Source organism: Rubrivirga sp. S365 (genome assembly GCF_032248475.1).
GTDB lineage: Bacteria > Bacteroidota > Rhodothermia > Rhodothermales > Rubricoccaceae > Rubrivirga > Rubrivirga litoralis.
This window is the reverse complement of the sequence record NZ_JAVTTN010000001.1, coordinates 1592794-1649347: the sequence shown is the minus strand read 5'-3', so window position 1 is coordinate 1649347 and position 56554 is coordinate 1592794. Positions and strand designations below refer to the sequence as shown.

The following is a 56554-nucleotide window of genomic DNA, read 5'->3' as shown; positions in this document are numbered from 1 at the left end:
CCACGTCCGAGGGCCTGTTCGTCTTTACCGGCGACGCCTCGGTGCCGGTCCCCGACGTCTCGGCCGGCGACGTGGTCCGCGTGACGGGCACGGCCGGCGAGTTTTTCGAGCTCACCCAGGTCGGGTCCGTGACCGAGGTCGCCGTCGTCGGGACGGCGGCCCAGCCGACGCCGGCGGCCGTTACGCTCCCGCTCGCGGGCGGGGCGGCGCTCGAACGGTTCGAGGGGATGGGCGCGGTGCTCCCGCAGGAGCTCGCCATCTCGGACTACTTCAACTTCGACCGCTTTGGCGAGGTTGTGCTCGCGCTGCCGCGCGACGGCCGCGACCGGCTCTTCCAGCCGACGGCCTTCCTCGACCCCGGTCCCGAGGCCGCCGAGGTCGACGCCGAGAACGCGCTCCGCGTGATCACGCTCGACGACGGCCGTGCGATCCAGAACGCCGATGTGCCGCGCCACCCCAACGGGCAGCCGTTCACGCTTACGAACCGCTTCCGCGGTGGCGACATCGTCCAGGACGCGGCCGGCGTGATCGACTTCCGGTTCGGGCTCTACCGCCTCCAGCCGACGGCGCCGGCCGGGTTCACGGTGACGAACCCGCGCCCGGAGCAGCCCGAGAGCGTGGGCGGGGCGGTCCGCGTGGCCTCGTTCAACGTGCTCAACTACTTCAACGGCGACGGCCAGGGCGGCGGCTTCCCCACGTCGCGCGGGGCCGACAACCCCGAAGAGCTCGCGCGCCAGACGGCCAAGATCGTGGCCGCCATCCGCGGGCTCGACGCCGCCGTCGTGGGCGTCATCGAGGTCGAGAACGACGAGGCCGGCGAGCTCTCGGCGCTCGACGACCTCGTCGACGCGCTCAACGCCGCCGAGGGCGGGGAGGCCTACGCCTACGTCGAGACGGGCGTAACGGGGACCGACTTTATCCGGTCGGGCATCGTCTACCGCCCCGCCCGCGTGACGCCCATCGGCGACGTGGCCGTCCTCGACGACCCGGCGTTCACCAAGCCGCCGGGCGGGTCGGAGAACCAGAAGAACCGGCCGGTCGTGGCCCAGACGTTCACCGACGCGGACGGCGTGTTCACGGTCGCCGTGGTCCACCTCCGCTCGAAGGGCGGCTCGTGCGGGGCCGGCAACGACGACCCGCTCCAGGGCGCCTGCAACGGGACGCGGACGGTCGCGGCCCGCGAGCTCGCCCGGTGGCTGGCCGGCGACCCGACGGGCTCCGGCGACGCCGACGTCCTCATCGTGGGCGACTTCAACGCCTACGACGAGGAGGACCCGATCGACGCCCTCCGCGCCGGCGCCGACGGCGAGCTCGGGACGGCCGACGACTACGTCGACCTCGTCGAGCGCGCCCAGGGCGAGTTCGCCTACTCGTACCTGTTCGGGGCCGAGTTCGGGACCCTCGACTACGCCTTCGCCTCGCTCCCGCTCGCGGAGCAGGTGACGGGCGCGACGGTCTGGCACATCAACGCCGACGAGCCCGACCTCCTCGACTACGACACGGACTTCAACGACCCGCGCTTTTACGAGCCGACCCCGTTCCGGGCGTCGGACCACGACCCGGTGCTCGTCGGCCTCGCGCTCGGCGGCGGCGCCCAGGCCGCGGCCTGCTCGGCCTCCTCCCCGCTCGGGTTCGGCGACTTCGACGCCGACGGGACGGACCCGGCGTTCGGCGAGTTCGCCGAGCTCCTGAGCGGGGCGGACGGGCCGGTCGACCTCTCGACGTGCTCGTTCGTGACGTTCGACCCGTTCACCGAGACCGTGACGTACTCGGCGAGCCCGGACGCTGTGATCGGCGACCGGCTGGTCTACGCGACCCAGAACGGCGACGTCGGCCTCCCGGCGGGCGTGATTCCGGACGGTCCGGGCGCGATCGCGCTCGTCGAGGGCGCGGCCCCAGTCGGCACGCCGGTCGCGGGCGTCCTGGGCCGCGTGGTCTCGGCCGTCGTCTACGTCAGCGAGGACCAGGTCTTTGGGCGCACGGGCTACAGCTCGAACGCTCGCACGGCCGGGGGCGACCTCGCCGCGCTCCTCGCCGCCGTCCGTGCCGACCTCCCGGCGGAGGTCGAGCTGACGCTCGCCGGGGCCAACCCGGTCGGAACGGGCGGGGCGGTGGCCTTCGCGCTCCCCGAGGGCGGGGCGGTCACGGTGTCCGTGTTCGACCTGCTCGGCCGCGAGGTCTCGCGGCTCGTCGACGCGACGCTCGCGCCGGGCCGCCACCGGGCGGCGCTCGACGCGGGCGCGCTCCCGAGCGGCGTCTACGTCGTCCGCCTCGTGGCGGGCGGGGAGGTCCGCACGCAGCGCGTGACGGTGGCGCGGTAGCGGGCGCCACCCCGCCCCCCGACGGACCGGCGGAGCCGGCGGCCCCCGCAGTCGCCGGCTCCGCTGCGTTGGGGCGCGGGCGGGGCGGCCGACGCCCCCGCCCCGCTCAGCGCGGCACGCCCCACACCATGAGCCCGCCGAGGTGCGCCGTGTACGCCACGAGCGCCGCCGCGACGACGGCGGGCAGGGCGCCCAGCACGCGCCCCCACAGCGGCTCGCGCCGCGGACGACGAGCCTGCCGGTCGCCGCCCCGCTCCGGCCACCACCGGCGGCGGGGCGGGGCGGCCTCGTCGTCGGGCGGGGCGGGCGCCCGGCGCAGGACGGCGGCGACCGAGAGCGCGGCGAACACGGCCGCCGCGAGCGCCGACGTCCACACGGTCCACGCGGCCGCGCTCTGGTGGTGGCCGACGATGGCCTCGACGACGGGGTCGCCCTCGACGGCGTCGTAGAGCGCGTGCCCCGTTTCGGCGGCGGCCCACGCCGAGCTGGCGCCGAGCACGAAGAGCGCGAGCGCCGCGCGGCGCCACACGCCGCGCCCGAGGAGCAGGTACAGCCCGGCCGCCGCCCCGCCCAGGAGCACGAGGACGAGCGGGAAGTGCACGAGGAGCGGGTGCAGGAACGGGATCTCGTAGTCGGCGACGGGCACGGGGAACGGGGAGAGAGGGACGGGCAGACGCCGCCCCGCCCGTCGTGCGCGGCCGTCGGGCGGGGTGGCGCGAGACGGGCGGGGCGGCCCGCAGGTTGCGCATGCCGGGGCGGGGCGGTCCGCAGGTCGCGCGGGGCGGCGCCAGGGGGGGGTGGCGCCGGCTGGAAAACGGAGCGGCTGACTCCGCCTCCCGCCCCCAACGATCACCCCGCCCGCCGCGGGCGAGGGCGGGGCGGCGCACCCCCTTGCCCCTTCCCCGGGCCGCTACGCCCCCTCCCCCACCAGCGACGTCCCCGTCATCGCCGGCGGCGCCTCGACGCCCATGAGGTCGAGGATCGTCGGGGCCACGTCGCCCAGCTTGCCGGGGCGGATCGGGCCGTCGAAGCCGGGGCGCAGGATGAGGTGCGGGACGAGCGCCGTCGTGTGCGCCGTGTTGGGCGAGCCGTCCGCGTTGCGCATCTTGTCCGCGTTGCCGTGGTCGGCGATGACCTCGACCGTGTAGCCGCGCTCGGCGGCCGCCTCGACGACCACGCGCGCCGCCGCGTCGGCGGCCTCGACGGCGGCGACGGCGGCCTCGAACACGCCCGTGTGGCCGACCATGTCGGGGTTGGCGAAGTTGAGGACCACGAGGTCCGGCGCGTCGTCGTGGATCGCGGCGGCCACGCGCTCGGACAGCTCGGGCGCGCTCATCTCGGGCTGGAGGTCGTACGTCGCCACCTTCGGGCTGGGGACCAGGATCCGGCTCTCGCCGTCGTACTGGACCTCGCGGCCGCCGTTGAAGAAGAACGTGACGTGCGGGTACTTCTCGGTCTCGGCCGCGCGGAGCTGCGTGAGGCCGGCGCGCGAGACGACCTCGCCCAACGTGTCCGCGAGGTTCGCCTTCTCGAAGGCGACCGGCACGCCGAAGTCGGCGCTGTACGCCGTCATCGTAGCGACGTGGAGGTCGAGGCGGGGGCCGCGGTCGAACCCGTCGAAGTCGGGGTCGGTGAGCGCCTGCGTGAGTTGGCGCCCGCGGTCGGACCGGAAGTTGAAGTAGACGACGGCGTCGCCGCTCTCGATGCGCGTGCCCGCCCCGGCGGTTTGCGCCCCGCCCCGCCCGTCGGGACCCGCGAGCGCGCCCGGCTCGACGAACTCGTCCGTGACGCCGTCGGCGTAGCTCCGCTCGAGGTACGCCACGGGGTCGGCGTAGGCCGCGCCCGCGCCCTCGGTCAGCAGGCGGTACGCCTTCTCGGTCCGCTCCCAGCGTTTGTCGCGGTCCATCGCCCAGTACCGACCCACGACCGACCCGACGACGCCGACGCCGGCCGACGCGATGCCATCCTGGATCTGGCGGACGTACCCCGCCCCGCCCTCGGGGTCCGTGTCGCGCCCGTCCGTGAACGCGTGGACGACGACGCACTCCGGCTTCAGCCCCTCCTTCGCCGCCAGGTTGAGGAGCGCGAGCAGGTGCGCGAGGTGCGAGTGGACCCCGCCCGTCGAGGCGAGCCCCATCAGGTGGAGCTTGGTCCCGTTCGCGAGGGCGCGCTGGACAGCCGCGCGGAGCACGGCGTTCTCGGCCAGCGACCCGTCCTCGACGGCCTTGTCGATCCGCGTGATGTCCTGGTCCACGACGCGCCCGGCCCCCAGGTTCATGTGGCCGACCTCGGAGTTCCCCATCTGCCCTGGCGGCAGCCCGACGGCCCGTCCCGACGCTTCGAGCGTCGAGTGCGGCGCGCGCGCAAAGAGGCCGTCGAGGAACGGCGTCTCGGCGGCGTCGACGGCGGAGACGGACGAGTCCTCGGCGATGCCGTAGCCGTCGAGGATGAGGAGCAGGTGTTTGTTCGGCACGGGCGGTACGGGGTACGGGGTACGGGGTACGGGGTACGGGGTACGGGGTACGGGCGAAGATGACGGCGGGCGGGGCGGGGAGCCACGGGGCGGGGCGGAAAACGGCCGGAACTTTTGCCCGGCCCACCATCCCTCATCCCTCATCCCTCATCCCTCATCCCTCATCCCTCATCCCTCATCCCTCATCACGCCGCCCCGCCCGCGCCGGCGGGGAGGACGGCGGCGTCGGGCGTCAGCGGGCCGCCGTCCGTGCCCAGGAACGACGTGCAGTTGGGGCACCGGCTGGCCTGGTACGGCACGTTCTCGCGGCAGTACGCGCACTTCTTGGTGTCCGGCGTGTCGGGCGTGTCGGGCTCGCCGAACTCGTCCTCGACCGCGTCGCCGGCCCGCTTCACGAGGCGGACGAGCACGAACACGGCGACGGCCACGACGAGGAACGTGAGCAGGCTCGTCAGGAACGCGCCGTAGTTGAACGTGACCGCGCCGGCGGCCTGGGCCGCCTCCAGCGTCTCGTACGGGGGCGGGGCGGCGTCGCCGGCGCGGAGCAGGAGGTAGTAGTCCGAAAAGTCGGTGTTGCCCAGGATCAGGCCCAGCGGCGGCATGATGAGGTCGTCGACCAGCGACTCGGCGACGGTCGTGAACGCGGCGCCGACCGTGAACCCGATGGCGAGGTCGACGAGGTTGCCGCGGAGCGCGAACGCCTTGAAGTCGGAGAGCAGGGACACGGCGGAAGGCGGAAGGCGGAAGGCGGAAGGCGGAAGGCGGAAGATGCCCACCCCGCCCGTCCAGAAGCGGCGAGCGGCGAGCGGCGAGCGGCGAGCGGCGAGCGGCGAGCGGCGAGCGGCGAGCGGCGAGCGGCGAGCGGCAAGATCCGACCGCCCCGCCCCGGTAGCGCCGTTGCATGCAACGGGGTGGCCTGACGCCGAGCGGGGCGGTGGTTCGACCCGTCTCGCCACCCACGACCACCCCGCCCGCCGTCGGGCGGGGCGGCGGCGGGCGGGGCGGCGCTGTTCAGGACTGCCCAGCTCGCGTCATCCACCACCCCTAGCCCCTCTTGGCTGCGCCGACGCTGCGCGGTGTCCAGGAGGGGGACTGCCGCCGCTTCCAGTCGACGGCGGCCTTGCTCTTACCGCCCCGCCCACGTCTGAAAGGGGCGGGGCGGAACAAATCTGGCGCACCCAGTCCGCACCACTCTTCACTCTCTCAAACCCGGTAGTCCTTGACGCGCTTCGTCGTCCGGCCCGTCTTCGTGTCGAACACGCTCATCGAGCCCGTCCACGGGTCAGCGATTTGTTCGACGCCGGCGCGGTCGGTTTTTGTGGCCGGCTCGTCGAAGTAGCGGCGGGCCGTCTTCGAGTAGTAGCGGCCGCGCGTCGGGTCGAGGCCGTCGAGCGGGGCGGGGAGGCGCTCCAGCGCGGCGTAGTAGTCGCAGAGGTCAGGGCCGTCGGGCTGGCCGACGAGCGGGCAGCGGCCGCACTTGGGCGCGCGCGCCTCGCAGGTGTAGCGGCCGTGCAGGATGAGGAGGTGGTGGGCCTCGCCCCACGCGTCGCGCGGGATCACGCGGCGGAGCCCCTTCTCGACAGCCAGCGGCGTCGGCCGGTCCTTGACGAGCCCGATCCGGTTCGAGACGCGGAACACGTGCGTATCGACGGCGATCGCCGGTTCGTCGAAGGCGACGGCCACAACCACGTTCGCCGTCTTCCGCCCGACGCCGGCCAGCTTGACCAGCTCGGCGTGCTCGCGCGGGACCTCGCCGCCGTAGTCGTCGCGGAGCATCCGGGCCGTCTTGGCGAGCGCCTTCGCCTTGTTGTTCGGGTACGACACCGACCGGATGTAGGGGAAGATCTCGTCGGCCTCGGCCTCGGCCATCGCCGCGGCGTCGGGGTAGGCCTCGAACAGGGCCGGCGTGACGAGGTTGACGCGTTTGTCCGTGCACTGCGCGGAGAGGATCACGGCGACCAGGAGCTCGAACTCGGTCCGGTACCGGAGCTCCGTCTCGGGCGCCGGGATGTCGGCGCGGAGGCGGTCGAGGACGGCGGCGGCTTTCTCGCGGCGGGTCATGGGCGGGGTGGGGAGCGGCGGCAAGCTACCGGGCGGGCGGCCCGGCCACCCCGCCCGCCGGGTCCGCCCCGCGCGGTGGGCGGGCGGAGGCTCAGGAATCTCCTGTCGTCGTCCTCTTCCTGCGGCGGATCGGGTACGAGACGGAACCAATAGGCACTAGGTCTCTAAGGAGATGGGAACGTTCTCCATACGTTCATGCTAGACTCCCTCGCCACCTGGGCCGACGCCCACCGCGGCCGCGCCCTCGACGTCGTCCGCGTGTACCTCGGCGCCGGCCTCTTCGTCCGCGGCGTCGTGTTCCTCGCGGACCCGAGCGCGTACCTCAGCCTCGTGCCCGGGCCGAGCCAGGAGACGCTGGGGTCGCTCGTGGTCCTCAACTACGTCGGCCTCGCCCACGTCTGCGGCGGCCTCCTGCTGGCGGCCGGCTTGCTGACGCGGCTCGCCGCGCTCGTCCAGATCCCGGTCCTCGCCGGCGCCGCGCTCCTCCACCTCCCGTCGGGCGTGGCGGACCAGTCGTTCGCGTTTGCGGCGCTCGTGCTGGCGCTCCTCGCCGTGTTCGCCGTGTGGGGCGGCGGGCCGTGGTCGCTCGACCAGGCCGTGGCCGTGTGGACCGCGCGCGACGACGAGGCCGAGGGGCGGCAGGCGGCCGAGGCGCTCCGCCGGCTCCGGGTCCGCGAGCGCGAGCGGGCGCCGGCCCCACCCCGCCCCGCCCTCGCGGCGGGCGGGATCGCGTGCGGGTGCGGCCACGACCGTGAGCACCCGCGCGTCGAGGCCGAGCGGCTCTACGGGGCGCTCGGCGCCATGCGCTTTGCGACGGGAACGCACCCGCGGCCCTCAGCCGTCGTCTTCCGCTGCCGCGACTGCGACGGGGCGGTCGAGACGGTCGACGCGCCGGAGGACCTGGAGGCCTTCCGCTACGAGCGGTCGACGCGGGGCGCCCGCACCGCACGGCCGGGCGCCTGAGGGCGGGGCGGCGGCGAGGCGCGCGGTAGCTTGGCGCCATGCGTCCCCCCGCCCGTCTCGCCGGCCTCGTGGCCCTCGTGCTCGTGCTCGCCGCCCCGCTCGGCGCGCAGCCCGCCGCCCCGCCCGCGGCCGTCTCGTACGGCGCGGCGCCGGCGCCGTCCGCGTTCGCGCCCGGGCTCTCGGACTCGGTCCAGGTCTCGATGCTGACCATGCTCCCCGGGCGCCAGGTCTACAGCCTGTTCGGGCACAGCGCGCTCCGCATCCGCGACGACGCGGCCGGCATCGACCAGACGTACAACTTTGGGACGTTCGACTTTGACCAGTCGTTTTTCGTCCTCCGCTTTCTCGGCGGCCGGCTCGACTACGTGCTCGACACGGCCCCGTTCTGGGCGGTGCTCCAGCAGTACCAGCTCGAAGAACGTCCGATCATCGAGCAGCGGCTGCGGCTTTCGCCCGAGGCCGCGCGTGCGCTCTACGCTCGCCTGGAAGAGAACGCGCTGCCCCAGAATCGGGCCTACCGCTACGACTTTTTCTGGGACAACTGCTCGACGCGGCTCCTCGACAACGTCGACTCCGCCCTCGTCGCCGCCGGGTCGCCCGGGCTCAGGCTGCCGCCGGCCGAGCGACCGCAGACGTTCCGCGCGCTCCTCCGCCCTTACTGGGCCGGCGCGCCCACGGTGGGGACCGGCGCGAACTTCGGCCTCGGGCTGCCGACCGACCAGGTCGCCTCGGCCCGCGAGGAGGCGTTCCTGCCCCTCGAACTGGCCGCGCAGCTCGACCGCGCGACGGTCGGAGGCCGCCCGCTCGTGGCCTCGCGCGACACGCTGTTCTGGGTCCCGGGCGCCGGCCTCCCCCGCCCCGCCCCGCCCGTGCCGACGTGGGCGGGGTGGGGCGTCCTCGCGCTCGGGCTGGGCGCGACGGCCGTCGGCGGGTGGCGCGCGCACGGCCGGGCGGGGCGGTGGGGCGACACGGTGCTGTTCGGGGCCGTCGGCTTCGCCGGCCTCGTGGGATTCCTCCTGTGGACCGCCACGGACCATCAGGTGACGGGGCCAAACCTCAACGTGCTCTGGGCGTGGCCGACGCACCTCCTGGCCGCCGTGACGCTCGCGGTGGGCGGGGCGGGGCGGGCGGCGTGGCGCGTCTACTTCGGCACCGCGGCGGTCGTGACGGTGCTCGCAGCCCTGGCGTGGACCGGGCTGCCGCAGACCCTCCCCGCCCCGTTCTTCCCCGTCGCCCTGCTCCTGGCCGTCCGAGCCGGCGTGCGGGCGGCCACTATGGCGACCTAGGCGACGGCCTGAGCGGGGGCAAGGGGGGACTCTCGGCGGGGGCGGCTCGTTAGACCCCCATGCACGCCCTCCTGTACCGCTCGCTCGAACGCCCCGGCCTCCTCGCCTCCGACCTCAACGACATCATCGAGGCCGCGCAGCGCCGGAACCGGCGGCTCGACGTGACGGGCCTCCTGCTGCGGGGACACATGGACGCCATCCCCGGCGTACCGGGCGAGTTCGTGCAGTGGCTGGAGGGGCCGGAGGAGGCGCTCGACACGCTGCTCCAGCTGATCGACGGCGACCCGCGTCACACCGAAGTCGAGGTCCTCGCACGCGGCCCCCTCGCCGACGTCGTCGGCGCCTCGCACGTCGAGGTGGGTCCGGGCCGCCTGTTCCCCTCGTGGTCGATGGGCCTCGTGCGCCTGGCCGAGCTGCCGGCGACGCTGGACGGGTTCCTCCGGTTCGCGGCCGACTGGAACGGCGAGGTGCACTCGCTCGCGGCCTGAGCCGCCCCGCCCCTCTGCCCCCGCCGGCGGCGCGGGGTACCGCGTACGGGATTTGAACCCGTGTGACCACCGTGAAAGGGTGGCATCCTAGACCCCTAGATGAACGCGGCGGGGTGCCCGCAGAGGGCAGCGGCACAGGCCGCGGGGCGACTAGTGGGAATTGAACCCACGACCTCCTGGACCACAACCAGGCGCTCTAACCAACTGAGCTATAGCCGCCGTGTCCGTGCAGGCACGGGGAGCCCAAACTACGCGCGCCGGAACGGGGCGCCAGACGCGGGCGGTTGAAAATGGTTGAAGGCCCGCCCCGCCCGGCTCCCCCACCCCGCCCGCAGAGCGGACCCAGCGGGCGGGGCGGCTACCGGATGACGGCCACCTTGCCGTAGACCGTCTCCCCGTCTTCGGCGGCCGCCGCCACGAGGTAGACGCCCGACGGGGCCGGCCGGCCCGTCCGCTGGTCGCGGCCGTCCCAGCGGAACGCCCCGCCCGAGACCTCGCCGGCCCACACCACGTCGCCGGCCACGGTCATCACGCGGACGTCCGACGTGGCGCCGGCCAAGCCCGTCACGAGGACGCCGTCGGCGGACTGGGCGGGGCGGAACGGGTTCGGCGAGGCGCGGAGGCCGTCCGAGTTGGGGACCGGGAGCGTCGCGTCGCCGGCGACGCTGAACAGGCCCTCGGCCGTGGTCATGAACACGCGGCCCGAGCGGGGGTCGACGGCGATGGCGAGGACGTCGTCGGAGGGGAGCGGGCTCGCGGCCGCCGTCACCTCGCGGGCCACGTCGTTGCCGGCCTCGTTGACCAGGAAGGCCCCGGACGTCGTCGCGATCCACACCCGGCCGGAGGGGTCGACTTCGAGGTCGTTGACGGCCACGTCGCGGAGGAAGAAGTCGGCGCCGTCGGCGATGACGAGCCGCGAGAGGCCGGGGTCGCCCCCGAAGGCGGCGTCGGGGAAGGCCACCGTCGCCACGCCGCGCTCGGTCCCGACCCAAACGCGGCCGCGGCCGTCGACGGCCACGTCGGTGACGGTCGGGGCGGGGAGGTCGCTGGTCGCCGGCGTGTAGCGCACGGCCCGGTCGTCGCGCGGGTCGGCCGGGTCGGCGCCCGTGTCCCAGACGGCGAGGCCGCTCCCGCCCAGGGCCAGCCACTTGTACCCGCTCTGGTCGACCGCGAGGCGGACCGGGAACGCCGACGACGGGATGCCGGCCGGGTACGGCAGCCCCGCCCACGCGCCGTCGGCGGCGAACAGGTGGAGTGGGCGGGGCGTGAACTGGTTGAGGACCCACCGGCGGTCGCCCTCGAACGCGACGTCGGGGACCACGAGGTAGCCCGGCGCCCCGGTCGCCGCCAGGAGCGACGAGTTGCCCTCGCGGTACGTCGTCGGCACGCCGTCCTCGGTGAACACGGTGAGGCCGTCGCCCTCGGCGCCGGCGTAGAACGCGCCGTCCGGCCCCACGGACGCAGCGCGGAAGTCGGTCCGGGCGATGTCGAGGGCGGGGTCGCGCGTGAGGTAATCCGTCCACACCCCGCCCTCCAGCCGGCTGACGGCCGCCGTGTTGGCCGCCGCGAGCCGCGCCGTCGACGCCCACAGCACGCCGCCCCGCCCCACGTCGATGCCCGTGATGTTGTTCGTGAACGGACCGGGCGGGAGCACGCGCTGGGGCTCGTAGGCCACGATCCCGTCGCCCTCGGCGAGCGGGACGCGGAACAGGCCGAGCGCGGCGTCGCCGGCCCACGCCCCGCCCTCGGGGCCGACCGCGACGGCGCGGAGCGCCGTCACCTCGGGGGCCGCGTAGCGGCGCGTCGGGAGCCCGGGCTGGACGACGTAGAGGAACGCCGGCGACACGGCGAGGAGGCGGCCGCCGTCGGCGGCCAGGTCGCCCACGGGGTTGTCCACGAACAGGAGCCGCTCCCACGGGCCGGACGCCGTCGCGCGGTACAGGTCGCGCGCGCCGGCCGGTCCGCCGCCGGCGTAGAGCGCGCCGTCGAGGAGCGCGAGCGAGAGCGCCTCGCCCTCGAACCCATCGGCCCGCGCCCACGCCCCCGGCGCCTGGAGGTTGGGGCCGGTCCGGTCGGCGTAGAACGCCCCGCCCTCGGCGGCCACCCACAGCCCCGGTCCGCCGTCCGGGCGGGGCGCCTCGACCACGTCGTTGACCGGCGTCCCCGCGCCGAGCGTCCCGATCCGGTCGTACGTGCTGAGGACGCGGCCGGCGGCGGCGTCGAACACGACGACGCCAAAGTCGGTGGCGAGGTAGAGCACGTCGCCGGCCACGCGGATCTGGCGGACGCCCCGCGCGGCGTACTGGTCGGCCCGCGTGAGGTCGAAAAACGAGGCAACGTCGCCGGTCTCGGCGTCCAGCCGTTCGAGGAGGCCGTCCTCGTAGCCCACCCACAGCGCGCCCCGCCCGGCGTCGTAGGCGAGAGCCCCGAGCGGGCCGCCGCGGAGCGCCCCAACCGGCGTGTACGTCGCGATCTCGCCGTCGGGGACGCCGTAGAAGAACACGCCGGCCGACGTCCCGGCCCACACGCCGTCGGGCGCCGAGGCCACGGCCGTCACCTCGTTGAAGGCGGGGTAGGCGCGCCAGCCGTCCTGGGCGGCGGCCGAGGACACGAGGGCGAGGACGGCGAGCGCGAACGCGAGCGGGAGCCGCATGGGCGGGGCGGGGCGGGGTCGCGTAGCGGTCGGCGGGCGCGGCGGGGGCTCAGGCGTCCGGGCCGGCGGCGATGCGCGACCGGAGCGAGACCATCTCGATGGCGGCGGCGGCGGCCTCGGCCCCCTTGTTGCCGGCCTTCGTGCCGGCCCGCTCCCACGCCTGCTCGATGGTGTCGACGGTAAGCACGCCGAACAGGACGGGTACGCCGGTGTCGAGCGCCACCTGCTGGCACCCGCTGGCCGCCCCGCCCGCGACAAAGTCGAAGTGGGCCGTAGCGCCGCGGATCACGGCGCCGAGGCACACGACGGCGTCGTACCGCTCGGTCTCGGCCAGCGCCTGGGCCACGAGCGGGATCTCGTAGGCGCCCGGGCACCACGCGACGTCGACGGCGTCGGGGTCGGCCCCGTGGCGGGCGAAGGCGTCGAGGGCGCCGTCGAGCAGGCGCCGCGTGATGGCGTCGTTGAACCGGCCGGCGGCGATCGCGTAGCGGGCGCCGGACGGCGAGACGAGGGAGCCTTCGTAAACGGCGGACATGGAGCGGGCGCGGGGGGCGAGCGTCCGGTCAAACTACGGGTGCCGGCGGCGGGCGCCGAGCCCCACGGGCGTGCCCTCCGAGGCCGCCGCGCTCTCCCCCTCCGTCACCCCGGCCGCGCAGCGGCGGCGAAGCCTGGGGCCTCAGCCGCGGTGGATCTTCCCGCTCTCTGGCCGGCCGCCCCGCCCGCGCTCCCGACGTTCAGAGCGGGGCGGGGCGGGGCATGGAGCGAAGAGGACGTGGAACGTTTCCCAGGACCGCCCCGCCCGCGCGATCCCTCATCCCTCATCCCTCATCCCTCACTCCTCGTCCGCCGGCAGGCGGCCGCCGGCGGCGATCGCGCGGACGATCCGGTCCTGGGCAGCCGCGATCTGGCCGCCCCGCGTCGTGTAGTTGTTCGCCATGAGGACGAACACGTAGGGCGTCCCGTCGGGGCCGTCGACGTAGCCGGCCAGGCAGCGGACGGCCTGGAGAGAGCCGGTCTTGGCGCGGACCCCCACCCCGCCCAGCCGGTTGCGGAGCGTCGAGCCCGACCCGCCGCCCTCGGGGAGCGAGCGGAGAAAGGCGCGCTGGGCGGGGTGGGAGCGCATGGCCCGGAGCACGGCGGCGAGCGCGTCCGGCGTCACGAGGTCCTTGCGCGAGAGGCCCGAGCCGTCGGCGATCGAGAGGGCGTCGCCGTCGGCCCCGGCCTCGGTCACGAACGCCTGCACGCGGTCCTCGGCGGCGCGGACGGTGCCGCCGCCGAGCGTGCGGAAGACTTGCTCGGCGTAGAGGTTGTCGCTCTCGCGGTTGATCTGCTCGACGATCTCGCGGAGCGGCGGCGAGACCGACACCCGGAGCGGCTCGGCGTCGCCGTAGTCGAGGCCGCCGTCGAGGTCGTCGACGTCGACGAGGTCGGCGGCGGAGACGTCGACGCCGGCCTCGCGGAGCCGGTCGGCGAGGCCGTAGACGGCGTAGAGCGTGGGGTTGGCGACGGGCACCTGGAGCGTGCCGCGGTACCCGGTCGGGACGACGCCGCGGAGCACGAACTCGTCGGTCCCCAGCGTCCGCTCGACGTCCATGCGGCCGCGGCCGCCCGTCCGCACGTCGCCGCGGAGCGTGACGAACCCGGGCGGGTCGGACTCGAACCGGACCGGCTGCCCGGCGGACGTCCCCGCGATCTGGATGCCGACGAGGTTGTCGTTCCACACGAGCCCGCCGGCCGCCGGGGCGTAGCTCTCGGTCGCGATGTGCGTGACGTCCCAACCCTCGCCGTAGCGGGCGTCCTCGAACGCGTCGTCGTCGCCGACGATGCGGCCGGTCACGCGCTTGACGCCGGCCTCGGCGAGCGCCTCGGCCCAGTCCTCGAGCGGGTCGCCGCGGCCGTCGCTCCCGAACGTGGGGTCGCCGGAGCCGCGGACGACGAGGTCGCCGGCCAGCGTGCCGTCCTCGGAGACCGTGCCCAGGTGGTAGAGCCGCGTCGTGTAGCGGTGGTCCGGCCCGAGCGCGTCGAGGGCCGTGGCCGTGGTCAGGATCTTGAGGTTGGAGGCCGGGAGGAACCGCTTCTCGGCGTTCCGGCTGAGGACGATGCGGCCCGTCCGCGCGTCGCGCACGACGACGCCCCAGAAGGCCGTCGGGAGGTCGGGGTCGGCGAGAACCTCGTCGATCGCGCTGCGGATCTGGGCCTCCTGGCCGTCGGCGTCGGCGAGGCTGGGGCGGGGCACGAGCCACACGCCGGCCACGGCGAGGACGAGCACGGCGAGCAGGCGGGCGGGGCGGAGGAGCGGCGTCGGCATGGGCGGTCTCGGGGGCGGACCCCGGGCGGGGAGCCCCGGGCGGGGCGGGGGGAGCGCGGGCGAAGCTAGACCGGCGGCGAGCGGGCGCGGGTCCTCCCCGCTCGGCGGAGCGGCAGAACGGGCCGCCCCGCTCGGGCCGTGCACCGGCGGGGCGGGTGCACGCCTTTTTGCGTCGTCGGTCAGGGCGCGGCCCGCGCGGCGGCCGGCCGCCCCGCCCTGGGCGGACGCGAGCGGGCGGGGCGGGCCGTTACCTTCGGGCTCCACCCCGCCCCACCCGCATGCCCCAGCGCCCCGCCCGCCGGTCCCCGCGCCGCTCCGCGCCCCGCGCCGAGCGCCCCACGCGCGGCGTGACGACGATGCCGTTCGACCGGGTGAACTACGTGCTGCTGCTGGGCGCGGTCGGGCTGATCCTGCTCGGCTACGTGCTCATGCTCGTCGACAACGCGACGAACCCCGACGCCGTCGACAGCACGCTCTCACTCGTCGTGGCCCCGCTCCTGCTCCTGGGCGGCTACCTCGGGGTCGCCGCGGCCGTGCTCTGGGGCGTGCCCCGCGACGCCGGCCCGGACGCGCCGCCGGCCGCCGCGCCCGAGAGCCAGCGGGCCGCCCCGATCCCCGACGCCTGAGGCCGTGCCGACGCGTCGGTTCCGCCCCGCCCTGCTCCTGGCGGCCCTCGTCGGGCTCGCCGCGTGCGGGTCGGACGCCGAGGGCGTCGCTGTGACTGAGGCCGAGCCCGGCGCGCTCCGCGCCCCGACGCCGAGCGCCCGGGTCGACACGCTCGGCCCAGACCGCCCCGCCCCGCTCGACACGGTCTCCGCCGACTCCGCGCTCGACGCCGGCCCGCTGCTGGACAGCCTCCGCGCCGCGCCCGACTCGGCGGACGCACCGGCCGCCCCGCCCGACTTCCGCGCGTTCTGGCCCCGGTTCCAGACGGCCGCTCGGGCGGGGCGGGGCGGGCTCGACGCGCTCGCCGGAGCGGGCGGGGCGGCGGCGCTCGACGCGCGCGGGGCCGTCGTCTTTGGCGAGCCGTTCCTGGGCCGCGTCCTCGCCCTCACAGCCCGCGACTTCCGCCGCGACGGCGTGGCCCGCGAGGCGACGGTGCGCGTGGGCTACGACCGAGCCGGCCGAGTCGTCCCCGAGGACGAGGCCGCGCGCGAGGCGACGGCGACGCTCCGCTTCGACGTGGTCGACGGGGCGTACCGGCTGGTCGGCCTGGACACGGCGGGCGTGTGAGTGCGCCGCCCCGCCCGTGGTGCGGGCGGGGCGGGCGCTACTCGTAGAGCCGGTACGGCTCGGCGCGGGCCTCGAAGGCCGACGCCTCGCCCGCCCACGACGCGGCGATCTGGGCCGGGTCGTCGCCGCGCACGAGCGCCGCGCGGAGCCGGTCGGTGCCGGCCAGCTTCGCCAGCCAGTCGGCCTTGAAAAACGAGCGGCGCGGGCGGGGCGGCGCCTGCCGGTACACGGCCTCGACGACGTGGACGCCCGCCGCCACGGGCCGGAACGCGGCCGGGTCGGTCACGACGAGGCGGACGCCGCCGACGCGCTCGCCCTCGTGCTTCGGGTCCGTCGCCTGGCCGGGGAGGTCGACGGGCGTGAACGCCGCGGGCTCAAACCGGACGCCCGCCAGCCCGCGCGCGTTGAGCGTCGCCGCGAGCGCGTCGGCGTCGACCCAGGGCGCCCCGACGTGCGTGAACGGGACGCGCGTGCCGCGGCCCTCGCTGGCGGTCGTGCCCTCGAAAAAGCCCGTGCCCGGGTAGACGCGGGCGGTCTCGACGTCGGGGACATTGGGCGAGGGCGGGGTCCACGCCAAGCCGGTCTGCTCCCACGGCATCCCGCGCCGGTAGCCGCCCATCTCGACCACGCGGAGGTCGAGGCCGTCGAGGCCGGGCAGCCAGCCCTCGCCGGCGACCATCCGCGCCAGCTCGCCGACCGTCAGCCCGTGCGTGACGGGGACCGGGTAGAGGCCGACGAACGACGTGTGGCGCGGCCCCATGACCCAGCCCTCAGCCCCGCCCCCGATCGGGTTAGGCCGGTCGAGGACGACGAACGGGACGCCGGCCTCGGCCGCCGCCTGCATGGCGTAGCCCATCGTCGAGATGTAGGTGTAGAACCGGGCGCCCACGTCCTGCATGTCGAACACGAGCGCGTCGAGGCCGCGGAGCTGGGCCTGCGTCGGCTTCCGCGACGCGCCGTAGAGGCTGTAGACCGGGGTGCCCGTCGCCCTGTCCGCCCCGCCCGAGACGCCGGCGCCGGCCTCGGCCGTCCCGCGGAGCCCGTGCTCGGGGCCGAAAAGGGCGGCGAGCGCGACGTCCGGGGCCGCCGCGAGCCGGTCGATGAGGTGGGCCGGTCCGCCGTCCGCCGTGTCCACGCGCGCCGTGTGGTTCGTGACGAGCCCGACGCGGACCACCCCGCCCCGCCCGAGCGCCGCGAGCGGGGCGAACCCTTCGTTCACGAGCCGCTGGGCGCCGGTCGTGACCGACGGCGGCGGGGCGGGCGGGGCGGCGGAGGTCGCCCCAGCGGCGTCTGCCTGGAAGCCCAGGAGCGTGAGCAGGACGAGCAGGGCGGACAGCGGCATCGGGCGGGGCGGGTGGAGTAGAGAGCGGATGCGAGGGCGAAACGAAAGATCCCGCCGTCCCGCGCCTCCCGCCCCCGTTTCTCCTCCGCCCCGCCCTTTGGGTCCGCCCACGCGCTGCCGGACCCAAAGGGCGGGGCGGGCACAAAAAACGCCGGCGCCCGGGAGAGCGCCGGCGGCCCAGCGGGCGGAGCCGAGGGGCGGACCCAAAGGGCGGGGCGGCCTAGGCGTCGATCACGGCGGCGCCGTTCTGCACGATCTCGCTCTCGGGGAAAAAGTAGCGGCCCTCCTTCACGCCGTTCTCGGCCGAGTCCGAGCCGTGGACGGCGTTCTCGCCCACCGACGTCGCGAACTGCTTGCGGATCGTGCCCTCGGCGGCGTCGGCCGGGTTCGTGGCGCCGATCACCTCGCGCCACGTCGAGACGGCGTCCTCGCGCTCGAGCACGAGCGGGACGCACGGGCCGGACGCCATGAACTCGGTGAGCTCGCCGAAGAACGGGCGCTCGGCGTGGACGGCGTAGAAGCCCTCGGCCTGGGCCTGCGTCAGCGTGACCAGCTTCATCGCGCGGACGGCGAAGCCTTCGGCGAGGATGCGGTCGAGGATCTTGCCGGCGTGCCCATTCTGGACGGCGTCGGGCTTGATGATGGCGAGCGTGCGCTCCATGTCGGTGGGGGCGGGGTGGTGAGTGCGTGCGGCCAATCAACCGCCCCGCCCCGCCCTGGACCGCGAAAGGAATGCGGAATGTGGAATGCGGGAACGACATCGGCCCGACCGCGAACGGCGCGGTGGGCCAGTGCCATCTTGTGCTTTCCACCTCGCCCCGCTCCTGCACGCGCGGGCGGGGTGGGCACCCCTTCAGCGTTCGTCGTTCACCGTTCATCGTTTCAACATGCGCCTCGCCCTCGTCCAGCAGCCCGCCACCGCCGACCTCGCGGCCAACCTCGCGCGCGGGCTCGACGCCTTCGACCGGGCCGCCGAGGCCGGCGCCGACCTCGTGGCCTACGCCGAGCTCGCGTTCCACCCGTTCTGGCCGCAGCGCCACGCCACGCCCGAGACGCTCGCGCACGCCGAGCCCGTGCCCGGCCCGACCGTCGAGGCGTTCCAGGAGCGGGCGGCCCGGCACGGCGTCGTCGCGGTCCTCAACGTGTTCGAGCGCGACGGCGACCGGACGTTCGACACGTCGCCGGTCATCGACGCCGACGGCACGCTGCTCGGGCGGACGCGGATGGTCCACATCACGGACTACGAGGGCTTCCACGAGCAGGGCTACTACGCGCCGGGCGACGCGGGCCTCCCGGTCTACGACACGGCCGCCGGCCGCGTGGGCGTCGCCATCTGCTACGACCGGCACTACCCCGAGGTCATGCGCGCGCTCGCCCTCGGCGGGCCGCAAACCGGCGGAGCGGACGTCGTCGTGGTGCCGCAGGCCGGCGCCGTGGGCGAGTGGCCGGCCGGGCTCTACGAGGCCGAGATGCAGGTGGCTGCCTTCCAGAACGGCTACTTCACGGCCCTCGCCAACCGCGTCGGCGCCGAGGACCGGCTGACGTTCGCCGGCGAGAGCTTCGTCTGCGCCCCCGACGGCCGCGTCGTGGCGCGCGCGGGCGGGGCGGCCGAGACGCTGATCTGCGACGTCGACCTGAGCGAGGTCGAGCGCTCGCACGCGCGACGCCTGTTCCTCCGCGACCGCCGCCCCGCCCTCTACGCCGACTGGCTGGGGGAGACCGCGGGGTGAGGAACGTGGAAGGGTGAACCGGGCGGGGCGCTCTGCCGCAAGCCCGTCCGCGGAGGCCACCCCGCCCCCAGGCAACTCCGGGCGGGGCGGGCGCCCGTGCGCGTTCGTCCTTCCACGTTCAACTCACCATCCCCACGAGCCCGCCCCGCCCTTGAACGGGCCGGCCACGCGCGGCGTGACCCAGCCGCCGTAGAACCCGCCCGGCTGCGACTCGACGCGGTCGTCGCCGATCCAGCAGGCGTCCATCGCCGCGGGGTAGAACGCGACGTGGTCTTTGAGCGCCGCGTAGGGCGCGAGCGGCTCGGGGTAGGCCCACGCTGCCTTCTCGGCGACCGCCCCGCCCGCCACGACATCGAAGTAGACAGCGAGCCCCTTCCACTCGCACCCCGACGTCTCGGGCCGCGCCCGGAGCACGCCGGCCGCCACGTCCTCGGGCGGCACGTAGACCGTCGGCGGGTGGCTCGTCTCCTTGACCTGGAGCGCCCGCGTGCTCCGCGCGATCTCGCGGCCGCCGAACTCGACGCGGACCGTCTCGCCGACGGGCTCCAGGAGCGGCGGGCGGGGGTAGTCCCAGACGGACTCCTGGCCGGGTCCGGGCGGCGTAGGGGCGGGGCGGGGCATGGCAGCGTGGGGAGCGGGACCGGAGAGACGCACCACCCCGCCCCGCGTTCACGCGCCGCCCAGGAGCTCGCGGATCGCGCGCTGACGGTACCCGAAGATCCGCGCGAGTTGGGCGCGGACGAGCGGGTAGGCCAGCTCGCCGGCGGGCGAGAGTGGGAGCTCCCACAGGACCTCGTCGTCCATCCGCGTGGCCGCCCCGCCCGGCCCTTCCACCTCCACGAACGAGTGCGTGTGGTGCCACCGCCGGTACGGCCCGCGGACCTGCTGGTCGACGAAGCGGTACGGCGGCTCCCAGCGGACGATCTCGGTCCGCCACCCGAACCGGACGCCGAACAGGCCGAGGCGGTAGTCGATGAGCGCGCCCTCGCCGATCTCGATGGGGCGCGGCGTCGTGATCTCGAAGTCGAGTTCGGGCGGGGTGATCCGCTCCAGGTTCTCGGCATCTGAGAAGAAATCAAAAACTTCCGAGCGCGGGAGCGCGAGCCGCGTCGTCGTGTGGAGGCGGTGCGTGAGGGCCACAGGCACGTGTAGGAGAGCGGAGACGGCCCCCTGACGTCTGGAGCAGGTCCCAGGTTCGGTTGCGGGACAGCCCGACGATCCCGAATTCCGCGGCGGCTTAGGGGAGAATATGATGAGGCCTGCGGGTTCGTGATGTAACCTGTTCGAGAACCGATGGGTCCCCCTGGGACCGTCGGGGACGTCCTCACTCTCTCCCGGCGTAACCGCCACTAGAACATGAAGCAGTACAACACCCCCGCCCTCGCCGATCTCGGCGACGTCCGCGCGATCACGGCCGCCGACCAGCGGACGACGCAGACGGACCAGATCTTCAACAACGGCGAGTCGATCGGCACGTCGACCGGCTCGCTCGACGCGTGCGTCTCGCCGGCTGACAACCCGCAGCCCGGTGACATGTGCACCTGAGTTGACGCGCCTTAAGGCGATTGGGGAGCCCCGTTCCTGGGGCTCCCCTTTTTTTGTGCTAGCGGGGTGGCCGCCCCAGATGCCGCGCCCGCGAACAGAGCCGCGGGCCGTTGCGGGAGGGAGCCCCGGCCCACCCCGCCCGCCGTTGACAACGTGCGGAGCGGCCGCCCCGCCCGGAGCCGTACGTTTCGTGCGCCTGCCCACCCCGCCCCCATGTTCGCTCCCACCACCTACGCCGCCCGCCGCGCCGCGCTCGCCGAAGCCGTCGGCACCGGCCTCATTGTCCTGCCCGGCAACGACGCGGCGCCGATGAACTACGCCGGCAACGTGTACGCCTTCCGCCAGGACGGCGCGTTCCGGTACTACGCCGGCCTCGACGCGCCGGGCCTCGCGCTCGCGCTCGACGCCGAGACCGGCGAGGCGAAGCTCTACGGCCACGACCCGACGCTCGACGACGTGGTGTGGGAGGGGCCGCTCGACTCGCTCGCTGACCGCGCGGCGTCGGTCGGCGTCGAGCGCACCGCCCCGCCCGACGCGCTTGCCGACGACGTCCGCGCGGCGCGGCGGGCGGGGCGGACCGTCCACACGCTGCCGCCGTACCGCGGGGCGGGGCGGCTCAAGCTGGCCGCGCTCCTGGGCGTGGCGCCGGACGCCGTCGAGCCCTCTAGCGCGCTCGTGGACGCCGTCGTCGCGCAGCGGCTCGTCAAGACGGACGAGGAGGTGGCCCAGATCGAGCGGGCGCTCGACGTGGCCGCCGACATGCACCGGCTGGCGATGCGCCTCGCGCAGCCCGGGCGGACCGAGCAGGAGGTGGCCGGGCAGATGGAGGGGCTGGCGATCGGGCGGGGCTCGCACCCCAGCTTCCCCATCATCCTCACGCGGCACGGCGAGGTCCTCCACGGGCACCCGGGCGGGGCGGCCCTGGAGGCCGGCGACCTCATGCTGGCCGACGCCGGAGCCGTCGCGCCGGGCTCGGGCTACGCCGCCGACGTCACGCGCGTGGCGCCCGTGGGCGGGGCGTTCTCGGACCGACAGCGGGCCGTGGTCGAGGTCGTCCTCGGAGCGCAGGAGGTGGGCATCGACGGGTGCCGAGCGGGCGCGCTGTTCCGCGACGTCCACCACCGCGCGTCCGTCCGCATCGCCGAGGGGTTGGGCGCGCTCGGGCTCATGGCGGGCGACCCCGAGGAGGCGGTCGAGGCCGGCGCCCACGCCCTGTTCTTCCCGCACGGCCTGGGCCACCCGATGGGCCTCGACGTCCACGACATGGAGGGGCTGGGCGAGGACCGCGTGGGGTACGACGACGAGGTCCGTCGGAGCGAGCAGTTCGGGACGAGCTTCCTCCGCTACGGCCGCCGGATCGACACGGGCCATGTGATGACGGTCGAGCCCGGCGTCTACTTGATCGACGCCCTCATCGACGCCTGGAAGGCCGAGGGCCGGCACGCCGAGTTCCTGCGCTACGACGAGATCGACCGCTGGCGCGGGCTGGGCGGGGTCCGCATCGAGGACGACGTGCTCGTCACCGACGGGGCGCCGCGCGTGCTCGGGCCAGGCATCCCGAAGCGGCCCGACGAGGTCGAGGCCGTCGTCCGCTCGGGGGCGTGACCACGGTCGTCCTGGTCGGCCTCCGCGCCGGCGCGCTCGACGCGGCCGAGCGGCTGGGGCTCGGCGCCGTGGCCGTGACCGAGGCGCCGCCGGGGCCGCGCCGGGCGGCTCGCCTCGCCGGCCACGTCCAGGCCTCCTTTGCCGCCCCGCCCGACGCGTGGCGGCGCGTGGCGCGGTCGCTGCGGGCGCACCGCCCCGCCGCCATCGTGGCGCTCACCGAGCGGTCCGTGCTCCCGGCCGCCCACCTCCGCGCCGTGCTCGGCCTGGACGGGCTGACGGTCGAGGCGGCCCACGCGTGCACCGACAAGCGGGCGATGAAGCGGGCCGCCCGCGCCGCCGGCCTCGCCTGCGCCGACGTTGTCGAGGCCGAGGAGGGCCTGAGCGCCGACGCGCTCGTCGAGCGGCTGGGCCTCCCGCTCGTCGTCAAGCCGGCCGTCGGGTCGGGCGGGCGGGGCGCCACGGTCTGCCGCACGCGCGCCGACGTGCCGGACGCGCTCGATCCGGGGTGGATGGCCGAGTCGTTCGTGGACGGCGTCGAGATGAGCGCCGAGACACTCGGCGGCAGCGAGACCGGCGCGGGCGGGTCGGTCTGGACCAACGCGACGCGCTACGTCGTGCCCACGTGGGCCAGCCTCCTCCCCGCCCCGCCCGAGACGGACGGCCTGGACGCCGTCCGGGCGCTGGCCGAGGCCGCGCGGCGCGCGCTGGGCGTCGACCGCGGCATGACGCACCTCGAAGCGTTCCAGACCGCGGGCGGCCCCGTGTTCGGGGAGATGGCCGCGCGTCCGCCGGGCGGGCACCTGATGGCGCTCGTCCGCCTCGCCTACGGCGTCGACCCGTGGGAGGCCGTGCTCCGGGCGGAGTTGGGCGACAACCCTGGCCTCCCCGCCCACGCCGCGCGCTCGGCGGCAGCGTGGATCGTCCACCCGGGGGCGGGGCGGGTGACGAGGGCCGAGGGCGCCGAGGCGTGCCGCGCGCTCCCGGGCGTCGAGGAGGTCGTCCTCCGCGTGGCGCCGGGCGACGTGGTCGGCCCGCGGACGGGGTCGGGCGAAGAGGTCGGCCACGTCCTGGTGACGGGCGCGACAGCGGCCGAGGCGGAGGCCCGGCTGCGCGCCGCGCGCGACGCGCTCCGTGTGGAGGTGGCATAGGCTCAGCCCGCCCCTCACCCTGGCTGCGCCCCCGGATCGGCGCCCGGGGCCGGCTCTGCTGCGCGCCGCCCCTCTCCCAGCGGGAACGGGGACGTCGCAGAGGCCGCTCGGGCGGAGGACCCGGGGCGGGCCGCGCGGGCGGGGCGGCGTAGTCGGGGTTTCTCCCAACCCGCCCCGCCCGCGGACCGGCCGCGCGCGAGCGGCGTGAGACCGCCCCTCCCCACCCCGCCCGCATGAACCCGACCACCCTCAGCCGCCAGCTCCGCACGGCCCAGACCGACGACCTCAAGCGCCGTCGCGCCGTCGTCGCCCTCTCGAACGTCGGCGCGCTCGCCGGCGTCGTCGTCTCGCTCTACCAGACCGGCGTGATCCGGCACCTCCCCGACCTGCCGGGGAAGATCTGGAACTCGGACAAGGTCGACGCCTCCGACTACGCCTACAAGCGCTACGACACGCCCGACGCCCTCATGATGACCGTGAGCTACGGGATCACGGCGCTCCTCGCCGGGGCCGGCGGGAAGGACCGCGCCGAGCGCACGCCGTGGCTGCCGGTCGCGCTCGCGGCCAAAGTCCTCGGCGACGCCGCGTTCGCGCTCACGCTGGGCCGCGAGGAGTGGGCCGAGAACAAGGCGCTCTGCTGGTACTGCCAGTCGGCCACGCTCGCGTCGCTGGCCTCGGTCCCGCTCGTGCTCCCCGAGGCGGCCAAGGGGCTGAAGCGGCTGTTCGGTCGGTAGCGGACTCTGGCACAGTTCTTCCAGGGCGGCCCACCCCGACCCCGTGCCCCCCTATGCCCGACGACCACTCCTCCGACGACGACCACTCGTCGATCGACCGGACCCTCCTCCGCCAGGCGCTCGTCGGGGGCGGGGTGGCCGCCCTCGTCATGGGCGTCGGCGTGGTGACGGTCGGGCTCAGCGGCCTCAGCGGCGACAACGCCCGCTCGCTCCTCGAAGCCGTCCTGCCGACGGCCCGGTCGCTGTTCTCGACGGCCATGATCGCGAGCTCGACGACGCTCACGCTCATGCTCACCATGCTGGGCATGACGTCCGACGAGCCGATCAAGAGCCAGTTCTACGGCCAGATCCGCCAGGCGGCCACGATCGCCGTCTCCGTGTTCAGCGCGGCCACCGTCGTCCTCCTCGTCCTCGCCATCCCGTTCCAGGAGGGCGGGGTGAGCGACACGGTGTACACCGTCCTCTACTACGTGATCGCCGGGGCCGGGGCACTCGTGGGCGGGGCGCTCGTAGCCGTCATGATCACGATCCACGGGGCGATCAAGAACCTTATCGGACTCGTCGACGGCGAGGCCGACGCCGACATCGCGGCCGACGGAGACGACGGAGACGGAGACGACGGCGATGGGGACGACGACGACGCATAGCGGGGCCGCCCCGCCCGCCTAGCCGGTGAGGAGCGTCTTCCCCCACCGCCCGCGCTCCTGCGCCGCGCGCGCGGCCTCGGCGCCGTCGGCGAGGTCGAACGCCGCCTCGACCGGCAGCGAGAACGCGCCCTCGGCGGCCAGCCGGGCGAGGTCCGAGAGCGCCGAGCGGACCTCGCTGCGCGGCGCCCGCGACGCCCACTGCGTCCGCCACACGCCCTGCACCGTCACGCCACGGTAGATGAGCGCGGCCGGCGACACCGCCAGCGGCTCGCCCGAGAGCGCCCCGTAGACGACGTGCGTGCCGCCCTCGCGGAGCGCGCCCAGCGCGAGCGTGCCCGCCCCGCCCGCGACCGGGTCGAACACGGCCGCCGCCCCGCCCTCGCCGACGGCCTCCGCGAGCGCGCTCCGCGCCTCGTCCGTGTCGCCGTCGGCCACGACCACGGCGGCGCCGAGCGCCCGGAGCCGGTCGGCGTGCCGGTCGCTGCGCACGACGGCGACCGCGCGCACGCCGCGGCGTGTCACCAGTTCCGTCACCACGCGGGCCACGGTCGAGGCCCCGGCCGTCTGCACGAGCACGTCGCCGGCCGCGAGCGGGGCGGCGTCGAGCAGGAGCCGCGCCGTCAGCGGGTTGACGAAGAGCTGCGCCGCGTCCTCGTCCGAGAGCGCGTCGGGGACGGGCAGCGCGTCCTCGGCGGCGACCACGACGGCCTCCTGCCACGTCGGCGCCTCGCCCAGCTTCACCACGCGGTCGCCGACCGCGAGCCCGTCCACGCCCGGCCCGACGGCCTCGACCCGCCCCGCCCCCTCGTTCCCGCCGACGGCGGGGAGCCCGCGCGAGCGCCCGTACGTCCCCCGCACGAGCGAGAGGTCGGACGGGTTGATCGGCCGGTGCGTCAGGCGAATGCGGACCTCGCCCGGCCCGGGCTCGGGGCGCGGGACGTCGTCGAGGCGGAGGACGTCGGCGGGACGGCCGTGTTCGTGGAACCGGAGGGCGCGCATGAGGGGAAAGAGGAACTGGGGACTGGGGATAGGAACTGGGGAATGCGCTCGACCCGCCCGCGGCTCCGCCAGGAGCGCGACCGCCCCGCCCCAGGACCCGAGGGCGGGGCGGGAGGTATTCCTCTTCCTCGCGACGGCCCCGCTGCTCTCGGGCGGGGCGGTCCCTCGAAACGCCTCTGCCCGGTCCTATTTCCCATTTCCCCGTTCCTATTCCCCCTACCCTCCCAGCCAGTAGCTCAGCTTGAGGAGGAACACGTTCGCGACCGGGTCCGAGAACACCCCGCCCACGTCGCGGCCGAACCGGAGGGCGCCGTCGGGCTCGAAGCCGGATCGCTGCTGCTGCCACACCAGGAAGAGCGCCGAGCCCGGCCGGTACTCCCACCGGAGGACCGCGTTGCCCTGGAGCGCACGGCTCGTAAAGTTCTCGGCCACGTCGAACGCCGCGCCACCGTCGCCGGGCGTCACCGTGATCGAGCCGTCGCCGTTCTCGGCCGCCGCCCCGCCCGCGTCCTCGCCGAAGACGGGGAGCCGGAGCTGGCCGGGCTCGCCGAGCGTCTGGACGCGGGAGTAGCGGCCGGTCGAGACGAAGGGGCGGGCGTAGAGCTGGAGCGTGAGGTCGGGCGTGAACGTCCAGTTGAGGCGGGCCTGCAGCGAGAGCGTCGCCTGGTCGAGCCGGGCGAACACGTAGCGGCGGCCGAACGTGGCCGCGGCGGCCGGCTCGTCGAACGCCGTCACGTACTGGCGCGCGTTGCGGCCGACCGAGACGCTCGGGCCGACCTCGAACGAGACGGCCGGGGCGGGGCGGACCTCGACCTCGGGGTCCACGCTGAGACGCCACCCGCCGAGCTCGTCGCGGAACCCGTAGACGAAGCCCGACACCGCGACCGGCCGCCGGTCGTCGGAGTAGGCGTAGACGCTGCCCTCGGCCGCCGCCGGGCTCGTCGCGAGCGGGCCGCCGCGCGTGAGCCGGTCGTCGTCGGTCCGCGCGCCGACGAACGAGTTGAGGTTGGCGCCCCAGAAGCCCTTCGTCTGGAAGCTCCCTTCGAGGCCGCCGAACGTGGCCGTCCGGTCGCCGCCGAAGGTGCCGCCGAGGCCCAGGAAGGCGTTCGCGTTCCACCGGTTGAGGCCCCCGCCCGGCTCGTTGTCCTGGTAGACGACCACGAGGCCCAGGTTGGCGAAGTCGGCCCGGGACTGGAACCCGAGCTCGTTGGCGTCGAAGCCGGGAGACGTCGCGCCCGCGTGGAGCCCGCCGAGCCAGTGCTCGCCGCCCGCCTTCAGCACGTTGACCTCGCCCGTGAAGCCGGCCAGCGACCTAGCCGCCGGGTCCAGCGAGAGGTGATCGGCGTCGGGCCGCTGGTAGAGGCGCGGGAACGCCCGCTGCACGCGGGCGACGGCGTCGGCGCTGCCCGTCACCAGACTCCCCGCGAGCTGGCCGTTCACGAGCCACTCGTCGCCCAGCCGGTGCTCGACGTCGGCGCCGGCGACGGTCGCCATCGTCGGGAGGAGCGCGCCGAGCGCCGGGTCGCCCGTGTCGCGGACGACCGACGTGAGGAGGCCGCCGGCGATCGTCTGCCCGAACGTGCCGCGCGCGCGGCCGACGAGGTAGTTCGCGAGCGGCTCGACGAGCACGCGGTCGTCGCCCCCGACCGCCCCGCCCGCGCCGTCGAACGCCTGGTAGCGCCCGTACTCGTTCCCGGTCGTCGCGTTGAGGACGCCGACCGAGAACCGGCCGACGCGGCCCGAGAGCTTGGCCGCGCCGAGGATCGTCGACTGCTGCGGGGCGTCGGTGTAGACGGCGCCGCCGTCGGTGGCGGCGTCGGAGACCGAGGCCGGCACGAACTGGCGGCGCTGCGGAGCGCGCCCGATCCGCCGGGTGTAAAGCAGGTTAGGCCGGTTGTTCGAGAAAAAGCGCCGGGGCCGGAGGCTGAACACGTCCGTTCCCTCGACGAAGAACGGCCGGCGCTCTTGGAAAAAGAGCTCGAACCCGCCCAGGTTCACCTGCGCCGGGTCGGCCTCGACCTGGCCGAAGTCGGGGTTCACGGTCGCCGTCAGCGTGAGGTCCGACGTGATCCCGTACTTGACGTCGGCGCCGACGCGCGGCGTGGCCTCGGTGGCGCGGAAGAACGGGTCGGCCGCGTCGCCCGGCGCCCGCTCGACGGACGCGGCGAGGTAGGGGACGACCTCGAGCTGGCGGGGCGGGGCGAGGCCGCGGAGGTCGGCGAGCGTCCCGAACCGGCTCACGTAGCCCGGGTCGCTCGGGAGCACGGGCGCCCACAGGGACGTCTCGCCCGTGCGGAAGTGGACGCGCTGGACGTTGAGCCCCCACGTCTGGACCGCCGCCCCGCCCGCGAACCGGAGCTGCGAGAGCGGGATGCGGAACTCGGCCGTCCACCCGCCCTCGTCGCGCGACGTGGCCACGTCCCACACGGCGTCCCAGCTCTGGTCCTCGTTGACGTCGTCGAACAGGAGGCGGTCGACCTGGACGCCGGCCGGGTTGACCCTGAACATGAAGGCCGTCCGGTCGTCGTCGTACGAGTCGATCATGACGGTCGCCCAGTCGGTCTCGAGGAACGCGTCGCGGCGGCCGAGGCGGGCGTCGATCTGGGCGGGGCGGCTGTCGACCATCCGCATCCCGACGTAGACGGCCTTGGCGTCGTAGAGCACGCGGGCCTCGGTGGGCTCGGAAGGCGCCGCGCCCGGAGTCGGCCGCTGCTGCACGAACCCGCTCGCGACGGCCGCCCCGCCCCACGCGGCCTCGTCGAGCCGCCCGTCGAGGTCGACGGCCCCGGGCTCGACGGCCGCCGCGGCGATCTGGGGCCGGAGGTCGGGCGCCGCGCCCGAGTCGGCCGCTGTCTGGGCGGCCGCGGGGGGCGCCAGCAGGAGCGGGGCGGCGAGAGCGAGGAGGAGGGCGAGACGCATCGGGGCGGGGCGGGTGTGGCCGAGAGACGGAAGGGGCGGGGCGGGGGTTACAGGCAGATGCTAAAAAATTAGCACGTACATCCACAAAAATGATCTGCCTCCAAGAGGCTGCTTGGGGTTCCCCTCCCCCAGCGGGGGAGGGCCGGACCCAAAGGGCGGGGAGGGGGATCGGAATCGACGTGCGGGCGGGGCGGCCGACTCCGGTCCCCCCTGGCTGCGCCGACCTGACGGTTGGCTGCGCCGGCCTTGCGGCTCCCGGCCTCCCCCGCTGGGGGGAGGAGAATGTGGGGCCTCTACCAAACAGCCTCCACGCCTTCCACGATGACGTTATCGGGCGGCGCGGATGGAGATGCCGCCCCGCTGCGTGACGGCCGAGAGCGTCGGCCCGCCCGCCCCGATCTGCCCTGCGAGCCGGTCGCCGAACTGGCCGCGGTCCCGGCGCTCGGCGTCGAGCGCGACGCCCTCGGTCGAGATCTGGCCCATCTGTGTCGAGGCGACGACGTCGGCCGAGTAGCCCCGGGGGAGGGCGACGGAGATCCCGCCGTTCGCCGTTTCGAGGTCGAGCCCGGCGCCCACCCCGCCCCGCCCGCCGACGGCCACGTCGATGCCCCCGTTCATCGTCCGCGCGCGGACGGCGCCGGCCACGTCGCGGAGGCTGAGCCCGCCGTTCATCGTCTGCACGTCGAGGGCGCCGGCCATGCCCTCGACCGAGATGGCCCCGTTCATCGTCCGCAGCGAGAGGTTGGTCTGCCGGGGCGCGAACACCTCGTAGGCGACGACGTCGCCGTCGTTCGGGCGGCGCGGCGGCCGCTCGCGGACGGCGTCGCGGCCGACGTCGAGCCGGGCCGCGCGGAGGCGCCGGTCGGCCTCGGCCTGCGTCCGACCACGGGCGGAGACCCGGGCGCGGACGAGGACATCGGGGCGGTCCCACGGGCGGACCGTGATCGCTCCGTTGCGGCCCCCGACGGCGACGCTCCCCGCGGGGAGGATGACCTCGCGGACCTCGCAGGCGCCGAACCGCTCGTCGCGGTCCCCGCCCCACCCGCGTTCGACGTCGTCGCACCAGTCGTCGCCGGCGAGCGTCCGCGTCGGCTGCGCCGTGGCGCACGCGGCGGCGGTCAGGAAGAGGAGGGCCGGGAGGAGGCGGAGCATGGAATCGGGGTGCAAGGAGTGGAAGGAGCGGCCACAGGGAGTCCACCCCTTCCCCGTCTGCACACGGGGCGAGAGGCTCTTGGCGCGGGTCCAGGGGGCGAGCGGCGTCGCTCGGCTAGTAGCGGCGCTCGGCGGCGCGCCGGGCGCGGTCGATGTCCGCCCAGTCGACGGCGCCCGCCGACGCGGCGGGGCGGGGCGGCGGGCTCCGGTCCGGCGCCGCCGAGCGGGGCGGGCCGGGCGGACGAGCGCGGGCTTCGGCGCGGGCGCGCCGGAGCTCGTCCCGCGCTTCGCGGACCTCGGACCGCGCCTCCTCGAACGCCGCCTCCATCTCGGCCCGCCACTCCGCGTCCAGCTCCACGCCCTCGACACTGTCGAGCGCGTCGGCGACGACCTGGGCTACGTCCACGTCCGCGAGCGCGCGCTCGGCGGCGTCCAGGCTCATCGACTGGAGGTCGAGGGCCGCCCCGCCCGCGCCGCCAGAGCGCGAGGCGCGGAGGCGGTCCGACGCGGCGTGGAGGGTTTCCGACGCGCGGTCGAGCTGCGCCTCAGCCTCGTCGAGCGCGACCTCGGCGTCGTCGAGAGCGTCGAGCGTGTCGGCGAGCGCCTCCAGGACGGGCGGGGTGGGCACGGCGGGCGGGGCGGGAGCCGCCACGGGCGGGGCGGGCATCGGGACGTGGGCCGCCGCCCCGCCCGGGCGCTCCACCGGCTGCATGGCCGCGAGCGGCACGACGACGGCGAGCGCGAGCGCGACGGTCACCGCCAGCGACGCCCGGCCCAACCGCTTCCGCCGCCGCGTCGGGTCCAGGACCGAGCGGACGCGGGCTTCGAGGCCGGACCGCCGCGCCATCGGCGCGACGGCCGCGAGCGCCGCCCCGCCCCGCCGGAGCCCGCGCGCCACGCCGACCAGGTGCTCGGCGTAAGACGACGGCCGCGCCCCACCCCGGATCACGGCGTCGTCGCACGCCTCTTCGCGGGCGTCGAGGAACCGGCGGTAGGCGAACCACGCGCCCGGGTTCGGCCAGTGGACCGCGAGCGCGGCCTGCGCGAGCGCCTGCGTCCAGGCGTCGCGGCGGCGGAGGTGGGCCAGCTCGTGGAGCACGACGGCCTCGCGGCGGCCCTCGGCCCACCCGTCGGCCTGGGCCGGGAGCACGACCGCCCCGCCCCCCCAACCCCACGCGATCGGGACGGACAGGCGGTCGGACCGGAGCAGGCGGACCGTCGGGGGGAGGCCGGTCAGCCGCCGCGCCCGCTCGAACAGGACGGCCCACTCTTCGTCCGCTTCGGGCTCGGCCGCGGCCACGAGGCGGCGGGCGGCGAGAAACGCGACGGCCCACCCCAGCGCGACGGCGACCGCGCCGAGCGCCCAGGCGCCGGCCAGCCACCGCTCCCACCCCGCCCCGCCCCCGCCGGCGGGCGGGGCGGCGTCGGCCCACGCGCCGGCGGCCTCGGCGTCGAGGCGGGCCATCTCGGCGTCGAACGCCGCTACCTGGGCGTCGTGAGCGCGCATCTCCTCGTCAAACGCCGCGGCCCTGTACTCTCCCTCAGCGTGCGCTACGGGCGCGGCCCAGGTCGGCGGGGCGGGAGGCGGCGGCGGAACAGGAGGTGGGGGCGGCGGCGGCGGGGCGGGCAGAGGGGCCGGCGGCGGCGCGGGCGGGGCGGCCAGCCCGAACGCGGGCGGGGCGGCGGTGGGGAGCACGGGGAGCCGCCACGCCGGCCCGGCGGATTCGAGCACGGGCAGCGCCAGGAGCGCCGCGAGCGCCGCCGCCCACACGCCGTGCCGCGCCGCCGCGGGCGCGCGCCGCAACGAGAGCGACGCGAGCGCGGCGACGGCCAGCACGAGGACCCCTTTCCACAGGACGGAGACGAGGAGGGCGGTCATGGCGAGAGGGGGAGGCGTTTCGAGACGGTGCCCCGTGGGGCCAAGCGGGGTGGCGCCGTGAGCGGGTCGGGCGCTGGATCGGGCGGGAGGCGGACGGGCCTGTTTGCGGCCCCACCGACCGACCGGCTCAGCGGCCGTGCTCGCGGGCCTGGCGGATCAAAGCGTCCAGCCGGTCGAGCTCGGCGTCGGACAGGTCGGCGGCCGTCTCGTCGAGGAGGGCGGCGACGGCGCGGTCGGGGGCGTCGTCGAAGAACGTCCGCATCAGGTGGCGGAGGGCGCTCCGACCGGCGGCCTCGCGGGGGACCGTCGGGAGGTAGACGTAGCGCGGGCCGTCCTGCTCGTGGCGGACGTGGCCTTTCTCCTCCAGGATGCGGAGGTGCGTGCGGACGGCCGAGTCGCTGGGCGGGTCGGCGAGCGCCGCGCGGACGTCGGCGGCGCTGGCCCGGCCCAGCCGGTGGAGGACGTCGAGCACCTGGCGCTCGCGGCGGCTGAGGGAGGGGGGAGACATTGGATGTGTTAAAAACCTAGCACCAGAGTACGGCGCCGCGGCGGCCGGGTCAAGAGGAGCCGCTCATTTTTTAGCAGCCCCACCCCGCCCGGCGTCTGGGGCCGCAGGGGGAGGGACGCGGGGGGCGGGGCGGCTCCGTAGTTTGGCCCGCCCGCGCCGCCGTGCGATCTCGGCGGCTGGGGCGTTGACGAGACTCCACCCGCCCGGCCTGCCATGCCCCTCCCCGCCCAGACCTCCACCCTCCGCCGGGTCATCGTGGCCGTCGCCCTGCTCGGCGTCCTCGTCGTCGCCCACCTCGGGCTCCAGAAGGCGAACGGGTTCGTCCGCGGGTGCACCGGGTTCGAGGACGTGGCCTACTCGGTGAGCGCGCTCGGCGCGGCCCCGAGCGGGGCGGGGTCCGGGTGCGCGACCGTCACCGAGGGCGAGTACGCCTCGTTCGCCGGCGTCTCGAACATCACGTGGGGCCTCCTCTTCTACGTCCTCGTCGTCGGGCTCCGGCTGGCCTACGCCGCGACCGGGTCGGACCGGCTCCGGCTGGCGAGCGCGGGCGTCGTCGGCGTGGGCCTCCTGTACACGGCGTACCTCGTCTACCTCCAGGCCGCCGTGATCGGCTCGTTCTGCGTGCTCTGCATGACGTCGGCGGCCCTCGTGCTGACGCTCTTCGTGCTCCACTTTGTCGAGCAGCGGCGGCTCCGGGCGGTCCCCGCCGAGGGCGCCGCCCCGCCCCGGCGCGCGCTCGCGGGCGGGTCGCCCTCGCTCCAGCCCTACATCCCGATCCTCGGCGTGTTCGCGCTGCTCCTGGCCGCCGACGTGGTCCTGGCCGGGCGCGTCCAGGCGAGCATCCCCACGCCGACGGCCGCGCCGGCCCCGAACATCGCGGCCGTGGCCGCCCAGAACCGGGCGGCCGCGCCCCCGCCAGACACCGGCGGCGCGTGCAGCTACGACCCCCAGTTCGCGCCCCTCACCGACCTCTCGACGTTCACGAGCAGCCCGTACAAGGGGAGCCCGGACGCGCCCGTGACCGTCGTCGAGGTGTTCGACCCGAACTGCCCCCACTGCAAGGCGCTCGCCGAGTCGATGGAGCCCGTCGTCGCCGAGCACGGCGACGAGGCCACGTTCTACTACGTGGCGTACCCGCTGCGGCAGTCGTCGCTGGCCCAGACGATCGCGCTGAAGGTGGCTGCGCGCGAGGGGCGCTTTTTCGAGCTCCTCGACGAGATGTTCGCGCGCCAGGACGCGACGTGGGGGATGTCCGTGCCCGAGATCGTGGCGTCCGTGAACGCGGCCGGAATGGACGGGGCTGCCTTCCAGGCCCTCCTCAACGACGAGGCGCGGGTCCAGCCGATCCTGGCCCAGATCGAGGTCGAGGCGAAGGCGGTGCAGGCCGCGTTCACGGCGCCGGACGGCGGCCTCAGCGTGCCCAAGCTGGCCATCAACGGCCGCGTCGTCCAGTCCGACTACGCCTCGTACAGCCCGCGCTGCCTGGGCGAGTTCATCACGGAGGCCGCGGCCGGGACGGCCGCCGAGTAGCGTGCCGCTCCAGACCGCCCCGCCCGCCGGCGACGCGGGCACCGCCCCTGCGGCCGCCCCGCCCGCGTCGTCGGGGAGCGCGGTGCTGGACGCGCTGCAAGGGCGGGGCGGGGCGGCGACGGACGGGGCGGGGCCGAGCGGGGCCGTGGAGGCCCCGGTCCGCACGGGCTCGACGCTGGGCGACCGCGTCGTGGGGGGGATGGCCGACCTGCTCAACGTGTCGCCGCAGACGGCGCTCAACCTGATCGAGACGGTCGCCGTCGTCGTGGTGCTGTGGGGGCTCCGGGCGCTCGTGCTCGCCGCCGTCCGCCGCCGCTCGCCCGACGACGCCCGCCGGCTGTACTCGTGGCGCAAGGGGACGACCTACGTCGTCGTCGCGCTCACCGCGCTCGTCCTGCTCAACGTGTGGCTCGAGGGGCTGGGCTCGTTGGGCACGTTCCTCGGTCTCCTCACGGCCGGCATCGCGATCGCGCTGCGCGACCCGCTCGTGAACCTGGCGGGGTGGGCCTTCATCCTGTGGCGGCGGCCGTTCTCGCCGGGCGACCGCGTGACGGTCCACCAGCACTCGGGCGACGTGATCGACCAGCGCCTGTTCCAGTTCACGCTGCTCCAGACGGGGACGGTGGCCGGCGCGGGGCAGTCGACCGGGCGGATCGTCCACGTCCCCAACGGGTGGGTCTTTACGCACCCCGTCGTCAACCACACGGGCGCGTTCGCCTACGTGTGGCACGAGGTCCCGGTCGTGGTCACGTTCGAGAGCGACTGGCGGGCGGCCAAGGCCGCCCTGCTCGACATCGCCCACACGGTCACCAACAGCCTCTCGCCCGACGCCGAGCGGACGCTCCGCCGGGCGGCCCGGGACTACTTCATCTTCTACTCGAAGCTGACCCCGACCGTCTACACGAGCGTCGTGGGCGAGGGCGTCCAGCTCACGATCCGGTTCCTCGTCGAGCCCCGCCGCGTGCGCGGGAGCGAGCAGGACGTGTGGGAGGCCATCCTCGACCGCTTCGCAGCCCGCGATGACATCGACCTGGCGTACCCGACGACGCGGATGTTCTTCAACCAGACCGAGGGGAAGCCGGGCGCCGGCGGCCCGCCCCGCCACGGGGCCGACGGCGCGCCCGGCGACGTGGGCCTCCCCGCCCCGCCCGCGGCCGGCCGGGCGGCGCCGGGCGGGGCGGGCGACGTGCTGTAAGGGGCGAGCTGGCGCGGGCGGGGCGGCCCGTCACCCGTTCGGCGGCCCCACCCCGCCCCTATCGCGCGTCCGCAGGTGCCACAGGAGGAAGGCGGGGACGCTGAAGGCGAGGCTCCCAGCGATCGACAGGGCCACGAACGCGAGCCACCCCGGGCGCCGCAGCCCGAGCCGCGCGATGCCCCACGCGCCGAACCCGACCAGGACGAACGCCTCGGCCATGAACACGAGGGCCACGGGGTTCTGCTGCGCGGCGGCGACCACGTCGGGGCGGAACAGCGCGTAGTAGAGGAACGGGCCGTTCAGCCCGACGAGGCCGACGAACGCGAGCGCCCACAGGGCGGGGCGGGCGGAGCGGAGGGCGACGACGATGGACATGAGCGCGGGGGCGGACCCAAAGAGCGCCCGACGGGCAAACCCAAGGGGCGGGGTGGAGCCCCACGCTACCCGGGCGGGGCGGCCCGCGCCTTGACGCGCGTCAAGAACGGCCAGAGCGGACGCGGCTCAGCGTCTCGGGCGACATTCCGAGGTAGGACGCCACGTGCTTCTGGGCCGCGAGTTGGAGGACGTGCGGGGCCTCGCGGAGCAGCCTCCGGTAGCGGTCCTCGGCCGAGAGCGTGAGCAGCTCCCGCTCCCGCTTGGCCCGCCCCGCCCCGGCCGCCGCGAACAGCTTCCACGCCCACCGCTCCAGTTCGCGGTGGCGGTCCAGGAGCGCCGCGACATCGCCGTGGTCGGCGGCGAGCACCTGCCCGTCGGTGAGCGCGTCGAGCGCGTAGGCCGACGGCGTCTGGAGGAAGAACGAGTCGGGCACGCCAGAGAGGTCGGGCGGGTAGACGAAGGCGACGGTGACTTCGCGGCCGTCGGCGAGGAACGAGAGCCGCTGGACGCCCTCGACCACGAGCGAGAGCGTGCGCTCGGTCTCGCCCGCGCGCGTGAGCACCTCGCCCCGCCGCACGGCGCGGAGCCGCCACGGCCGCCGCACGTCGGCCCACACGGAATCGGGGAGCGGGTCGAATCGCTCGAACGAGCGGCGGAGTTCGGCGAGCGCGGCGTCGAGGGTGGGCATGGGCGGCTTGGGGTCGGTGGGTCAAGGTGTCCGCCCCGCCCGCGTGGCGCAAGGGCGGGGTGGTCGGGCGGGGCGGCGGGTGCCGCGCGCGCTCCTCGGTTCGGCATCGGCGACTCCGGAGGACTCCGGCCGACGACGATTCCGAGAACCGCGACGGGCGGGGCGGGTCTGGAGAGCCCCCTCCCCCCGCACCCACCCCGCCCGTGGCCCTCTCCGCACTCCTCCTCGACCTCGACGGCACGCTCACCGACTCCAACGACGCCCACGCCGAAGGCTTCGTCCGCGCCGCCAAGGAGTTCGGGCTCGGGCTCCCCAAAGACCGCTTCGACTTGGTGATCGGGAAGGGAGCCGACCACGTGGTGCCCGACGTGTTCGGGCCGGGCGTCGAGGCCGAGCACGGCGAGGCGATGCGCGACGCCATCGGCCGGGCGTTCCGCGAGATCGCCGCGGAGCGGACGCTCCGCCTGCTCGACGGCGCCGAGCGCCTGATCGACGCCGCCCGCGAGCGGGGGCTGACGCTGGCGCTCGCCACGTCATCGGCCGAGGGCGACCTCGACGCCTTGTTCGAGAGCGTGGGCACGGACCTCCGCGACCGCTTCGACGTCGTCACCACGTCGTCGGACGTCGACGGGAGCAAGCCCGAGCCCGACCTCGTCCGCGTGGTCGCCGACAAGCTGGGGCTCCCGCCGGCCGCCTGCGCCCTCGTCGGCGACACGGTCTACGACGCCGAGGCCGCGCTCCGGGGCGGGGCGGCGTTCGTCGGCGTGGCGACCTGGGTGTGGTCGGAAGACGACCTCCGCGGCGCCGGCGCCCGCGCCGTCTACGCGTCGACGGCCGCCCTCGTGGGCGACCTCGACGCGGCCCTCGCCGCGGCGGCGCCGGGCGACCACGCGCTCTCGGACGACGGGGCGGGGCGGCTCATGGACGCCGCGCTCGCCCAAGCCCGCGAGGCGTTCGAGGCCGGCGACGCGCCCATCGGCGCCGCCATCGGCCGGGGCGACGGGACCGTCGTGGCCGTCGGCCGCAACCGGGCGGCGACGGACGGCGACCGGCTCCGCCACGCCGAGACGGACGCGCTCCACGCGCTCGCCGAGCGGGGCGGCCTGGACGAGCCGGGCCTGGTGCTCGCGACGACGCTCGAGCCGTGCGCCATGTGCCTCGGGGCCATGACCGAGGCCGGCGTCCACGCGTCGGTCTACGCCCTAGCCGCCCCGCCCAACGGGGCCGCCGGTCACCTCTCCCCTCTCCCCGGGCGGACGCTCCCGCTCGTGGCGCGCGGTCCGGGCCGCGACGAGAGCCTCGCCCTCCTCCGCCGCGCGGCCGACCGCGACGGCGGGTTCGCCGCGCGCCTCGTGGCGGCCGTCGACGCCGAGTAACGTGGGCGGGGCGGCGCCCGGCCCGAGTCCGCCCCGCCCGCCGGGCGTCGCCTGCCGGTCCCCCTCCGGCTCCGTAGTTTCCGGCGTCCCGCCCTCTGGGTTTCCGCCCCGCCCGACGCATGCCGTACGTACTCCGCCAGGTCGCCGTCGGCCTGGCCGTGGTTCTCGCTCAGTGGCTCCTGAGCAACCTGGGCCTGTGGGGCGTCACGCCAGACGTGGTCTTACTGTACGTGGCCTACGTGGCGCTCCGGCGCGGCCGCGTGCCCGGGGCCGTCACGGGGTTCTGGACCGGGCTCCTGATGGACATCGTCGTCAACCCGTCGACGCTGGGCGTCAACGCGCTCCTCAAGACGCTCATGGGGTTCGTGGTCGGCCTGTTCCAGTCCGAGCAGGGCGAGCACCTGCGGCTTACGCCGGTGCAGGCGTTCGTCGGCGCGCTCGTCGTGGCGGTCGTCCACAACGGGCTGCTCACGATCCTGCTCGCGCTCGACCAGGGCACGCGGACGCCGTTCCTGGTCTTCGGGCTGTGGCTGGGCGGCGCGCTCTACACGGCGGCCGTGGCGCTCGTCGTGGCGCTCTTCCGGGGGCGGTAGCGGGCGGGGCGGGGGCTCGCACAGCCGGCCCCTACGCGAAGCTGCGCCGCCGGACCCGGCCCCTCTGCGCGTGCGTTGGACAGGCTGCCCCCCGCCCGTCGCCCGATGTCCGCTCCCACGCCCGGCTCCCTGCTCGTCGCCGAACCGCCGATGGCGGACCCCAACTTCCGCCGAGCCGTGCTCCTGCTCTGCGAGCACACGACCGAGGGCTCCTACGGGCTCGTGCTCAACCGGCCGACCGGCCTCTCGCTGTCGGAGGCCGCCGCCGACCCGCTCCCGTTCGACGCCGAGCTCGGGCTCGGCGGGCCGGTCCAGCCCGACACGCTCCACTACCTCCACCCCTACGACCACCTCGACGGCGCGCTCCCCGTCTGCGACGACGTGTTCTGGGGCGGCTCGTTCGACGAGGTCCAGGAGGGCGCGCGGGCGGGGTGGCTGGACGCCTCGCGGTTCCGCTTTTTCGTCGGCTACTCCGGCTGGGGGCCGGGCCAGCTCGACGCCGAGGTCGAGGAGGGCTCGTGGATCGTCCTCGACGGCTCGGCCGAGGTCGTGTTCGCCGAGGGCTCCGACGCCCTCTGGCGCGGCGTGCTCCGCCGGCTCGGCGGCGAGTACGCCCTGCTCTCGACGTTCCCCGACGATCCGCGGATGAACTGACGGGGCAGCGGGCAGCGGGCAGCGGGCAGCGGGCAGCGGGCAGCGGGCAGCGGGCAGCGGGCAGCGGGCAGCGGGCCAAAGATGCACCACCCCGCCCGCAGAACGTGAGGGCGGGGCGGGGTGGCCGCCGTAGCGGCGTTGCATGCAACGCCGTCGGGCCGCCGCCCACGGGCGGGGCGGCGCGCGGGCGGGGCGGCGCCTACCCAAACCGCCCCGCCCGCGTCACAACCACCTCGCCCTTTGGGTCCTATCCCCTCTTGGCTGCGCCGACGCTGCGCGGTGGCCAGGAGGAGGGCTGCCGCCGCCTCAAGACGGCGACGTGCCCGCCCACGACCGCCCCGCCCGCTGCTCGCCGCCCGCTGCTCGCCGGCCCCGCAGGGGCGGGGTGGAACGAAAAGGGCACCACCCCGCCCGCGCGCCACCCAGTCCCCAGTCCCCTCACTCCACCAGCTTGTTCTCGAGGGCGTAGCGCGTGAGTTCGGAGTTGTTCGACATCCCCATCTTCTGGAGGAGCCGCGCGCGGTAGGTCGAGATCGTCTTGACGCTGAGCGAGAGGTCTTCGGCGATGCCGCCGACGGTCTTGCCCGAGGCCAGGAGCCGGAGCACCTGGTACTCGCGGTCCGAGAGCGCCGCGTGGGGCACGGCGTCGGGGTCCGCGTCGAGCGCGTCGAGGAGCGCCTCAGCGAGCGTGCGCGTGAGGAACCGCTTGCCCTGGGCCACGCGGCGGACGGCCTCGACGAGGTCGGCCTCGGCGCTCTCCTTCGTGAGGTAGCCCAGCGCCCCGGCCCGCACCACGCGCACGGCGTACTGGTCCTCGGGGTGGGCCGAGAGGACGAGGAGCGGGAGCCCTGGGAACTCAGCGTGGAGCGACTTGACGAGGTCGAGGCCGCTCGGCCCGGGCATGTTCATGTCCATCACGATCACGTCCACGCGCCCGTCGCGGACGGCCCGGAGCAGCGCGTCGCCGGAGTCGGCCTCGGCGACCACGTCGAGGCCGGGCGTCTCGCGGAGGAGCTCGATGAGCCCGCGGCGAACGAGGGCGTGGTCGTCGGCAATCGCGACGCGGGTCATGGGCGGGGCGGGGCGAGGGGGAGCGTGCACTCGACGACGGTGCCCCGGCCGGGCACGCCGCGGACGTCGAGCGTGCCGCCGAGCGCGCCGGCCCGCTCGCGCATCCCGAGCAGCCCGAGCGTCCGACGGCCGACGGCGTTCCCGTCAAAGCCCCGCCCGTCGTCGGCGACCGTGAGCCGGACCGCCCCGCCCCCGAGCGTGACGTCGAGTGTGACGTCGACGGACCGGGCGTCGGCGTGGCGGGCCACGTTCGTCAGCGCCTCCTGGAGCACGCGGAAAGCGGCCGTCGCCACGTCGGTCGGGACCTCGGCCGTGCCCTCGACCGCGAGCGACGCCTCGACGCCGGTCCGCGCCGCGAACCGCTCGACCTGCCACTCGGCCGCGCTCGCGAGCCCGAAGTCGTCGAGTACGCCCGGCCGGAGGTCGGCGGCTACCTGGCGGACGTGGCCGATCGTCTCGTCGATCGTCTCGCGAAGCTCGGCCAGCCGCGCCTGAGCCTCGGCGTTGTCGGAGAGGCGCCGGCCGAACCACCCGATGCCGAGGCGGATGGCCGTGAGCTGCTGCCCGAGCACATCGTGGACCTCGCGCGAGAGCCGCGCCCGCTCCTCCTCGCGGACGTCCTGGAGGTGCGTCGCGAGCGCGCGGAGCTCGGTCCGCGACCGTTGGAGCGCCGCCGTCTTCTGCCGGAGCGCGGTCACGTCGCGGATCATCGAGATCACCTCGCCGTCGCCGAGCGGGGCGAGCCGGACCTCGCGGTGCCGCGTCTCGCCCATCACCTCGACCTCGTAGTCGTACGAGACGACGCGGCCGGTCTCGCGGAGGCGGCCCACGTTGTCCGCGAACTTCCGCGCGATGTCAGTCTGGATCACGTCCTGGAGCCGGCGCCCGAGCATGGCCTCGGCCGGGAACTCGGTCTCGAAGACGGGCGGCACGTGGAAGTCGACGACCCAGCCGTCGTGGCGGAGCCGCGAGACCACGTCGGGGAGCGCCCGGACGACGGCGCGGTAGCGGGCCTCAGAATCGCGGAGCCGCTCCTCCATCTCGACCCGCTCGGTCACGTCGCGCGTGCTGACGACGCCGTACGTCCGCCCGCCCGCGCAGGCGGGGCGGCCGACGCTCTCGACGACGCGAACGCAGCCGTCGGCGTCGCGCACGCGGTACTGGGTCGCGACCGGCGCCCCGCCCGCGGCCACCGCACCCACGTACGCCCGCCGCACGCGGTCGAGGTCGTCGGGGTGGACCGATGCGAACGGCTCGCGGCCGACGAGGTCCTCGGCGGGGGCGCCCGTCAGCTCCTCGGCGGCCGGACTTGCGTAGAGCGTCCGGCCGTCGGCGTCGGTGAGCGTGAGGAGGTCGGTCGCGCACTCGACCATCAGCCGGAACACGTCGGTCTCGTCCTGGGCCGCCGCGTGCCGCGCGAGCGCCCGCCGGACGGCCCGTCGAGCGTCTTCGGGCGGGGCGGACGCCGAGACGGCCTCGTCGGCCCCGGCCTGGAGCGCGGCCTCCTCGGCGTCGTCGCCGTCGGCCACGACGAGGGCCGGCGGCCGCTCACGGGGCCGGCGGAGCCAGTCGGCGGCGGCGGCGGGGTCGCCCGCGACGACGACGAGCGCGGCGCCGCCGCGGGCGGGGAGGTCGGCGGCCGCCGCGCACGAGTGGACGGCCGCGTCGAGCGCGGCGGCCCACGGAGCACGGGGGCCGAGCCAGAGGACGTCGCCGGAGAGGAGCACGGGGCCAGGGAGGGACGGGCCGGAAACGTACGCGCTGCCGGTGCCAGTTCCGCTAGGGACGCCAGACTACCCCGCCCCGCCCTGGCGCGCGACGACGCGGACGAGGGCTGCCGCCGCGGCGTCGACGTCGGCCTCGGTCGTGCCCCGCCCGAGCGAGAACCGAACGGTCGCCGCGGCCGTCGCGCGGTCGAGCCCTTGGGCGAGCAGGACGTGGCTGGGCTCGAGCGCCCCGCTCGTGCACGCGCTCCCGGCCGACGCCGCGACGCCCTCCAGGTCGAGCGCCGTCAGCAGCATCTCCCCGTCGAGCGCGCCCCGCCCTGCGCCGGGGCGGGGCGGGAACGAGACGCTGAGGACGTGTGGGGCGGCGCCGGACGGCGTGTTCACGACCACGCCGTCCCCGAAGACGGCGACGACGCGTGCGCGGAGCCGGTCGCGCAAGGCCCCAACCCCGACGGCGTGGTCGACGCGCTCGGCGTCGGCGAGCGCGAGCGCCTCGGCAAAGCCGACCATGGCCGCCACGTTCTCGGTCCCCCCCCGGCGCCCTCGCTCCTGCGCCCCGCCCGTCTGCACCGCCCCAAACGACGTGCCCGCGCGGACGTAGAGGGCGCCGACGCCTTTCGGCCCGCCCACCTTGTGCCCGGACAGCGAGAGGAGGTCGACGCCCAGCGCGTCGACGTCGAGCGGCAGGAGGCCCGCGGCCTGGACGGCGTCGGTGTGGGTGGCCGCCCCGCCCCGCTCCGCCACGCGCGCGATGTCCGCGACGGGGTTGACGGCGCCCGTCTCGTTGTTGACGAGCATGGCCGAGACCAGCCCCGTCTGCTCGGTGAGCGCGTCTGCGACGGCCTCGGCCGTGAGCCGCCCCGCCCCGTCGGGCGGGAGCACGGTGACCGGGTATCCCTCGGCGGCGAGCGCCTCGGCGGTTCGCAGCACGGCCTCGTGCTCGGTCGCCGACGTGACAAGACCGCCCCGCCGGTTTGCGGCCCGCCCGGTCTCGCGGAGGGCCGCGCCGGTGAGCACGCCGCGGAGAGCGAGGTTGTCGGCTTCGGTCCCGCCGCTCGTGAACACGACCTCGCCCGGCTCACAGCCCAGAACGCCCGCGACGCGCGCCCGCGCCTTTTCCACAGCCACGCGCGCGCGCCGCCCCGCCCCGTGCAGCGACGACGGGTTGCCGTGGTGCTCGCGGAGGTACGGGAGCATCGCGTCGAGCGCTTCGGCTCGGAGCGGCGTCGTCGCGGCGTGGTCGAGGTAGGGCACGGGCGGGGTTCGGGGTTCGGGGTTCGGGGTTCGGGGTTCGGGGTTCGGAAGGTGCCCGGCCGCCCCGCCCGCGTCAACCCAAGCGTTGGCGGAATCGGGCGGGGCGGGCGCACGTCCCGCACGCGAGGGCGGGGCGGCCCCCAGAGGAACCGCCCCGCCCGACGCCGATGCGCGGGGGACGCCTAGACCGCGTCGTCCTCGGCGGCCGGATCTTCGGTCACCACGGCGCCCGTCCACGTCGACGCGCCGGCGTCGGTCCGGGCCGGACCGCCAAAGCCGACGGCGCCCACGGGCGGGGCGGCGCCGTCGCCCAGGCCGTCGCCGGTTGCCTGCCCGTCGCCGCCCACCTCGTCGGGCGCGACGGCGCTCTCGAAGTACTCCTCGGTCGTGAAGCTGTCGACCTGGATCGCGTCGTTGCGGGCCTCCTCGGCGCGCTGCAAGAGCGCGGCCTCCTCGGGCGTCAGCACGCCGTCTTCGACGGCCTGCGGGATGAGCGTGGCGGGGTGGGCCTTCGGGAGCGCCCCGCTGCGGATCGCCGCCTTCACCTTCGAGACCACGCCCTCGGCCTCGTACGCGAGGCGCATCGTGTGCTCGAAGCGGCCCAGCGTGTGGTCCGGGTCGAGCGTGGAGAAGACGCCGCCGAACAGGCGGTCGCGCTGCTCGCCCGGGACCTGCATGGCCGCGGCCACGCGGTGCCCGGTCCGGTCCGAGGGCGGGGCGGCGAGCCGGTTGAAGCGGCTCCACGCGGCGATCGGGCCGCGGAACAGCCACGTCGCGCCGGGGACCGCCAGGTTGGCGAACAGGCCGTCGAAGGCGTCCTGGATCTGGGCGAACGCGTAGTCCATCGACCACCGCATAAACGGCTCGTCCTCTTTCAGTCGTCCCTCGGCCTCGTAGCGGCGGAGCACGGCGGCGCCGAAGTACATCCACATAAAGACGTCGGCGAACCGGCCCGTCAGCTTCTCCTTCCGCTTGAGGTCGCCGCCGAGCGTGCCCATTGCGAGGTCGGCGAGGAAGGCGAACGTGGCGCTCGACCACGACAGCTTCCGCCAGTAGCCGGCCGCCGCCCCGCCCACGGGCGCGCCCGCGAGGAGCCCGCGCGAGAGGCTCAGGCCCACGGCCCGGAACCCGTTGCGGACGACGTGGCCGATGTGCGGCCAGAAGGCGGCGTCGAACGCCCGGACGTCCCACGCCATGAGCGCCTGCATCTCCTTGAGCGCGTACGGGTGGCACCGGATGGCGCCCTGCCCGAACACCATGAGCGTCCGCGTGAGGATGTTGGCGCCCTCGACCGTGATCGAGACCGGCGTTCCGATGTAGGCCGCCGCGAGCGGGTTGCGCGGGCCGCGGCTGATGGCGTTGCCGCCGAGCACGTCCATCGCGTCGTTGATCCCCTTGCGGAACAGCTCGGTCGTGTTGTACTTCATCATGGCCGTGACCACGGCCGGGGCGGCGCCCTGGTCGAGCCCGCCGCAGGTGTACCGCCGGGCCGCCTCCATCATGTAGGCCCAGCCGCCGATGCGCGCGAGCGGCTCCTCGATGCCCTCGAACTTGCCGATCGAGAGCCCGAACTGCTTGCGGATGAGCGCGTGGGCGCCCGCCACGCGCGCCGCCTGCTTGATCCCGGCCGTCGCCGACGCCGGCAGCGAGATGCCCCGCCCCGCCGCCAGCGACTGCATGAGCATGGTCCACCCCCGCCCCGCCCCGGCCGCCCCGCCGATGACAGCGTCCTCCAGCTTTACGACCACGTCGTGACCCTCGGTCGGGCAGTTCCAGAACGGGACCCCAAGCGGGTCGTGGCGCTGGCCGAGCACGACGCCCTCGGTGTCGCTCGGGACGAGGGCGCACGTGATGCCCAGGTCCGTGCCCTTGCCCAGCAGGTTGTCCGGGTCGTCGAGCTTGAACGCGAGCCCGAGCACGTCCGAGATCGCCGCGAGCGTGATGTAGCGCTTGCGCCAGTTGAGCCGGAGGTAGAGGTCACCGTCGTCGCCGCGGAAGACGGTGCCGCGCGACGAGATCGCGCCGGCGTCGCTCCCCGCCCCCGGCTCGGTGAGCGCAAAGGCCGGGATGGCCTCGCCGGTCGCCAGCTTCGGCAGCCAGTGGTCCTTCTGCGCCGGCGTCCCAAAGTGGGCCAGCAGCTCGGCCGGGCCGAGCGAGTTGGGCACCATGACGGTAATCCCGAGCGCGCTCGACACGCTCGACGCCTTCGACACGATCGCGCTATTGGCCGACGGGCTGAACCCGTGACCGCCGTACTCCTTGGGCACGATGAGCCCGAAAAAGCGGCCGTCTCGGAGCTTCTGCCACACGCTCTCTGGGAGGTCCCGCCGCTGCCACACCTCCCAGTCGTCGACCGATTGGCAGAGGTCCTCGACGGGGCCGTCCAGGAACGCCTGCTCCTCCTCGGTCAACCCGGCGTAGGGCTGGGCCATGATGCGCTCGAAATCGGGCTTGCCCGAGAACAGCTCGCCCTCGACCCAGACGGTCCCGGCGTCGATGGCCTCCTGCTCGGTCCGCGAGATGACGGGGAGGAAGTTGAGCGCCTTCATCGCCTTCATCACCGCGAGCGACACCTGCCGGCGGATCGGCGGGATGAGGAAGACAGCGGCTAGCACGACGAACACGGCCGTCAGCCAGAGCGGAGCGCCGAACCCGACGAGGGCGACGAGGCCGGCCGCGGCCCACGCCCACAGCGGTGCGCCCGTAAAGCCGAGCGCGAACAGGACGAGGAGCACGCCGAGCACGGCGGCCCAAACCGGCGTGCCGGCAAAAAAGGCGAGGGCGTCCATCGGGAGGGGGGCTAGACGGGAGAGGAACGAGCCGGTCAGATCGGCCGGGCTCCGCGGGCGGGGCGGCGGCCAGCAAACTTCAAGGTGACTTAACAGTGTAAACCTTTCGCTCTGAAGAAGCAAGCCCGCCCCGCCCGCGCGGGCGGAGCGTCTTGTAAGACGAGCCGCCGGGCGCAGACGGGCGGGGCGGGCGCGCCGGGAGCGCGACGCAGAACCGGGCGGCCGACATGGCGGGCGGGGCGGCGTCCACGGGAGCCCCACCCCGCCTAGTCTCACGAGCCGCGTCCGCGCTGGATACGCCGCGTTGGGCGCTCGCAGCTAGGGGATCGGCGCAGCACCTTCGGGCGGGGCGGCGCGTAGGGTTGGCTCTCCTCCACCCCGCTCACGTTTCCTCATGTCCCTCTTGCTCCGCTGGGTCGCCAGCGCCGCGGCCCTGCTCCTCGTCGCAACCCTCGTCCCCGGCGTCCAACTGGACGGCATCGGTGCGGCGCTCGTCGCGGCCGTCGTGCTCGGCCTCATCAACGCGACGATCAAGCCGGTCCTCAAGCTCCTCTCGCTCCCGATCCGGCTGCTGACACTCGGCCTGTTCACGCTCGTCATCAACGCGGCTCTGTTCGCGCTCGCGGCCTGGCTCGTGCCCGGCTTCGGGGCCGACGGGTTCGGCTCCGTGTTTATCGGCGCCATCGTGTACGGCCTGCTCACGTGGGCCATCGCCGGCCTCCTCGGCGGCGACGACTGATCGGACCCGCCCCGCCCCCAGTCGCCCCACAGTTCGGGGCGGGGCGGTCTTCCCCGAGGCCGGTACGACAAACAGCACCCGCCCCGCCCGAGCGCTCGGGCGGGGCGGGGCGGGCAAAAAAAGAGGGGGCGGGGCGGCGTCGCCCCGCCCCCAAGGCGGTCCGTCGAGCGGGGCCTTACTGGATCGTCAACTCGTTGGGCTGGTTGACCACGACCACGTAACGGCGGCTGGTAGCCGCCGCCTGATCGGCGTCGCTCAGCGACGACGTCCCGCGCATGGCGGGGGCGTAGGGGCGGACCGTGCCACGGACCGTGACGATGTCGCCCTGGTTGACGTTGAACCGGCCGTCCTCGCCCGTCCCGTCGCCGTGCTGGCTCTCGCCGAGGTTCTCAAGGACGACGAGCGTCCTCTGAGCGCCATCGCCGATGTAGAACGTGCTGTCACCAGCGAGCGCCGACACGCGGGCGCCGACGAGGTTTACAGGCTCGCCCGCGTTACCGGCCTCGATGGCCTCGTGGAGCTCCGTGAGCGACGTGAGCTCTCCCGAGGACGGGTCGATGGCGGGGGGAGCTTCCGTGATCCCCGCGTCACCGTCGAGGATCGTCAGGCTCGTAGCGCGGACGTACTCGTCGCCGACCAGGTTGGTCTGGTCCGGCGTGAGCCCCCACTGCGAGAGGTCCGTGTTGCCGACCGGCTCCATCATGCCGTTGATCGCGATGTGCTGTCCTTCGGTGACATCGTAGCGGCCCTCGACGTCGTCTCCGGGCGTGGGCTCCTCTTCGAGGTAGACGAGCGTCTCAGGACCCGAACCGTCTTCGGGCGTCACGAAGAACGTATTGTCGCCCACGACGCGCGAGACGTAGACGTCCGAAAGGTCGAGGCCCGGCTCGTCGACGACGGCTACGACGGGCTCGTCGGTGACGACCTCGTCGTCGTCGCTGAACAGGCCGACGAGGAACCAGATGAGGAGGGCCAGGAGGAGGAGGCCGATAAGCCAGACCCACCACGGGGTGCCGGCGTCTCGTTTTTCGACAGGGATGTTAGCCATAGTGTATACAAGTGTGAGGCGAGGGCGGGGTGGGTGATGGCCCGCGCCGAGTGAGCGACATGGGCGGGGCGGGAGATCTCAGAGACCTCCCGCCCCGCCCGTAAAACGGGCTACTACGTGAGCAGCGGTGCGTCCGTATTTAGACGGCCGCGCGGGCGCGGTTGTACCCGTGCTTGACGGCGTCCTTCACGTCGTCCCACGCGCTGTCGTTGCCGTGACGGCTCTCGTAGTCGGCGCGAAGGTCCTTGTCCATCGCGTTGTAGTCGCGGTCCTTGTACGTCGTCCCGGCCGCGTACCCGTACTCGTAGGCCGGCTTGTACGTGTTGTACTCGTTGCCCGACTTCGCGTACGTCGAGTCGTAGTGCTTGCGGAACTCGGGCTCGACCGTCGTGAACGTGTCGGCCGCGATCTGCTCGACCTCGACACGCGTCCGGCGAACCTCGCCGCCGACCGTCTCCTCGCGGACGTTGACGTCCTTACCGACCGTGACCTCGCCGGTCACCATGGCCGTCTTCTCGACGACGGCCTCCTCGTCGCGCTCGACGACCTCGACTGTCTTGTCCTGGAACGCCGCGTTCGCCTCGTCGGGCGAGAGCGTCCGGTTGACGTTCTGGCGGTCAACGCGGATCTCCTCGTCGCGGAGCCGGAGCGTCTCCTGCTCCATCTCGGTGTCGACGTACTGGTGCACGCGAACGCCGCCGCGGACGACCTCACGCTTGCCGATCTTGATGTGCTCCTCGATCTCCTGGAGCCGCTGCTGCTGCTGATCGGCGTAGCGGTCGCGGTTCTCGACGACCTGAGCCTTGTCGTACGCGTCCGCCGACTCGTCATAGTCAGTGAGGTACTCCTCCTTGCGGTCCTCGAAACGGACCGGGTTGTGACGCGCCATGATGTCAACGGCACGCTCGACGTCGTCGTCGTGGACGCGGGCAATGACGAGCGAGCCGCCGCGGCGGACGCCCTCGGAGTAGAACCGGGCCTCCTCGTTGGCGACGCCGTAGCTCTCGAGCGAGTCGGGGCTCGCGTCGTTGGTTGCGTCGATGTCGTACCCCGTCGTCTTGCCTTCCTCGTTGGAGGCGAAACGCAGGTGGTCTTGGCCGAAGCCGATGGATTCTAGATCGTTGACGACGGCATGTGCAGTGGCTCGGTCGTCGTAAAGGCCGACAATAGTCTTAGCCATGGGAATAGGTGGGAAGTGGTGTGAGTAGAGGGGGTGTCGAGAGGGGGGCAGCCCCGAGGGCTACCCGTCCGCAGGACCAGCGTCGGACGGCGGGAGCCGCTCGACTTCGACGCGCTGGCGACGGAGAGTGACGTGCGTCGGCCCGTCGGTGGGCGTTCGGCGCGTTGTAAGCCGGATCTCCTCGCGGAGAACCAAGCGTTTCTGAACAACGAGGACTTCTTCGTAGACCGGGATGATGGTCACGTCCCCCTCCTCGCGGGGGGGCTCGGCGGCGTCGACCTCGCGGCCGACCGGGACACGCTCGACGTCGACCGTCTCGCGCCACCCCGCCCCGTCGACGGGCTCGTCGACGGTCTCTGTGACCGTTCGAGCCACGACGCGGCCGGTCTCTCGGACGCGAGAGCTTATGGCAAGGCGTTCCTCGACTTCCTGGAGGGTCGTCGACTCGCCTGACGCAAGCGCTCCGAACGCGAGGTCGGTCCGGTACGTCCCGTCGGGGAGCGCGTCGAGCGCACCCTCCGGGAGATCCAGGACCGCCCCGCCCGCGAGCCGGACGCGGACGCGCCCGTCCGCCACCGACTCGACCGCGCCGGACTCGCCGTCACGGTCGAGGACGATGGAGTCCACGCTCATCGGTTGGCGTGCTGCGCCCGCGTGTACCCGTAGCGGACCGCATCGCGGTCGGCGTCAAAGTCGCGGTCAGCGTAGTCCGTCCCGTAGCCCGTGCGGAGGTCGTCCTCCGCATCGAGGTACGGCCGGTTCTTGTAGGAGTCGTCGTAGGCCGATTCGTAGCCGTAGCGGTACGCCGGCTCGTAGTCCTCGTACGCTCCACCCGACGTGTCGTAGGTGGACCCGTAGTGGGTGCGGAAGGAGTCAGCGTGGGCGTCGAAATCGGCGTCCTCGACACGCTCGCGGCGGAGAACCTGACCGGAGTCGCCAAAGACGGTGACGGTCCCGTCAACGTCGTCGTCGGCAGCGTTCACGGTCGTCAGGTAGACAACGTCGTCGCCAATCGAGAGGTCGCGGGCGGGGTACTCCGTGCCGTCGTCCAGGAGGATCGCGTCAACGCGCTCCTCGTCCGTGTTGACAATCATCGTGTCGACTGTGCCAACCCGGTTGCCATCGGCGTCGAGGGCGGGGTACCCGCGAACGTCCTGGTCGTCGGGAAATTCGAGCTGCCAGTCACCAGAGTCAGAAAGTGCGATGCGAGACATAGAAGAGAGGGTATGGGAATGAGGGGGAGAAGGGGGAGCTTGTCAAACGAGGGGGTTAGGTACCCACCTCGACGTTGTCGACGCCCATCGGCGCCTCCAGGATCTGAACGTTCGTGCCATCGATGCGCACGATCTCGGTCGCCGGGTTCATCATGCTCGCCTCGCTGTCGCTAAGACCGAGACCGGCAAGGTTCATGTCCCCGAGCGGCTCCATCCGCCCAGCAGACAGGTCCACGTACTGGCCTTCGTTGATGTCGACCTGCCCTTCGATCCCCGGCGCGCTCGACGGCTCCTCGTCCAGAATCACGAGCGTCTCGTTGCCCGTCTCGCTCTCGCTCGGGGCCACGAAGAACGTCCGGTCCCCTGGGACTCGAGTAACGTAGACGTTGGCCAGATCAAGGGCGACCTCTGTGACCGGAGGCGTGACGACGGGGTCGACGGTCTCAACTGGGTCGACAACCGCGACCGCTTCTTCGTCGTCATCGAAGGCGTTGATGAGGAAGAAGATGAGCGCAAGCAGCAGGAGCAGGCCTAGCAGCCACAGCCACCAGGGTGTACCGCTCTTGTGTTCAACGGGGATATTTGCCATCAGAGGATGAGGGGAGAAGAGAAGAGGGGGGGGGGCCACCCGCCGGGCCTCCTACTCAGTACCGAAAGGCGTCGACAGAGGTCCCTATGCACTTTTGCTTCGTACTTCCCCCCCGCCCCAAACTAGGGAATAACCCTACGAGCGATCACCGTTTGGTCCTGCCTCGACTCCAAGCGAGCCGGAGGATCCCCCCGCCCCTCGTCCTCTGCACGCAGGCGTCACATCTGAGACGAGCCCCCACACTTGCCAAAAGCGGACCGCCCCGCCCGAGCGGGGCGGGGCGGTCCCAGGGGTAGAAGAACCGCCGGCCGTGGCGGGCGGGGCTTGTCAGCGCAGGAGGTTCTCGAAAACGGCCGAGGCCCCCATCCCGCCCCCGATGCACATGGTCACGATCCCGTAGCGGTTCCCGCGCCGCTTCATCTCGTGGAGCAGCGTGGCCGTCAGCTTGGCGCCCGTGCAGCCGAGCGGGTGGCCGAGCGCGATCGCGCCGCCGTTCACGTTGACCTTCTCCTGGTCGATCTCAAGTTCGCGGAGGATGGCGAGCGACTGGCTCGCAAACGCCTCGTTGAGCTCGATGAGGTCGATGTCCTTGAGCGTCATCCCGACCTGCTTGAGCACCTTCGGGATCGACTCCATCGGCCCGATCCCCATGATCTCAGGGGCCACGCCAGCCACGGCAAAGCCGAGCATCCGGGCCATCGGCTCGGCCTCCAGCTCGTCCACGAGCGCCTTCGACATAACGACCGTCGCGGCAGCGCCGTCGTTCGTCTGCGACGAGTTTCCGGCCGTCACGCTCCCGCCTTGCTTGAACACAGGACGCAGCTTCGCGAGCACCTCGAGGCTGGTGTTGGGACGCGGCCCCTCGTCGGTGTCGTGCGTGAACTGGCGCGTCGTCGTTGACTTCGCCTCCTCGTCGTACACGACCTCGTGGACGTGGACGGGGATGATCTCGTCTTTGAACCGGCCCGCGGCAATTGCCTCGGACGCCCGCTGGTGCGATTGGAGAGCAAACGCGTCCTGAGCTTCGCGCTCGACGTGGAACCGCTCGGCCACGTTCTCCGCCGTGATCCCCATCGACGTGTAGAAGTCGGGGTCGGTGTCGGCCAGCTCGGGGTCGGGCGCAAAGTAGAACCCGCCCATCGGGACCGACGACATGGACTCCACCCCGCCCGCGACGATGCAGTCGGCCTGCCCCATCGAGACCGAGTTGTAGGCCTGCGCGATCGTCTGCACGCCGGACGAGCAGAAGCGGTTAACGGTCACACCGGGCACCGAGTCCGGCATCTTGGCGACCTGCGCGATCGCGCGGGCCATGTTGTTGCCCTGCGGTCCCTCGGGGTAGGCGCACCCGATGACGAGGTCGTCGATCCGGGCGTGCTCCAACCCCTTGATGCGCTCGATGGCGCCGGTGACGGCCGTGGCGCCCAGGTGCTCGGGCCGGACGTCTTTGAGAGCGCCCCGCCCCGCCTTCCCGACGGGCGTGCGGACGGAGGACACGATGTAGGCTTCGTTCAATTGCATGGGTTGATAGGTTCAGCGTTCGGGGTTCAGAGGTCTCCGGGCGTAGGCGGGGTGGTCGGCTTCAGAAACCCTGAACACCGAACCACCCCGCCCCGAACCGTCTAGTTGCGGAGCGGCTTGTTGGTCGTGAGGATGCTCTGGATGCGGGCCTGCGTCTTCTCCTCGCCCAAGAGCGAGAGGAACACCTCGCGCTCAAGCTCCAGGAGGTAGTCCTCGTGGACCTCGGCCGGCGCGCTGAGGTCGCCGCCCGTCATGACCCACGCGAGACGCCCGGCGAGGTGGCTGTCGTACTCCGAGATGTAGTTGCCCTCGACAAACTGGCGGAGCGCCACGTCGAACTGCGCGCGGCCCGGCGCACCGAGCACCGGGATGTGCGAGCGGACCGGCGGCGGGAGGTAGCCCTCCTCACTCAACCGCACGACCTCCTGCTTGGCGACGTGGAACCGGCGCGCGTCGTTCATCACGATCGTCGCCTTGTCGTCCACAAAGTGCATCTCGCGAGCCTGGAACGCGCTCTCGGCTACCTTCGCCATCGCGATCTGCTCGAAGTGCTGGCGGAGGAACGCCTGCACCTCGCTCGGGCGGTCGCCGTCGTGGGCCAATTCGGCCGCCCGCGCCGTCATCATGGTCGTCCCGCCACCGGCCGGGATGAGACCGACGCCCAGCTCGACGAGGCCGATGTAAGTCTCGGCCGCCAGGACGGGGTGCGGGCACGCCATCGTCATCTCGCAGCCGCCGCCCAGCACGCGCTGGTGCGCCGCCACGACGACCGGCTTGGCCGCGTAGCGGATGCGGAAGACGGCCTTCTGGAACGCCTCGATAAACGGCCCCAGGTCCGACGTCTCCCCCATTGCGAGCGCCATCGCCACCTCACCGAGGTTGGCGCCGACCGAGAAGTTCGACCCCTCGTTGCCGATGATCATGCCGCGGAGATTGCGGTCGTCCTCGACCTTCTGGATCGCCTCCTCAAGCCCGGAGATCACCTCCTGGCCCAGGCTGTTCGACTTGGACCGGAACTCGAAGAGCGCCACGCCATCGCCCACGTCCAGGAGCGCGGCGTCGTCGTTCTGCCAGAGCGTGTTGTTCTCGTCCTCCTTGATGTACGTCAGTCCCCACTCGTCGGCGGGGCGGGGGTCGTCCTTGTACTGGCCGCTGCCGGGCGTCCACACCTGGGGGATGCCGCTCTCGGTGTCGCGGTAGAACCCCTCGGACGGCACGTCGGCCACCCAGCCCGGGACCTCCACCCCGCCCTCGCGGAGCGCGTCGCGGACGGCGTCGATGCCGAGCGCGTCCCAGACCTGGAACGGCCCCATCTGCCAGCCGAACCCCCACTGGAGCGCGCGGTCGGTGTTGGCCGGGCTGTCCGAGATCTCGGGCGTCCGCCGAGCCGAGTAGCCGATAAGGTCGAGCGTGGTCTCACGGAAGAACCGCCCCGCCCGGCCGTCGTCGTCCCACAGCGCGCGGAGGCGGGCGGGGAGGCCGCCGGCCTTCTTGAACGTCGAGACGTCGAAGCCGACCTCCTTCGGGTCGACGTACTCGCCGCTCCCGACGTCGAAGCTCTTGATCGTCTTGCCCTCCTTCTTGTAGAACCCGGCCTTCGACTTCGAGCCCAGGTACTTGAGGTCGACGAGCCGCTGGAGCACGTCGGGGACCGAGAACCGCTCGCGGCTCTCGTCGTCCGGGATGGCGTCGTAGAGGTTCGCCGTGACGTGGCGGAGCGTGTCGAGCCCGACGACGTCGGCCGTGCGGAACGTGGCGGACTTCGCGTGGCCGATGAGCGTGCCGGTGAGGGCGTCGATCTCCTCGATCGAGTAGTCGCCGGACTCGAACTGCTCGACGGCGCCGAGCATGGCGTACGTCCCGATCCGGTTGCCGATAAAGTTCGGCGTGTCCTTCGCCACCACGATCCCCTTGCCCAGGTGGACGCGCGCGAATGCGGTCACGCGGTTGACGACCTCGGGGTCCGTATCCTCGGTCGGGATGACCTCGAACAGCTTGAGGTAGCGGGGCGGGTTGAAAAAGTGCGTGCCCAGAAAGCGCCGCTTAAAGTCGCCGCCCCGCCCCTCGGCGATCTCGGCGATGGGCAGGCCCGACGTGTTGGACGAGATGACGGCCGTGTCGCTGGCCGCCTTCTCGATCCGCTCCATCACCTCCTTTTTTACGTCCATCCGCTCGACGACCACCTCGATGATCCAGTCGGCCTCGCCGATCCGGTCGAAGTCGTCGTCGAAGTTGCCCAGCGTGACCCGCTTCTGGGCGTCGGCCGACATGAACGGGGCCGGCTTCATCTTGGTCGCCGCCTTGAAGGCGCCCTCGACGAGCGAGTTCTTGCCGCCCTCCCGCCCGATCGACTCCGGCGTCACGTCCAGGAGGAGCACCTCCAGTCCGGCGTTCGCGAGGTGGGCGGCGATCTGGCTCCCCATCACGCCGGCGCCCAACACGGCGGCCGTGCGGAACGGGGCGTAGGCCCACGCGGGCGTTTCGGCGGCGGACTCGCGGGAGCCGTTCTGGGTAAGGGTCGGGGTTTCCATGGGTCGGTACGGGGTACTGAGTACGGGGTACGGTGAGGGCGGGGTGGGGCGCGAGGCGGGCGGGGCGGCGTACCCCGTACCTCGCACCCCGTACCCGGATCTAGACGAAGGCGCCGATGCCGGTGACGGCGCGGCCGACGATGAGCGAGTTGACCTCGTTCGTGCCCTCGTAGGAGTAGATGGCCTCGGTGTCGCAGAAGTAGCGGGCCACGTGGTTCTCGAGCAGGATGCCGTTGCCGCCGTGGAGGTCGCGGGCCAGTGCTACGACCTCGCGGCAGCGGGCGGCCGTGAACACCTTGGCCAGCGACGCCTGGGCGTCCGACATCTCGCCGGCGTCCTGGAGCTGGCTCAGCCGCAGGCACATGGTCTGGAGCGCCGTCACATTGCCCAGCATGTGGACCAGCTTGTCCTGGATAAGCTGGAACGAGGCGATGGGCTTCCCGAACTGCATCCGCGTCGTCGCGTAGCGCTGGCTCCGCTCGTAGGCGCCCATCGCGCACCCCACGGCCTGCCACGCGACGCCGGCGCGCGTGAGCTTGAGGATCTCGGCGACCTCCTTGAACGAGTGGGCCTCCTGGAGCCGGTCGGACTCGGGGACCACGCAGTCGGTCAGCGTGATCTCGCCGTTCTCGACGGCCCGGAGCGCCACCTTGCCGCGGAGCTTCTCGACCGAGTAGCCCGGGTTCTCCTTGGGCCGGACGATAAACCCCTTGACCTGGCGGTCCGCCTCGTCGACGGCCCAGATCACGACCATGTCAGCGAAGGTCGCGTTGCCGATCCACTTTTTCTGCCCGTTTAGGACCCACTCGTCGCCCTCGCGGCGGGCCGTCGTCTCCACCCCGCCCGCGATCGCAGAGCCCACGTGGGGCTCGGTGAGCCCGAAGGCGCCGATGGTCTCCCAGTTGCGCATCTTGGGCAGCCACTCCGCCTTCTGCTCCTCGCTCCCGCAGACCAGGATCGACTGCATGGCGAGCCCGGAGTGGACGCCGAAGAACGTGGCCGTCGACACGTCGACGCGGGCGATCTCCATCGTCAGGAGGCCCTCCATCACCGACCCGTTGGGCCGTCGCGTCGAGAGGTCCTCGCCGTAGACCGGCGTGAGGAGGTCGAGCTTGCGGAAGCCCGGGACCAGCACGTCGAGCGGCGTCCGGTCGCCCAGCCACGCCTCGTTGATGACGGGCTCGACCTCGGTCTCCATGAACTCGCGCACCTCGGCCATCTTCCGGTGCTGCTCGCCCGTGATCAGCCCCTCGATGTCGTAGTAGTCGCCGTTGGGCTCGGGCGGGGTGAAGGCCTCCTTCGGCCGCCCCGCCCCTGCGAGCGACTTCTGCGCCTGCGCGACGCTCGCCTCGTCCATGCCGGCAAACTGCTGGACGAGCGCGTTGACGTCGAGCCGGTCGGCGAGCGCGGCGACGGCGTCGAGGTCGACGCCCCGCTCGCGGAGCGCGGCGGCGGCGTCAGGCGAGGCGTCGGCGGTGTGTCCGTCGCCGGCGGGGCCGGCGGCCTGAGTGTTCGTGTCCATAGCGGGTCTCGGTTAACAGTGTTAAGCCGCCGGGTCTGAGCGGTCGCGGCCGCCCCGCCCTTTGGGTCCGTCCGGTGGGCCCGCCCGGGGCTCGGTATTGGATGCCGCCCCGGCGCGGGCGTTCCCCGCCGCCTCTGACCGCCCCGCCCACGCGGCAGGACCCGAGCGGCAGGAGAGAGCCGACCGCCGGGGGCGGGGTGGTCTGACGGCGCCTCCGCCCCGCCCCACGCAGACCGACCTGCGCAGATCGGCACGCCGCCCCGCCCATGCCGCGCCGTGTGGGGCGGGGCGGCTAGGCGACGACGGAGGCGCCGCGCCCGTGGTCCTCGACCGACGCGTTGTACATCCGCTCGATGTCGTCCGAGAACTCCTCGCTGACCGCTCGGCGCTTGACCTTCATGGTCGGCGTCAGCAGCTCGTTCTCGACCGTCATCGCCTCGGGCACGAGCCGGAAGCGCTGGACCTGGCTCCAGTGGTCCATGCCCTCGTTGGCCTCGGCCACGAGGCGCTCGAACTCCTCCTGGACCGCGGGGGCCTCCAGGAGCGCCTCGCCGCTCCCCGTCACGCCGCGGTCCTTGGCCCACAGCGGGAGGGCCTCCATGTTCGGGAACAGGAGGGCCGTGCAGTACTTCTGGCTGTGGCCGACGACGACCGCCTGCTCGATGAGCGGGCTCTCGGTCAGCTTGTTCTCGATGGGCTGCGGGATCACGTACTTGCCCGTCGAGAGCTTGAACAGGGCCTTTTTGCGGTCGGTGATCTTGAGGTAGCCCTCGGGCGTGAACTCGCCGATGTCGCCCGTGTGGAACCACCCGTCGTCGTCGAGGACCTCGGCCGTCTTCTCGGGCGCTTTGTAGTAGCCCTTCATGACGTTCGGGCCGCGGGCGAGGATCTCACCGTCGTCGGCGATCGCGATCTCGACGCCGGCGATGGGCTGGCCCGTCGTGCCGGCCTGGTTGCGCGTGGG

At 74.0% G+C, this 56554-nt stretch carries 49 protein-coding genes and 2 tRNA genes (2 of these 51 running past the window's edge); 18 read left to right on the top strand and 33 right to left on the bottom strand.

Annotation, left to right across the window (positions count from 1 at the left end; translation table 11 throughout):
* Positions 1-2321 carry the 3' portion of an ExeM/NucH family extracellular endonuclease gene (locus RQM47_RS07195; protein ID WP_314008171.1) on the top strand. Its footprint begins 1309 nt before the window's first position, so only the last 2321 of its 3630 coding nucleotides appear in the window; its start codon lies beyond the left edge, outside the window; it ends in the stop codon at positions 2319-2321.
* A 106-nt stretch (positions 2322-2427) separates the two neighbouring features.
* On the opposite strand, the gene RQM47_RS07190 is transcribed toward RQM47_RS07195, so the two are convergent.
* The 4 genes from RQM47_RS07190 to nth all read right to left on the bottom strand — a co-directional run bounded on the left by RQM47_RS07190 (position 2428) and on the right by nth (position 6855).
* The gene (locus tag RQM47_RS07190; RefSeq protein ID WP_314008168.1) at positions 2428-2967 is read right to left on the bottom strand and encodes a DUF2231 domain-containing protein; all 540 of its coding nucleotides are present in this window, start codon (positions 2965-2967) and stop codon (positions 2428-2430) included.
* A 264-nt stretch (positions 2968-3231) separates the two neighbouring features.
* The gene (gene gpmI / locus RQM47_RS07185) at positions 3232-4794 is read right to left on the bottom strand and encodes a 2,3-bisphosphoglycerate-independent phosphoglycerate mutase (protein WP_314008166.1); all 1563 of its coding nucleotides are present in this window, start codon (positions 4792-4794) and stop codon (positions 3232-3234) included.
* Between the two features lie 185 nt (positions 4795-4979).
* The gene (gene mscL, locus RQM47_RS07180) at positions 4980-5519 is read right to left on the bottom strand and encodes a large conductance mechanosensitive channel protein MscL (protein ID WP_314008163.1); all 540 of its coding nucleotides are present in this window, start codon (positions 5517-5519) and stop codon (positions 4980-4982) included.
* Positions 5520-5997: 478 nt separating this feature from the next.
* On the bottom strand, positions 5998-6855 hold the full coding sequence (gene nth / locus RQM47_RS07175; protein WP_314008160.1) for an endonuclease III: 858 nt from the start codon (positions 6853-6855) through the stop codon (positions 5998-6000).
* A 195-nt stretch (positions 6856-7050) separates the two neighbouring features.
* Here nth and RQM47_RS07170 point away from each other — a divergent pair, with 195 nt between their 5' ends.
* From RQM47_RS07170 to RQM47_RS07160, 3 genes are read left to right on the top strand one after another with little or no spacing between them, the layout of a single operon-like run.
* A complete protein-coding gene (locus RQM47_RS07170) occupies positions 7051-7818 on the top strand; it encodes a DoxX family membrane protein (RefSeq protein ID WP_314008157.1) in 768 nt (255 codons plus the stop codon).
* Between the two features lie 38 nt (positions 7819-7856).
* Entirely contained in the window at positions 7857-9104 is a 1248-nt protein-coding gene (locus RQM47_RS07165) for a DUF4105 domain-containing protein (protein ID WP_314008152.1), read from the top strand.
* A 59-nt stretch (positions 9105-9163) separates the two neighbouring features.
* Positions 9164-9592, top strand: a complete 429-nt coding sequence (locus tag RQM47_RS07160) for a BLUF domain-containing protein (protein WP_314008150.1) — start codon at positions 9164-9166, stop codon at positions 9590-9592.
* A 37-nt stretch (positions 9593-9629) separates the two neighbouring features.
* Here RQM47_RS07160 and RQM47_RS07155 read toward each other — a convergent pair.
* The 5 genes from RQM47_RS07155 to dacB form a co-directional block, all read right to left on the bottom strand.
* Positions 9630-9702 (bottom strand) — tRNA-Glu (locus RQM47_RS07155).
* Between the two features lie 35 nt (positions 9703-9737).
* Positions 9738-9811 (bottom strand) — tRNA-His (locus RQM47_RS07150).
* 139 nt (positions 9812-9950) lie between these two features.
* Positions 9951-12245: a two-component regulator propeller domain-containing protein gene (locus RQM47_RS07145; protein WP_311662063.1), complete on the bottom strand. Its 2295-nt coding sequence runs from the start codon at positions 12243-12245 to the stop codon at positions 9951-9953.
* Between the two features lie 49 nt (positions 12246-12294).
* The gene (gene ribE, locus RQM47_RS07140) at positions 12295-12780 is read right to left on the bottom strand and encodes a 6,7-dimethyl-8-ribityllumazine synthase (protein WP_311662061.1); all 486 of its coding nucleotides are present in this window, start codon (positions 12778-12780) and stop codon (positions 12295-12297) included.
* Between the two features lie 297 nt (positions 12781-13077).
* Positions 13078-14553, bottom strand: a complete 1476-nt coding sequence (dacB, locus tag RQM47_RS07135) for a D-alanyl-D-alanine carboxypeptidase/D-alanyl-D-alanine-endopeptidase (RefSeq protein ID WP_314008148.1) — start codon at positions 14551-14553, stop codon at positions 13078-13080.
* Between the two features lie 278 nt (positions 14554-14831).
* Here dacB and RQM47_RS07130 point away from each other — a divergent pair, with 278 nt between their 5' ends.
* Together RQM47_RS07130 and RQM47_RS07125 are read left to right on the top strand one after the other, a co-directional pair.
* Entirely contained in the window at positions 14832-15179 is a 348-nt protein-coding gene (locus tag RQM47_RS07130; protein WP_314008146.1) for a DUF3098 domain-containing protein, read from the top strand.
* 4 nt (positions 15180-15183) lie between these two features.
* On the top strand, positions 15184-15786 hold the full coding sequence (locus RQM47_RS07125; RefSeq protein WP_314008143.1) for a hypothetical protein: 603 nt from the start codon (positions 15184-15186) through the stop codon (positions 15784-15786).
* A 37-nt stretch (positions 15787-15823) separates the two neighbouring features.
* Here the strand turns inward: RQM47_RS07125 and RQM47_RS07120 are convergent, their stop codons facing one another.
* A complete protein-coding gene (locus RQM47_RS07120) occupies positions 15824-17128 on the bottom strand; it encodes a DUF1343 domain-containing protein (protein ID WP_314008140.1) in 1305 nt (434 codons plus the stop codon).
* Positions 17129-17348: 220 nt separating this feature from the next.
* Entirely contained in the window at positions 17349-17789 is a 441-nt protein-coding gene (gene ndk, locus RQM47_RS07115) for a nucleoside-diphosphate kinase (RefSeq protein ID WP_311662053.1), read from the bottom strand.
* Between the two features lie 226 nt (positions 17790-18015).
* Here ndk and RQM47_RS07110 point away from each other — a divergent pair, with 226 nt between their 5' ends.
* Complete coding sequence (locus RQM47_RS07110; protein ID WP_314008137.1) at positions 18016-18858, top strand: carbon-nitrogen hydrolase family protein; 843 nt, start codon at positions 18016-18018, stop codon at positions 18856-18858.
* 123 nt (positions 18859-18981) lie between these two features.
* Here the strand turns inward: RQM47_RS07110 and RQM47_RS07105 are convergent, their stop codons facing one another.
* Together RQM47_RS07105 and RQM47_RS07100 are read right to left on the bottom strand one after the other, a co-directional pair.
* Complete coding sequence (locus RQM47_RS07105; RefSeq protein ID WP_314008134.1) at positions 18982-19479, bottom strand: DUF427 domain-containing protein; 498 nt, start codon at positions 19477-19479, stop codon at positions 18982-18984.
* A 48-nt stretch (positions 19480-19527) separates the two neighbouring features.
* Complete coding sequence (locus tag RQM47_RS07100) at positions 19528-19998, bottom strand: SRPBCC family protein (protein WP_314008132.1); 471 nt, start codon at positions 19996-19998, stop codon at positions 19528-19530.
* 216 nt (positions 19999-20214) lie between these two features.
* Here RQM47_RS07100 and RQM47_RS07095 point away from each other — a divergent pair, with 216 nt between their 5' ends.
* From RQM47_RS07095 to RQM47_RS07075, 5 genes are all read left to right on the top strand, one after another.
* Positions 20215-20403 carry a hypothetical protein gene (locus tag RQM47_RS07095; protein ID WP_311662046.1) on the top strand — a complete coding sequence of 63 codons (189 nt, stop codon included), beginning with the start codon at positions 20215-20217 and terminating at the stop codon, positions 20401-20403.
* A gap of 213 nt (positions 20404-20616) precedes the next feature.
* Positions 20617-22008 (top strand): aminopeptidase P N-terminal domain-containing protein, encoded by a 1392-nt coding sequence (locus RQM47_RS07090; protein WP_314008129.1) that lies wholly within the window; start codon positions 20617-20619, stop codon positions 22006-22008.
* The gene (locus RQM47_RS07085; protein ID WP_311662042.1) at positions 22005-23156 is read left to right on the top strand and encodes an ATP-grasp domain-containing protein; all 1152 of its coding nucleotides are present in this window, start codon (positions 22005-22007) and stop codon (positions 23154-23156) included. Before RQM47_RS07090 ends, RQM47_RS07085 begins: the two co-directional genes overlap by 4 nt.
* Before the next feature lie 233 nt (positions 23157-23389).
* A complete protein-coding gene (locus RQM47_RS07080) occupies positions 23390-23890 on the top strand; it encodes a vitamin K epoxide reductase family protein (RefSeq protein WP_311662041.1) in 501 nt (166 codons plus the stop codon).
* Between the two features lie 53 nt (positions 23891-23943).
* Positions 23944-24537 carry a hypothetical protein gene (locus tag RQM47_RS07075; RefSeq protein ID WP_311662040.1) on the top strand — a complete coding sequence of 198 codons (594 nt, stop codon included), beginning with the start codon at positions 23944-23946 and terminating at the stop codon, positions 24535-24537.
* A gap of 18 nt (positions 24538-24555) precedes the next feature.
* Here the strand turns inward: RQM47_RS07075 and RQM47_RS07070 are convergent, their stop codons facing one another.
* From RQM47_RS07070 to RQM47_RS07050, 5 genes are all read right to left on the bottom strand, one after another.
* On the bottom strand, positions 24556-25536 hold the full coding sequence (locus RQM47_RS07070) for a zinc-dependent alcohol dehydrogenase family protein (RefSeq protein ID WP_311662039.1): 981 nt from the start codon (positions 25534-25536) through the stop codon (positions 24556-24558).
* A gap of 216 nt (positions 25537-25752) precedes the next feature.
* Positions 25753-28455, bottom strand: a complete 2703-nt coding sequence (locus RQM47_RS07065) for a DUF5916 domain-containing protein (protein ID WP_311662037.1) — start codon at positions 28453-28455, stop codon at positions 25753-25755.
* A 327-nt stretch (positions 28456-28782) separates the two neighbouring features.
* Positions 28783-29607 (bottom strand): DUF4097 family beta strand repeat-containing protein, encoded by an 825-nt coding sequence (locus RQM47_RS07060; protein ID WP_311662035.1) that lies wholly within the window; start codon positions 29605-29607, stop codon positions 28783-28785.
* Positions 29608-29722: 115 nt separating this feature from the next.
* Positions 29723-31486 carry a M56 family metallopeptidase gene (locus tag RQM47_RS07055; protein ID WP_314008126.1) on the bottom strand — a complete coding sequence of 588 codons (1764 nt, stop codon included), beginning with the start codon at positions 31484-31486 and terminating at the stop codon, positions 29723-29725.
* A 127-nt stretch (positions 31487-31613) separates the two neighbouring features.
* The gene (locus RQM47_RS07050; RefSeq protein ID WP_311662031.1) at positions 31614-31994 is read right to left on the bottom strand and encodes a BlaI/MecI/CopY family transcriptional regulator; all 381 of its coding nucleotides are present in this window, start codon (positions 31992-31994) and stop codon (positions 31614-31616) included.
* A 213-nt stretch (positions 31995-32207) separates the two neighbouring features.
* On the opposite strand from RQM47_RS07050, the gene RQM47_RS07045 reads away from it, so the two are divergent.
* Together RQM47_RS07045 and RQM47_RS07040 are read left to right on the top strand one after the other, a co-directional pair.
* The gene (locus tag RQM47_RS07045) at positions 32208-33524 is read left to right on the top strand and encodes a vitamin K epoxide reductase family protein (protein WP_311662029.1); all 1317 of its coding nucleotides are present in this window, start codon (positions 32208-32210) and stop codon (positions 33522-33524) included.
* Between the two features lies 1 nt (position 33525).
* A complete protein-coding gene (locus tag RQM47_RS07040) occupies positions 33526-34719 on the top strand; it encodes a mechanosensitive ion channel family protein (protein ID WP_311662027.1) in 1194 nt (397 codons plus the stop codon).
* Between the two features lie 30 nt (positions 34720-34749).
* Here the strand turns inward: RQM47_RS07040 and RQM47_RS07035 are convergent, their stop codons facing one another.
* Both RQM47_RS07035 and RQM47_RS07030 read right to left on the bottom strand, forming a co-directional pair.
* Entirely contained in the window at positions 34750-35094 is a 345-nt protein-coding gene (locus RQM47_RS07035) for a hypothetical protein (RefSeq protein WP_311662024.1), read from the bottom strand.
* A gap of 100 nt (positions 35095-35194) precedes the next feature.
* Positions 35195-35782: a Crp/Fnr family transcriptional regulator gene (locus RQM47_RS07030; RefSeq protein ID WP_311662022.1), complete on the bottom strand. Its 588-nt coding sequence runs from the start codon at positions 35780-35782 to the stop codon at positions 35195-35197.
* Positions 35783-35985: 203 nt separating this feature from the next.
* Between RQM47_RS07030 and RQM47_RS07025 the strand changes: the two genes are divergently transcribed.
* The 3 genes from RQM47_RS07025 (at position 35986) to RQM47_RS07015 (ending at position 38405) form a co-directional block, all read left to right on the top strand.
* Positions 35986-37158 (top strand): HAD-IA family hydrolase, encoded by a 1173-nt coding sequence (locus RQM47_RS07025; RefSeq protein WP_311662020.1) that lies wholly within the window; start codon positions 35986-35988, stop codon positions 37156-37158.
* A gap of 119 nt (positions 37159-37277) precedes the next feature.
* Positions 37278-37751, top strand: a complete 474-nt coding sequence (gene mreD, locus RQM47_RS07020; RefSeq protein ID WP_311662018.1) for a rod shape-determining protein MreD — start codon at positions 37278-37280, stop codon at positions 37749-37751.
* Positions 37752-37856: 105 nt separating this feature from the next.
* Positions 37857-38405 carry a YqgE/AlgH family protein gene (locus RQM47_RS07015; RefSeq protein WP_311662016.1) on the top strand — a complete coding sequence of 183 codons (549 nt, stop codon included), beginning with the start codon at positions 37857-37859 and terminating at the stop codon, positions 38403-38405.
* Between the two features lie 438 nt (positions 38406-38843).
* Here RQM47_RS07015 and RQM47_RS07010 read toward each other — a convergent pair whose 3' ends face one another.
* From RQM47_RS07010 to RQM47_RS06995, 4 genes are all read right to left on the bottom strand, one after another.
* Positions 38844-39476: a response regulator transcription factor gene (locus RQM47_RS07010; RefSeq protein WP_311662014.1), complete on the bottom strand. Its 633-nt coding sequence runs from the start codon at positions 39474-39476 to the stop codon at positions 38844-38846.
* Positions 39473-41203: a PAS domain S-box protein gene (locus RQM47_RS07005; protein ID WP_314008122.1), complete on the bottom strand. Its 1731-nt coding sequence runs from the start codon at positions 41201-41203 to the stop codon at positions 39473-39475. The genes RQM47_RS07010 and RQM47_RS07005 overlap by 4 nt, the downstream gene beginning before the upstream one ends.
* 66 nt (positions 41204-41269) lie before the next feature.
* Positions 41270-42457, bottom strand: a complete 1188-nt coding sequence (locus RQM47_RS07000) for a cysteine desulfurase family protein (protein WP_314008120.1) — start codon at positions 42455-42457, stop codon at positions 41270-41272.
* Between the two features lie 182 nt (positions 42458-42639).
* Entirely contained in the window at positions 42640-45246 is a 2607-nt protein-coding gene (locus tag RQM47_RS06995) for an acyl-CoA dehydrogenase (protein ID WP_311663985.1), read from the bottom strand.
* 394 nt (positions 45247-45640) lie between these two features.
* On the opposite strand from RQM47_RS06995, the gene RQM47_RS06990 reads away from it, so the two are divergent.
* On the top strand, positions 45641-45985 hold the full coding sequence (locus tag RQM47_RS06990; protein WP_311663983.1) for a phage holin family protein: 345 nt from the start codon (positions 45641-45643) through the stop codon (positions 45983-45985).
* A 175-nt stretch (positions 45986-46160) separates the two neighbouring features.
* Here RQM47_RS06990 and RQM47_RS06985 read toward each other — a convergent pair whose 3' ends face one another.
* The 9 genes from RQM47_RS06985 to RQM47_RS06945 form a co-directional block, all read right to left on the bottom strand.
* Entirely contained in the window at positions 46161-47033 is an 873-nt protein-coding gene (locus tag RQM47_RS06985) for a hypothetical protein (RefSeq protein WP_311663981.1), read from the bottom strand.
* Between the two features lie 139 nt (positions 47034-47172).
* Positions 47173-48213, bottom strand: a complete 1041-nt coding sequence (locus RQM47_RS06980; RefSeq protein ID WP_311663979.1) for a YsnF/AvaK domain-containing protein — start codon at positions 48211-48213, stop codon at positions 47173-47175.
* A gap of 60 nt (positions 48214-48273) precedes the next feature.
* Positions 48274-48846, bottom strand: coding sequence for a YsnF/AvaK domain-containing protein (locus RQM47_RS06975; protein ID WP_311663977.1), 573 nt, complete (start codon positions 48844-48846; stop codon positions 48274-48276).
* On the bottom strand, positions 48843-49427 hold the full coding sequence (locus RQM47_RS06970) for a PRC-barrel domain-containing protein (protein WP_314008116.1): 585 nt from the start codon (positions 49425-49427) through the stop codon (positions 48843-48845). Before RQM47_RS06970 ends, RQM47_RS06975 begins: the two co-directional genes overlap by 4 nt.
* 55 nt (positions 49428-49482) lie before the next feature.
* Positions 49483-50016: a hypothetical protein gene (locus RQM47_RS06965; protein ID WP_311663974.1), complete on the bottom strand. Its 534-nt coding sequence runs from the start codon at positions 50014-50016 to the stop codon at positions 49483-49485.
* A 327-nt stretch (positions 50017-50343) separates the two neighbouring features.
* A complete protein-coding gene (locus tag RQM47_RS06960) occupies positions 50344-51531 on the bottom strand; it encodes a thiolase family protein (protein WP_409945963.1) in 1188 nt (395 codons plus the stop codon).
* A 107-nt stretch (positions 51532-51638) separates the two neighbouring features.
* Positions 51639-54068: a 3-hydroxyacyl-CoA dehydrogenase/enoyl-CoA hydratase family protein gene (locus RQM47_RS06955; RefSeq protein ID WP_311663972.1), complete on the bottom strand. Its 2430-nt coding sequence runs from the start codon at positions 54066-54068 to the stop codon at positions 51639-51641.
* A 100-nt stretch (positions 54069-54168) separates the two neighbouring features.
* Entirely contained in the window at positions 54169-55590 is a 1422-nt protein-coding gene (locus RQM47_RS06950) for an acyl-CoA dehydrogenase family protein (protein WP_311663971.1), read from the bottom strand.
* Positions 55591-55882: 292 nt separating this feature from the next.
* Positions 55883-56554, bottom strand: the end of a protein-coding gene (locus RQM47_RS06945; protein ID WP_311663970.1) for a long-chain fatty acid--CoA ligase. It continues 1215 nt past the right edge of the window; only the last 672 of its 1887 coding nucleotides appear in the window; the start codon falls outside the window, past its right edge; the stop codon is at positions 55883-55885.

Bases quoted from the DNA above. Each gene is read 5' to 3' on its own strand.
- nth (WP_314008160.1), bottom strand. From the start codon at position 6,855: ATGACCCGCCGCGAGAAAGCCGCCGCCGTCCTCGACCGCCTCCGCGCC.
- RQM47_RS07170 (WP_314008157.1), top strand. From the start codon at position 7,051: ATGCTAGACTCCCTCGCCACCTGGGCCGACGCCCACCGCGGCCGCGCC.
- RQM47_RS07165 (WP_314008152.1), top strand. From the start codon at position 7,857: ATGCGTCCCCCCGCCCGTCTCGCCGGCCTCGTGGCCCTCGTGCTCGTG.
- RQM47_RS07160 (WP_314008150.1), top strand. From the start codon at position 9,164: ATGCACGCCCTCCTGTACCGCTCGCTCGAACGCCCCGGCCTCCTCGCC.
- RQM47_RS07145 (WP_311662063.1), bottom strand. From the start codon at position 12,245: ATGCGGCTCCCGCTCGCGTTCGCGCTCGCCGTCCTCGCCCTCGTGTCC.
- ribE (WP_311662061.1), bottom strand. From the start codon at position 12,780: ATGTCCGCCGTTTACGAAGGCTCCCTCGTCTCGCCGTCCGGCGCCCGC.
- dacB (WP_314008148.1), bottom strand. From the start codon at position 14,553: ATGCCGACGCCGCTCCTCCGCCCCGCCCGCCTGCTCGCCGTGCTCGTC.
- RQM47_RS07130 (WP_314008146.1), top strand. From the start codon at position 14,832: ATGCCCCAGCGCCCCGCCCGCCGGTCCCCGCGCCGCTCCGCGCCCCGC.
- RQM47_RS07120 (WP_314008140.1), bottom strand. From the start codon at position 17,128: ATGCCGCTGTCCGCCCTGCTCGTCCTGCTCACGCTCCTGGGCTTCCAG.
- ndk (WP_311662053.1), bottom strand. From the start codon at position 17,789: ATGGAGCGCACGCTCGCCATCATCAAGCCCGACGCCGTCCAGAATGGG.
- RQM47_RS07110 (WP_314008137.1), top strand. From the start codon at position 18,016: ATGCGCCTCGCCCTCGTCCAGCAGCCCGCCACCGCCGACCTCGCGGCC.
- RQM47_RS07105 (WP_314008134.1), bottom strand. From the start codon at position 19,479: ATGCCCCGCCCCGCCCCTACGCCGCCCGGACCCGGCCAGGAGTCCGTC.
- RQM47_RS07095 (WP_311662046.1), top strand. From the start codon at position 20,215: ATGAAGCAGTACAACACCCCCGCCCTCGCCGATCTCGGCGACGTCCGC.
- RQM47_RS07090 (WP_314008129.1), top strand. From the start codon at position 20,617: ATGTTCGCTCCCACCACCTACGCCGCCCGCCGCGCCGCGCTCGCCGAA.
- RQM47_RS07080 (WP_311662041.1), top strand. From the start codon at position 23,390: ATGAACCCGACCACCCTCAGCCGCCAGCTCCGCACGGCCCAGACCGAC.
- RQM47_RS07075 (WP_311662040.1), top strand. From the start codon at position 23,944: ATGCCCGACGACCACTCCTCCGACGACGACCACTCGTCGATCGACCGG.
- RQM47_RS07070 (WP_311662039.1), bottom strand. From the start codon at position 25,536: ATGCGCGCCCTCCGGTTCCACGAACACGGCCGTCCCGCCGACGTCCTC.
- RQM47_RS07065 (WP_311662037.1), bottom strand. From the start codon at position 28,455: ATGCGTCTCGCCCTCCTCCTCGCTCTCGCCGCCCCGCTCCTGCTGGCG.
- RQM47_RS07060 (WP_311662035.1), bottom strand. From the start codon at position 29,607: ATGCTCCGCCTCCTCCCGGCCCTCCTCTTCCTGACCGCCGCCGCGTGC.
- RQM47_RS07055 (WP_314008126.1), bottom strand. From the start codon at position 31,486: ATGACCGCCCTCCTCGTCTCCGTCCTGTGGAAAGGGGTCCTCGTGCTG.
- RQM47_RS07050 (WP_311662031.1), bottom strand. From the start codon at position 31,994: ATGTCTCCCCCCTCCCTCAGCCGCCGCGAGCGCCAGGTGCTCGACGTC.
- RQM47_RS07045 (WP_311662029.1), top strand. From the start codon at position 32,208: ATGCCCCTCCCCGCCCAGACCTCCACCCTCCGCCGGGTCATCGTGGCC.
- RQM47_RS07035 (WP_311662024.1), bottom strand. From the start codon at position 35,094: ATGTCCATCGTCGTCGCCCTCCGCTCCGCCCGCCCCGCCCTGTGGGCG.
- RQM47_RS07030 (WP_311662022.1), bottom strand. From the start codon at position 35,782: ATGCCCACCCTCGACGCCGCGCTCGCCGAACTCCGCCGCTCGTTCGAG.
- mreD (WP_311662018.1), top strand. From the start codon at position 37,278: ATGCCGTACGTACTCCGCCAGGTCGCCGTCGGCCTGGCCGTGGTTCTC.
- RQM47_RS07015 (WP_311662016.1), top strand. From the start codon at position 37,857: ATGTCCGCTCCCACGCCCGGCTCCCTGCTCGTCGCCGAACCGCCGATG.
- RQM47_RS07010 (WP_311662014.1), bottom strand. From the start codon at position 39,476: ATGACCCGCGTCGCGATTGCCGACGACCACGCCCTCGTTCGCCGCGGG.
- RQM47_RS06995 (WP_311663985.1), bottom strand. From the start codon at position 45,246: ATGGACGCCCTCGCCTTTTTTGCCGGCACGCCGGTTTGGGCCGCCGTG.
- RQM47_RS06990 (WP_311663983.1), top strand. From the start codon at position 45,641: ATGTCCCTCTTGCTCCGCTGGGTCGCCAGCGCCGCGGCCCTGCTCCTC.
- RQM47_RS06985 (WP_311663981.1), bottom strand. From the start codon at position 47,033: ATGGCTAACATCCCTGTCGAAAAACGAGACGCCGGCACCCCGTGGTGG.
- RQM47_RS06980 (WP_311663979.1), bottom strand. From the start codon at position 48,213: ATGGCTAAGACTATTGTCGGCCTTTACGACGACCGAGCCACTGCACAT.
- RQM47_RS06975 (WP_311663977.1), bottom strand. From the start codon at position 48,846: ATGAGCGTGGACTCCATCGTCCTCGACCGTGACGGCGAGTCCGGCGCG.
- RQM47_RS06970 (WP_314008116.1), bottom strand. From the start codon at position 49,427: ATGTCTCGCATCGCACTTTCTGACTCTGGTGACTGGCAGCTCGAATTT.
- RQM47_RS06965 (WP_311663974.1), bottom strand. From the start codon at position 50,016: ATGGCAAATATCCCCGTTGAACACAAGAGCGGTACACCCTGGTGGCTG.
- RQM47_RS06955 (WP_311663972.1), bottom strand. From the start codon at position 54,068: ATGGAAACCCCGACCCTTACCCAGAACGGCTCCCGCGAGTCCGCCGCC.
- RQM47_RS06950 (WP_311663971.1), bottom strand. From the start codon at position 55,590: ATGGACACGAACACTCAGGCCGCCGGCCCCGCCGGCGACGGACACACC.